Raw genomic sequence first — 55608 nt, forward strand, 5'->3', positions numbered from 1 at the left:
GGGGCCGAGCAGATAGCCGTACGGGCCCGCGACGCCGGGTTCGAGGTGGTCTACCAGGGCATCCGGCTCACCCCCGAGGAGATCTCCACGGCCGCGCTGGCCGAGGACGTGCACTGCGTGGGGCTGTCGATCCTGTCCGGCTCGCACTGCGCGCTGGTCCCCGACGTCCTGGAACGCCTCCGGGCGGCGGGGGCGGGTGACATCCCCGTCATCGTCGGGGGCATCATTCCGAACGCCGATGCCGTCACCCTGAAGGCGGCCGGCGTCGCCGCCGTCTTCACCCCCAAGGACTTCGGCATCACGGAGATCATCGGCCGTATCGTCGACGAGATCCGCAAGGCGAACAAGCTCCACCCACTAGAGAACGTCGCAAGCACGGAGGTCCCCGCATGACCACGCCCCCTTCCCCGGTCAACCGGCTGCGGCCGCGCCGCTCCTGCCTCGCGGTGCCGGGTTCCAACCCGCGCTTCCTGGAGAAGGCCCAGGGCCTGCCGGCCGACCAGGTCTTCCTCGACCTGGAGGACGCCTGCGCCCCGCTCGCCAAGGAGGGCGCCCGCCACACGATCGTGGACGCGCTCAACAACGGCGACTGGACCGGCAAGACCCGGGTCGTGCGGGTGAACGACTGGACCACGCACTGGACCTACCGCGACGTGATCACGGTCGTCGAGGGCGCGGGCCAGAACCTCGACTGCATCATGCTGCCGAAGGTCCAGGACGCCCAGCAGGTGGTGGCCCTCGACCTGCTGCTGACGCAGATCGAGAAGACCATGGGCTTCGAGGTCGGCAAGATCGGCATCGAGGCGCAGATCGAGAACGCCAAGGGCCTGGTGAACGTCGACGCGATCGCCGCCGCCTCGCCGCGCCTGGAGACCATCATCTTCGGCCCGGCCGACTTCATGGCCTCGATCAACATGAAGTCGCTGGTCGTGGGCATGCAGCCGCCCGGCTACGGCGCGGACGCCTACCACTACATCCTGATGCGGATCCTGATGGCGGCCCGCATGCACGACCTCCAGGCGATCGACGGCCCCTTCCTCCAGATCAAGAACGTGGACGGCTACCGCGAGGTCGCCGGCCGCGCCGCCGCCCTCGGCTTCGACGGCAAGTGGGTGCTGCACCCCGGTCAGGTGGACGCGGCGAACGAGGTCTTCTCCCCCTCGCAGGAGGACTACGACCACGCCGAGCTGATCCTCGACGCCTACGACTGGTGCACCTCGGAGGCCGGCGGCAAGAAGGGCTCCGCGATGCTCGGCGACGAGATGATCGACGAGGCCAGCCGCAAGATGGCGCTGGTCATCTCCGGCAAGGGGCGCGCCGCGGGCATGCGGCGCACCACCAAGTTCGAGATCCCGGAGGGTTAGGCACCATGCAGTTCGGACGCACCTACGAAGAGTTCGAGATCGGCGCGGTCTACAAGCACTGGCCCGGAAAGACGGTCACCGAGTACGACGACCACCTCTTCTGCCTGCTGACCATGAACCACCACCCGCTGCACATGGACAGCAACTACGCCGAGAACACGACCGATTTCGGCAAGAACGTGGTCGTGGGCAACTACATCTACTCGCTGCTGCTCGGCATGTCCGTGCCGGACGTCTCCGGGAAGGCCATCGCCAACCTGGAGATCGAGTCCCTGCGGCACGTGGCGCCGACCTTCCACGGCGACACGCTCTACGGCGAGACCACGGTCCTCGACAAGACCCCGTCGAAGTCGAAGGACGACCGCGGCATCGTCTACGTCGAGACCAAGGGATACAAGCAGGACGGCACCCTCGTCTGCGTCTTCCGGCGCAAGGTGATGGTCCCGACCGAGACGTACATCACGGAGCGCGGCGGCGAGCAGCCCGGCCGGCCCACGCTGAAGGAACAGGGGAAGTAGCCCAATGACCCGACTTGCCCAGACCGCCGGCCTCAATGACGTCCAGCGGGAGATCCTCAAGACCGTCCGCGAGTTCGTCGACAAGGAGATCATCCCGGTCGCGACCCAGCTGGAGCACCGCGACGAGTACCCGCAGCAGATCGTCGACGGCCTCAAGGAACTCGGCCTCTTCGGCCTGATGATCCCGGAGGAGTACGGCGGTCTCGGTGAGTCCCTGCTCACCTACGCGCTGTGCGTGGAGGAGATCGCGCGGGGCTGGATGTCCGTCTCGGGCATCATCAACACCCACTTCATCGTGGCGTACATGATCAAGCAGCACGGCACCCAGGAGCAGAAGGACCACTTCCTGCCGCGGATGGCGGCGGGCGAGATCCGCGGCGCGTTCTCGATGTCCGAGCCGGGTCTGGGCTCCGACGTGTCGGCCATCACCTCCAAGGCGGTGAAGGACGGCGACGAGTACGTCCTGAACGGCCAGAAGATGTGGCTGACGAACGGCGGCACCTCCACGCTCGTCGCCGTCCTCGTGCGCAGTGACGAAGGCCACCCGGAGGGCACGGCCCCCCACAAGTCGATGACGACCTTCTTGATCGAGAAGGAGGCCGGGTTCGGCGAGGTGCGTCCCGGCCTGACCATCCCGGGCAAGATCGACAAGATGGGCTACAAGGGTGTCGACACCACCGAGATGATCATGGACGGCCTGCGCATTCCGGCCAATCGGGTCCTTGGTGGGACAACCGGCCGAGGGTTTTACCAAATGATGGACGGGGTCGAGGTCGGCCGTGTCAACGTGGCGGCACGTGGCTGTGGCGTCGCTCAGCGTGCGTTCGAGTTGGGTGTCTCATATGCCCAACAACGTCATACTTTCGGCAAGGCCATCGCCGAGCACCAGGCCATCCAGTTCAAGCTGGCCGAGATGGCTACCAAGGTCGAGGCCGCCCATGCGATGATGGTCAATGCAGCACGCAAAAAGGACTCCGGGGAACGAAACGACCTCGAAGCAGGGATGGCGAAGTACCTCGCCTCCGAGTACTGCAAGGAGGTGGTCGAGGACGCCTTCCGCATTCACGGCGGCTACGGCTTCTCGAAGGAGTACGAGATCGAGCGCCTCTACCGGGAGGCCCCGATGTTGCTGATCGGTGAAGGTACCGCCGAGATCCAAAAAATGATCATTGGGCGACGCCTGCTCGAGGAGTACCGACTCCAGGGCTGAAAGTCCGCCTTCGCCCCGAAATGTCCGAATCATTTCGGGGAAAAGGTCACATCCAGTCACTGGCCGACGGACATCGACTCGGCTTCTGGCTTGCCCAGTTGTTGCGTGCAACCGATAGCATTCCAGTAAAGCCGCCGTCCCGTCCCCCAGTTTGCGGCGCGGCAATCACCCGCTACGAAGGTCATCCATGCCCCACAGCCAAACCTCTGCACCTCGCGTCGGCCTCCTCGGTGGACGCCTCGCGCGCGGAGCATCGCCGTGGCTTCTGCCGACCGTCGCCACCGCTGCGCTCAGCCTCACCCGGGCCCGCAAGTCCGGCCGCTGGGCCGCCGTGGCCGTGCCCACCACTGCGCTGGCGGCGGGCATGCTGTGGTTCTTCCGCGACCCCGAGCGAGAGATCGCCCAGGGCCGCGTCATCTCGCCCGCCGACGGAGTGGTGCAGAGCATCATGCCGTGGAAGGACGGGCGTACCCGGGTCGCGATCTTCATGAGCCCGTTGAACGTACACGTCAACCGCGCGCCCCTCGCGGGCACGGTGACGTCCGTGGAGCACATCCCCGGCGGATTCGTTCCGGCGTTCAACAAGGAGAGCGAGAACAACGAGCGCGTCGTCTGGCACTTCGACACCGAGCTCGGCGACATCGAGATGGTGCAGATCGCGGGAGCGGTCGCCCGTCGCATCGTTCCCTACCTGCCGGCCGGCACGAAGGTCGAGCAGGGCGAGCGCATCGGTCTGATCCGCTTCGGATCGCGCGTCGACATCTACCTTCCCGAGGGTGTCGAGGTCGCGGTCGAGGTCGGGCAGGCCACCACCGCGGGGGTGACTCGAATTGACCGTGACTGATCCCGAATCACCGGCGAGCCGGGCGGACCAGACGACGACCGGCCCCGGCCGGTCCGACTGGGTGCCCGAAGCCGAGGAGGAGACCGACGGCGAGGAGATGCCCCTCTCGCTGCGGCTGTCGATAGCGGACACCCTCACCCTCGGCAACGCGACCTGTGGATTCATGGCGGTGTACTTCACCACCACCGGAATCCTCATTCCGCACCTCACCGGCAGTGACGAGTCGGGCATGGCGCGTCACAGCGCCGCGACCGCCGTGATACTGATGCTGCTCGCCGCGGTCTTCGACCTGTGCGACGGCCTGGTGGCACGCAAGCTGCGCAGCTCGCCCATGGGCGCGGAGCTGGACAACCTGTCCGACCTGATCAGCTTCGGGCTGGCACCCGCGTACTTCGTGCTCGTCTACGGCATGGTCGCCGACGACGCGCATCAGAAGGTGTCGGCCATGGCCGCGATCGTGGTGCTGCTCGCCGTCGTGCTCAGACTCGCCAGATTCAGCTGCGTGACGATGAAGGACGGCATGTTCCAGGGCATGCCGAGCCCCTTCGGCGCGCTCACGGTCGTCTCGATCGTGCTGCTGGAGCTGCCCTTCGTCCCGACCACGATGGCGATCATCGGCGTGGCCTGGCTGATGGTGAGCCGGGTCGAGTACCCCAAGCCGCGGGGCGTCCTCGCGGTGGCGATGCTCAGCTGGATCGTCGGTGCGATGGGGCTGCTGGCGGCCTGGGCGTTCGACGCCCCGGGTGGTCAGCTGCTGCTCCAGACGGGCTGTGCGCTCCAGATCGCCCTCGCGGCGACCATCCCGCTCTTCGCGACCACGCGGCGGGCCAACACCTTCCGCCACAACCGGCGCGAGGCACGGGCGGGCCAGCTGCCCTAGCGGGCGGCGCGCTCACCGAACGTGGACGCACACGACGGGCCCCGGACACCGATACGGTGACCGGGGCCCTTCGCGTCGCACGGCGCACGGCCCCGGCCGGCCCCGTACCGGCCCCGGCGCCGGCCCGAGGTCCGTGAAGGTCCATGTCGGAAAACCGCCAGCCCGGCCCTCCGGAATGTCCGATCCTTGAGGCATGCACACCGACACCGAGCGCTGCGTGCGGGCCGTCCGATCGAAGGACGCCCGCTTCGACGGATGGTTCTTCACCGCCGTCAGGACGACCGGGATCTACTGCCGCCCGAGCTGCCCGGCGGTGCCGCCCAAGGTCGCGAACATGACGTTCCTGCCCAGTGCCGCCGCCTGCCAGCAGGCGGGCTACCGGGCCTGCAAGCGCTGCCGCCCCGACACCAGCCCGGGCTCCCCCGAGTGGAACGCCCGCGCCGACGCGGTCGCCCGGGCCATGCGGCTCATCCAGGACGGGGTGGTCGACCGCGAGGGCGTCCCCGGGCTCGCCGCCCGCCTCGGCTATTCGACGCGGCAGGTGGAGCGCCAGCTCAACGCCGAGCTGGGGGCCGGTCCGCTGGCCCTGGCCCGGGCCCAGCGCGCGCAGACCGCGCGGCTGCTGGTGGAGACCTCCGAGCTGCCGATGGGCGACGTCGCCTTCGCCGCCGGCTTCTCCTCCATCCGGACCTTCAACGACACCGTGCGCGAGGTCTTCGCCCTCGCCCCGGGCGAACTGCGCCAGAAGGCGCGTGCGGCCCACCGCGGCGCCGCGGAGCCCCGCGTCCCCGGCTCGCTGTCGCTGCGGCTGCCCTTCCGCGCCCCGCTCACCCCCGACAACCTCTTCGGGCACCTGGTGGCGACCGCCGTCCCCGGGGTGGAGGAGTGGCGCGACGGGGCCTTCCGACGGACCCTGCGGCTGCCCCACGGCACCGGCGTGGTGGCCCTGAGCCCGCGGCCCGACCACATCGCCTGCCAGCTGTCCCTGACCGACCTGCGGGACCTGACGATCGCGATCAGCCGCTGCCGCTGGATGCTCGACCTGGACGCCGACCCGGAGGCCGTGGACGACCAGCTGCGCCAGGATCCGCTGCTCGCGCCGCTGGTGGACAAGGCCCCCGGGCGCCGGGTGCCCCGTACCGTCGACGCGGCGGAGTTCGCCGTACGGGCGGTGCTCGGGCAGCAGGTGTCGACGGCGGCCGCGCGCACCCACGCGGCCCGCCTGGTGACGGCGTACGGGGAGCCGGTCACCGACCCCGACCCGGCGGGCGGGCTGACCCACCTCTTCCCGTCCCCCGAGGCGCTGGCCGCGCTGGACCCCGAGACCCTCGCCCTGCCGCGCAGCCGGCGCACGACCCTGACCACCCTGGTCGGCGCCCTGGCCGACGGGTCGCTGCCGCTCGGCCTGGGCAGCGACTGGGAGGCGGCGCGGGCGCAGCTCGGCGCGCTGCCCGGTTTCGGACCCTGGACCACCGAGGTGATCGCGATGCGGGCGCTGGGCGACCCGGACGCCTTCCTGCCCTCCGACCTGGGGGTGCGGCGGGCCGCGCGGGGGCTCGGCCTGCCGTCCACCCCGGCCGCGCTGACCGCCCGGGCGGCGGGCTGGCGGCCCTGGCGGGCGTACGCCGTCCAGTACCTGTGGGCGACGGACGACCACCCCATCAACCACCTGCCGGGCTGACCCGGCAGCCCCCACGACCACGCCCGCTCAGCCACGCACGAGGAGACCCGGCACATGGACACCACCAGCAGGCAGCACACCGTCGTCGACAGCCCCTACGGGCCGCTCACCCTGGTCGCCACCGGCGGCACGCTCAGCGGCCTCTACATGACCGGCCAGCGGCACCGGCCGCCGGAGGAGTCCTTCGGGGAGCGGGTGGCGGCCACCGAGGAGCCCTTCCCCGCCGTCGCGGCGCAGCTGACCGCCTACTTCGCCGGGGAGCGCACCGATTTCGACCTCCCCCTGCGGCTGGAGGGCACCGACTTCCAGCGCGGCGTCTGGGACCAGCTGACGCGCATCCCCTACGGCGAGACCTGGTCGTACGGGGAGCTGGCGGCCAAGCTGGGCAAGCCGAACGCCTCGCGCGCGGTGGGCCTGGCCAACGGGAAGAACCCGATCGGCATCATCGTCCCCTGCCACCGGGTGATCGGGGCCTCGGGCAGCATGACCGGCTACGGCGGCGGGGTCGAGCGCAAGGTGCGGCTGCTGGAGTTCGAGTCCGGCCGCGCGGGCACGGCGACGCCGACCGACGGCCTGTTCTGACCGGCGACCGTGCGGTCGTGCGGGGTGCGTAGTACCCCCTAGAGCACCATCAGGGGGACCAGGAGGGCGAAGGCGGCGCCGGCCTCGACCGCGTACCCGTACAGCGAGGGGTGCGGTACGGGGGCGGCGAGCAGCACCAGGCTCTGCTGGGACGCGGCGGCCTCCACCCACTCGGCGGGGGCGCCGAGGTTGCCCTGGTACCAGCCCTCGCAGGCGCCGGGCCCGCTGACGAAGAGGACGTCGTCCTCCCGGCGGTAGGCCGCGGTCCAGCCCTCGGCGGGGGCCGCCCAGCCGTCGTAGTCGGTGAAGTGGGCCCAGCCGCCGTCGCGTATCGCGGTGTCGAACAGCCAGACGGGCACGCCGTCGGGCGTGACGTCGGCCCCGGCCTGCTCCTCGGTGGTGAAGTGGACCATGGGCAGGGCGTCAGGCCCATCGGCGGTGCTGGGCCAGGCGTACATCGTGATCATCGGGTCATTGTGACCCGTCCCGTGTAGGCGCCGTGTGATGGGTCACCCTCCGGGCCCTGCGGGCCCCGCTACTGCGGTCGGCGGCCGTTCTCCAGCTCCGCCGCGCCCTCGCCCGATCCCAGGACCCGGTAGGCCTCCGCGGTGCGCAGCCCCAGCGCGCCGGGGAGGTGGTCGGTGAGCTCGGCGGGCTCGACCAGCCGCCAGGAGATCAGCTCCTCCTCCTGGAGCCTGATGGCGGCGAGCTGGTCCGCGTCCAGCACGCCGCCGTCGAAGAGGTAGGCCACGAGCGGCGGGCGGGCCGGCCCGAGCGTCCAGTCCACCGCGAGCAGCCGGCCGAGCGGGAGGTCGAGGCCGATCTCCTCGGCGCTCTCGCGGCGGGCCGCGCCGCGCGGGGACTCGCCCCGGTCCGACTCGACGGTCCCGCCGGGCAGCGCCCAGCCCTCGCGGTAGTTGGGCTCGACGAGCAGGACCCGGCCCGCGGTGTCCCGGTAGAGCGCGGCCGCACCGGCCAGCACGCGGGGCAGGCTCGCGATGTAGGTGGCGTAGTCATCCGTGGTGGTCACGGCGCCAGCCTACCGAGCCGCGCGGGGCCGGTCGCCGCTCCCGCTCAGGCCGTGCCGTCGCCGTCCTCGCGGTCCCGGGAGCGGGAGGACTCCGCCACGCGCCGCAGCCGGGGGTGGCGGGCCGGACCCTGCTCGGTGAGGGCGTCGCCGACCATGGCCCGTACGGCGTCGCGCACCCCGTGCAGCGGATGGTTGCGGGCGGGACCGGCGCCGGGGTCCGCCCGTAGCTCCTTCACCAGTGCCCAGCACACCAGGAGCATCACCAGGACGAAGGGCAGGGCGACGAGGATGGTGGCGGTCTGGAGGGACTTCAGCCCGCCGGCGACGAGCAGCACCGCGGCGACGGCCGCCATCAGCACGCCCCAGGTCACCACGAGCCAGGTGGGCGGATGCAGCGAGCCGCGGCTGGTGAGCGAGCCCATGACGAGGGAGGCGGAGTCGGCGCTGGTGACGAAGTAGGTCATCACCAGGGCCATGGCGACGTAGGAGGTGACCGTGCCCAGCGGCAGGGCGTCGAGCATCGCGAAGAGGGAGGCCTCGGTGCCGTCCTTGATCTTGGCGGCGAAGTCGACGGCGCCGGTGGACTCCAGCCGGATCGCGGTGCCGCCCATCACGCAGAACCAGATGACGGTCGCCCCGCTGGGCACCAGCAGCACCCCGACCAGGAACTCGCGGATGGTGCGGCCGCGCGAGATCCGCGCGATGAAGGTGCCCACGAAGGGGGCCCAGGAGAGCCACCAGGCCCAGTAGAAGATCGTCCACGCACCGAGCCAGGTGCTGTCGGTGAAGGCGCCGGTGCGGCTGGCCATCGGGAGGAGCTGGTGCAGGTAGCTGCCGACGCTCGCGGGGATCACGTCGAGGATGTACACGGTCGGGCCGAGCAGGAAGACGAAGAGCATCAGGACGGCGGCCAGCACGATGTTGATGGTGCTGAGCCACTTCACCCCCTTGTGCAGGCCGGAGAAGGCCGAGAGCACGAAGGCGGCGGACAGCGAGCCGATGATGATCAGTTCGAGGGTGGTCGAGTCCTCGACGCCGGTGGTGATGTTGAGGCCCTTGGCGACCTGGAGGGCGCCGAGGCCGAGGCTGGTCGCGGTGCCGAAGACGGTCGCGAAGACGGCGAGCAGGTCGATGGCGCGGCCCGGCCAGCCGTCGGCGCGCTCCCGCCCGATGAGCGGGACGAAGGCGGAGCTGAGGCGGTTGCCGCGGCCCTTGCGGAAGGTCGCGTAGGCGAGGGCGAGGCCGGCGATGCCGTAGATGGCCCAGGGGGTCAGGGTCCAGTGGAAGAAGGAGTACTCCAGGGCCGCGCGGGCGGCGTTGCCGGTGCCGGGGGCCGCGCCGCTGGCGGGGGGCGGGGTCAGGAAGTGGGTCAGCGGTTCGCCGACCCCGAAGAACATCAGGCCGATGCCCATGCCCGCGCTGAACATCATCGCGATCCACGCGAGGTTGGTGAACTCGGGTTCGGAGTCGTCGGCGCCGAGACGGATCCGGCCGAAGCGGCTGATCGCGAGGACGACGCACATGACCAGGAAGACGTCGGCGGCGATCACGAACAGCCAGGCGAAGTTGTTCAGCACCCAGGCCAGCGCGGTGCTCGACGCCGAGTCGAAGGAGTGCTTGCCGAGCGCCGCCCAGGCGACCACGGCCAGCACGGCGATCACCCCGATGACGACGACCACGAGGTCGGGCGAGTCGTCCCCGGGGGTTGCGGGTGCGCCCTCCGGGGTGTCCGGGCGTGGCTGTTCCAGTGAATCCGCACTCATGTGGCCCCACTATGCGCGGGAATGTCGGTATTAATGACCATGGCGCGCCGGGTGTGTCCCAGGCCACCCATGGGCATTGGAGAATCCTCCGGATAGGCTCAGGGTGGCGCGACTGCACTGTTCGATAGCAAGGGATTAGCAAGGTGACGGACGGAGCAGTAACTGAGACCGCGCGCGTGCTCATCGCCGCGGACAAATTCAAGGGCTCGCTCACGGCCGTGCAGGTCGCCGAGCGGGTGACGGCGGGCCTCCGCGAGGCCGTACCGGGCGTGGAGATCGAGACCCTCCCCGTCGCGGACGGCGGCGACGGCACGGTCGCGGCCGCCGTGGCGGCCGGGTTCGAGCGCCGGGAGGTACGGGTCACCGGACCGCTCGGTGACCAGGTCACGGCCGCTTTCGCGCTGCGCGAGGGCACCGCCGTGGTCGAGATGGCGGAGGCCTCCGGCCTCCAGCTGCTGCCGGCGGGCGTCTTCGCCCCGCTGACCTCGACCACCTACGGCTCGGGCGAGGTACTGAAGGCGGCCCTCGACGCGGGCGCGCGCTCGATCGTCTTCGGTGTGGGCGGCAGTGCCACCACCGACGGCGGCGCGGGCATGCTGTCCGCACTGGGCGCCGTGTTCCTGGATGCGAACGGTGAACCGGTCGGTCCGGGCGGTGGCGGCCTGGCCTCCCTGGCCTCGGCCGACCTGTCCGGGATCGACCCGCGCTTCGCCGAGGTGGAGTTCGTCCTCGCCAGCGACGTGGACAACCCGCTGACCGGTCCGAAGGGCGCTCCGGCGGTCTACGGTCCGCAGAAGGGCGCGAGCCCCGAGGACGTGGCGACGCTGGACGCGGCGCTGGCGCACTTCGCGCTGGTGCTGGAGAAGGCGATCGGCCCGAAGGCGGCCGAGTGCGCGCTGGCTCCGGGCGCGGGTGGTGCGGGCGGCATCGGCTACGGCGCGCTGCTGCTGGGCGCCACCTTCCGGCCCGGCATCGAGCTGATGCTGGAGGTGCTGGGCTTCGCCCCGGCCCTGGAGCGGGCCACGCTGGTGATCACCGGCGAGGGCTCCCTCGACGAGCAGACGCTGCACGGCAAGGCCCCGGCGGGCGTGGCGGCAGCCGCGCGCGCGGCGGGCAAGGACGTCGTCGCGGTGTGCGGGCGGCTCGCGCTGACCGAGGAGGCCCTGCGGGCCGCCGGGATCCGGCGCGCGTACCCGCTGACGGAGATCGAGCCGGACACGGCGAAGTGCATCGCCAACGCCGGTCCGCTGCTGGAGCGGGTCGCGGCGAACATCGCCGCCGACGTGCTCTGACCCCGACCGGCCCGGGCCCCCGCTCCCCACGGGAAGCGGGGGCCCCGCCACGTCCCCTCGTTCACCGGGCAAGCCCCCTGGCCGCCGGCCCTCAAACGCCGGGCGGGCTTGAAGAGCCCCGCCAAGGCCCCGGACCCGGCCCCCTTCAAGCCCCGCCGGCGTTTGAGGCGCCGCCGGAGGCACACCCGGGCCCAGCACCCGCCACAGGCACGCCCTCAAACGCCGGGCGGGCTTGAAGGGCACACTCTCAAACCCCGCCGAAGGCGCTGGGCCCACCCAGTGAAGCCCGACGGGCTTGCTCGGCCCGCCGATCCTCAAGCCCCGCCGGCGTTTGAGGCGCCGCCGGAGGCACACCCTGGCCCAGCACCCGCCACAGGCACGCCCTCAAACGCCGGGCAGGCTTGAAGGACACACCCTCAAACCCCGCCGGAGGCGCTGGACCCGCCCCGTGAAGCCCGACGGGCGTGCTCGGCCCGCCGATCCTCAAGCCCCGCCGGCGATTGAGGCGCCGCCGGAGGCACACCCGGGCCCAGCACCCGCCACACGCACGCCCACAAACGCCGGGCAGGCTTAAAGGGCACACCCCGAAGCCCGACCGGCTGGGTCGGCCCGCACCCTCAGGCCCCGCCGGAGGCGTACGCGGCCTCGAAGGCGGCGTACGCCTGCGCGTCGAAGAGGACGAAGCGGACCTCCTCCACCGAGCCCCCCGCCGCGGAGCGGACCGTCGCGAGCGCGATCCGCGCACCGTCGTCCATCGGCCAGCCGTAGACGCCGGTGGAGATGGCCGGGAAGGCGACCGTACGGGCCCCCAGCTCGGCCGCCACCCGCAGGGACTCCCGGTAGCAGGAGGCCAGCAGCTCGGACCGGTCCTCCTCCCGGGAGTAGACCGGCCCGACCGTGTGGATCACGTGCTCGGCCGGCAGCAGCCCCGCCGTGGTCGCGACCGCGCGGCCCGTCGCGAGGCCCTTGCCGTAGTGGGAGGCGCGCAGGGCGCGGCAGGCTTCCAGGATCTGCGGACCGCCACGCCGGTGGATGGCGCCGTCCACCCCGCCCCCACCCAGCAGGGAGGAGTTCGCCGCGTTGACCACGGCGTCCACGCGTTCGGCCGTGATGTCGCCCTGGACCAGGATGATGCGGACCATCAGGAGGAGCCCTTTCGCAGGTGGCGCCAGACCGCCTTCGCCGCGTTGTGGCCCGACATGCCGTGCACGCCCGGGCCGGGCGGAGTCGCGGAGGAGCACAGGAAGACGGCCGGGTGGGCCGTGGTGTACGGGGACAGGGTGAGCTTGGGGCGCAGCAGCAGTTGGAGGCCGGAGGCGGCGCCGCAGGCGATGTCCCCGCCGACGTAGTTCGGATTGCGGGCGGCGAGCTGCGCCGGGCCCGCGGTGGCGCGGGCGAGGACCAGGTCGCGGAAGCCCGGGGCGAAGCGCTCCAGTTGGCGTTCGACGGCGTCGGTGAGGTCGCCGTCCCAGCCCGCGGGCACGTGCCCGTAGGCCCAGAAGACGTGCTTGCCCTCGGGCGCCCGGCTCGGATCGACGAGGCTGGGCTGCGCGGTGATGAGGAACGGCGTGCGGGGGGCCTTGCCGCTGGCGGTCAGTTGCAGGGCGGCGTCGATGTCGCGGGTGCGCGGGCCGACCTGGACGGTGCCGGCCCGGCGCGCCGCCGAAGCGGTCCAGGGGACGGGCCCGTCCAGCGCGTAGTCGAGCTTGAACACCCCGGCGCCGTAGCGGTAGCCGTCGTAGGCGCGGCCCAGTCGGGCGATCCGGGCGAGCGCGGTCGGCGAGGTGTCGAAGACGTAGGCCCGGGCCGGCGGGAGGTCGTCCAGCCGCTTGACCTCGAAGCCGGTGTGGACGGCGCCGCCGAGGTCGCGCAGGTAGGCGGTGAGCGCGTCCGCGATGGACTGGGAGCCGCCGCGCGGCATCGGCCAACCGCCCGCGTGCGCGGCGAGGGCGAAGACCAGCCCGACCGCGCCGGTCGCGATCCCGCCGAGCGGCGCGATGACGTGGGCGACGAGTCCGGCGAACAGGGCGCGCGCCCGGTCGTCCCGGAAGCGCCGCATCAGCCAGGTGGACGGGGGCAGCCCGGCGAGCCCGAAGCGGGCCAGGGTGAGCGGGTCGACGGGCAGCGCGGTGGAGGGCAGGGACATGAAGTCCCGGGCCAGGGTGTCCCATCGGCCGAGGTACGGCGCGACCAGGCGGCGGTAGGCGCCCGCGTCCCGGGGGCCGAAGGACGCGGCGGTCTCGGCGACCGACCGCGAGAGCACGGCGGCGCTGCCGTCGTCGAAGGGGTGCGCCATCGGCAGCGGGGCGTGCAGCCACTCCAGCCCGTACCGCGCGAGCGGCATGGTCGCGAACACGGGCGAGCCCGCGCCCAGCGGGTGGACCGCGGAGCAGGGGTCGTGCCGGAAGCCGGGGAGGGTCAGCTCCTCGGTCCTGGCCCCGCCGCCGACCGTGTCGGCGGCCTCGAACACGGCCACGGAGAAGCCGCGCCGGGCCAGTTCGACGGCGGCCGTGAGCCCGTTGGGACCCGCTCCCACGACGACCGCATCGAGAATCGACGACACCATGCGACTCCTTCGTCCGGTGGCGGCACTGCCCCAGGTACCCCAGGATATTGCGCGGCCGCGGTGCTACGCGCCGCGCAGCAGGTCGCGGATCCGCAGCGCCGTCGCCTCGTCCCGGCCGACCGCGAAGGGCAGTGCGTTGTCACGGTCCACCCGGTACGGCTCGCCCGCGACGGTGCTCTGCGCGCCGCCCGCCTCGGCGACCAGCAGGAGTCCGGCCGCGTGGTCCCAGGCCGAGGGCCAGGTGAAGGCCAGGCCGTCCATCTCGCCGCGGGCCACCTTCAGGTACTCCAGGCCCGCCGAACCGCAGGGGCGCGCGGCCACGCCCGGTACGTCGAGGCGGCCGAGGGTGCGCTTGTCCTCCTCGCTCGTGTAGAGCGGGTGGGCCATGGCGACCCGCAGCGCGGCGCCGGCTTCGGGGGAACCGCTGCGTATGGCCTCGCCGTTGACGAAGGACCCGCCGCCGCGCACCGCGGTGGCGATCTCCTCCAGGGCGGGCGCGAAGGTCCAGGACGCGAGGATCTCACCGCGTACGGCCAGCGCCACCAGCGTGCAGAAGCCGGGGTCCCCGGCCACGAACTGCCGGGTCCCGTCGACCGGGTCCACGATCCACACGGGTGCCTCGCCGCGCAGCGCCCCGTAGACGGCGGGGTCCGAGTGCACGGCCTCCTCGCCGACCACCACCGAGCCCGGGAGCAGCCGGGTCAGGGAGTCGGTGAGGTGCTCCTCGGCGCGCCGGTCGGCGACGGTCACCAGGTCGTGCGGGCCGCTCTTCTGGTCGATCTCGTGGTCGGCGAGCTGCCGGAACCTCGGCATGATCTCGACCGCGGCGGCCTTGCGGACGGCTTCCTCGACATCGGACAGGTCACGGGCCAGAAACTCTTCGATCATGCCTCCATCAGACCACGCCGGACCGACAATCCCCACTGACAAAGGCGGGCCCGCGGGTGGACCGCGGGTAAACGGGGTCCGGTGGACCGGCCGGGCCGGTGACCCCGGGGTGACCGGAGGGTCGCGTACCGCCTGGTGGGGTGGGTGGGTGCGTGCTATACCGGCGCCGGGACGTCACCGGCCTGCCGCCGGGGCGCCGCAGCAGCCCGTACACCGACCAGGGGGATCTCCATGCGCGGATCGCGCGGATCGGCCGACCCGTCCTTACCACGCCGTACCCGCCGGGGAGCGGCGCTGCTCGCCTGCGCCGCGGCCCTGGCCCTGGCCTTCGTGGCGGCGCCCGCGCCCGCGCCGGCCGCGGCCGGCACCGCGCTCCCCTCGCTGCCCGCGCCCAACGCCTCGGGGTTGACCTTGCGGAGCTGGTCCGTCGCCACCGGCCAGAGCGAGCGGATGGGCGAGGCGTCCTTCACCACGCCCGCCCTCTTCGCCGCGCACGGCGGCCCCCCGACGACGGGCCGGGTGCCGGTGCGGGTACGGATCCTGCTGCCGGAGGGCTACCGGCGGGACCCGGCGCACCCGTACCCCGTGCTGTACCTCCTGCACGGCGGCACCGGGGACGTCGAGCAGTGGTCGAAGACCGACCAGGGCAACATCACGGCCGCGGTGCGGGGTTCGGCGTTCCAGGGCATCGTGGTGATGCCGGAGGCGGGTCAAGCGGGCTGGTACAGCGATTGGCCCGGGCACACGGACGGCTTCTTCGCGCCGCAGTGGGAGACCTTCCACGTCAAGCAGTTGCTGCCGTGGATCGACGCGAACTTCAACACGGTCGGGTCGGCGTCGGGACGCGCCGTGGCGGGCGCGTCGATGGGCGGCTACGGAGCCCTGCGCTACGCCGGCCGCTACCCGGAACTCTTCTCCGCGGTGGGCGCGTTCTCGGGAGGTACGGACATCTACCCTTCGGCCGCGCAGGACTTGATCGCACAGTCCACCTGGACGGTGGGGGCCTCGATCCAGTGGACCGGGCTCCTCGACGGGAAGTACCGGGTCACCGGCGACACCCCGTACCGGATGGCGACGGTCTTCGGCGCGCCGGACACCTGGCCCGGCCAGAACCCGGCGAACCTGGCGCTGGACGGCAAGTACGCCGCGTACAGCGGCAGGATGGCCCTGTACGCGGGCGGCGCCGACGGCGCGGGCGAGGTGGAGATCGGGGCCTGGAACGCGGCCCTGCACCAGGACCTCGCCGACCGCTCGGTGACCCACCGCTACTGCCGGGGCGCGGGCGAGCACGCCTGGCCGTTCTGGGGCCCGGAGCTCCAGGACTTCCTGTCGTACGCCTACGGGCCCGCCGCACCGACCACCTGCCCCAACGGCTGGGGTCCGCCGGCCCCGTGACCGGCGCACCCATAACCGACTCCATATACGTGAGTGGGCGCACACGCATTCTTGACCGACCGTTCCAGAGCTGCCTATGATCTTGTCCATGGCCAGGACCAAGGAATTCGATCCGGACGCCGCGCTGCAATCAGCCCTGGAGCTGTTCTGGCGCCGCGGTTACGAAGCCACCTCGGTGGCCGATCTGGTCGAGCACCTCGGGATCGGCCGGGCCAGCCTCTACGCGACCTTCGGCACCAAGCACGACCTCTACCTCAAGGCCCTGGAGCGCTATTCCGAGTCGACCCTCCCCGGGCTGCTCGCCGAGCTCTCCCGCCCAGGCCCCGCCCTGCCGGCGGTGCGGGGCGTCGTACGCCGCTTCGCGGCCGAGGCGGGCTCCCCGGAATTCCGGCTGACCGGCTGCTTCCTCACCAACACCGCCACCGAACTCGCCCCGCACGACCCGAAGGCCGCCCGTCGGGTCGAGAGCGGCTGGGACCGCCTCGAAACACTGCTCCACGCGGCCCTCTCCCGGGCCCGGGAACAGGGCGAACTCCCGCCGGAGCGCGACCCCCGGACCCTGGCCAGGCTCCTCCTGGTCCTGATGCAGGGGATCCGGGTCGTCGGCAAGGCCACCGAGGACCCGGCGCGCGTCCGGGACGCGGCCGAGCAGGCCCTCGCCCTCCTGGACCCGCACGCCTGACGCCTGACGCCTGAGTAACCGAGGGGGCCGACCCACTCGGTATTTCTTTCGCTGCCCTCATATTGAACCGATCGATCCAATATGGATCCCCATGGATCCCCCGAAGGAGAGCCCCCATGAGCCGCTTCACCGACAAGAGCGTCCTGGTCACCGGTGCGGGCACCGGTCTCGGTCGCGCCATCGCCCTCGCCTTCGCGGCCGAAGGGGCCCGCGTGGTCGCCGCCGGACGCACCGCGGCCACCCTGGAGGAGACCGTCGCCCTGGTCCGGGCCGCGGGCGGCACCGCGGAGGCGGTCACCGCCGACGTCACGGACTCCGACCAGGTCCGCGCCCTCGTCGAACGCGGCGTCGCCCTCTTCGGCGGCCTCGACATCGCCGTCAACAACGCGGGGATATTCCGCGGGACCGTCCCGACCGCCGACATCACCGAGGAGGACTGGACGGCCGTCCTGCACACGAACGTCACCGGCGTCTGGCTGGCGATGAAGCACCAGATCGCCCACATGCGCACCAGCGGCGGCGGCGCGATCGTCAACGTCTCGTCCAACCTCGGCACCCACCAGCGCATCCCGAACGCCGCCGCCTACCTCACCTCCAAGGCGGCCGTCACCACCCTCACCCGCGCCGCGGCCCTCGACCACATCGGCGAGGGGATCCGCATCAACGCCGTCAGCCCGGGCGCCTCGGCCGGCCCGATGTCCCTGCGCCCCGGCGAGAGCGACGCCGACCGCGCCGAGCGGGTCAAGACGCAGAACCCGCTCGGCCGGATCGCCGAGGCCGAGGAGATCGCCGCCGCCGTGCTCTACCTGGCCTCGCCCGCGGCCGGCGCCGTCGTCGGCGCCGACCTGGTCGTGGACAGCGGCTCCTCCGCCTGAGGCAGCCGCACGGGGTCAGCGCACGGTCGGTGCGCCGAGGCGCTGGAGGTAGTACTCGCGACCGCCGAAGATGGTGTCGGAGCCGCTGAACCCGGCCAGGTAGAGCGCACCATCGCGCGTGGTGGCCAGCGTCGACACCCCGTCGAGGCCCGCCTGGACACCGCTCACGGCCTCCCACGCGGAGCCGGTCCAGCGGACCAGCTTCGAACCGCTCCCACCGGAGACGCCGAGGTGGACCCGGCCGTCGTACACAGCCGCGGAGTTGGCGAATTTGGCTCCCGGGACGTCACGGCGGGTCCAGGTCGCGCCGTCCCAGTGCAGGACGTACGCCCCGGTGCGCGGCGCGCCCAGGCCCTTCTCGTCGAGGATGTGCCCCGTCACCCAGACGTCGTTGGGCCCGCTGCTCCTGACCGAGTCCAGCAGGGTGCTGACCTTGGCCGTCGCCGGCACCGGCACCTCGGTCCACCGGGTGCCGTCGTAGTGGAGGGCGAGGCCCTGGAAGCGGTCGTTGGCCAGGCCGCCCGCGGTGCGGTAACCGACGGCCCAGATGTCGTTCTCCGCCCGTACGTCGACGCCGTCGAGGACACCCTGAATCTGATCGAAGGTGGTGGTGTTCCAGGACGTCCCGTTCCAGTGCGTCACCGCCGGGGCCCCGTTCGCGCGGGAGTCGCCGACGGCCCACAGGCTGGTGCGACTGACGGCCTTGGCCGCCAGGAGTTCGAGCTTCTGGGTGTCCGGGTTGAGGTTCCCCGACCACGAGGTCCCGTCGTAGTGGTTCACCCGGAAGACACCGGTGCTCGTGTCCTTGCGGCCGATGGCCCAGACGTCGTCGGCGGCCGTGCCGGCCAGGGCGTCGATGCCCGCGTCGGCCGGCGGCGTCAGCTCCTTCCAGCTGTTCCCGGTCTTCTGCCACAGCTTTTCCGACAACTTGCAGCTGCCGCACATGGGCTGCCGGGTCTTCCCGACGGCGTTCTCGGCGTCGAACGGGAGGATGTACGCGGCGCCCTGCTCGGGTGACGGCCGGGACAACGTCTCCCAGGCCGGCGCCGCGGCGTTCGCCGGCGCCGCGGCCAGCGCGACGCCGGCGGCGGCCGTCACCGCGGCCGCACTCAGGGTGCGGCCGATGTTCGTGATCATTTCCTTCTCCATCACCGTCGTACGGACGGCCGAGGCCACGAACGGCGAACGCGCCCCGTCCAGGGAAGTGATCAACACTGCCGCGGCACGCACCGCCCCCGCCCCCGCGATCTCGGCATACGGGTACGAAGTCTGATGTCGCCACGTATCCGCCGACCAAGTCCCACTTATCCCGGTGACTTCACTCCGATATTCGTGACTGTGCGTCAAGAAAGGTCTGGAACAGACGACTTGGCCTGGCGTCACCGAACACTGTTGCGCGGGGCAGGGGTGCAGGGCGTCCACGTGCGCGTAGTGAGGGTGGGCAGGGTGCCCGCGCGGTACGCCTCGGCGATCGCGGCGCGTTTGATCTTTCCGCTGGTGGTGACGGGGACGGCGCCGTGGGGCACGGTGACGAGTTCGTCGATCGGAAGTCCGGTGGCCTTGGTGATCCGTTGGCGGAGTCCGTCGTCCTCGGCCTCGTCGGCGGGAGTGCTGCCGCGCCCCTCCCGGACGACCACGATGCGGCCGAGGTGTCCGAAGCACGCGACTCTGCTCCGTCCCTGCCGGGATTCGGCGCGGACGACGGACTCGATGTCGTACGGGAAGCGGTTCTCGCCGTGAAGGATGATCACCTCGTCCTGCCGGCCGAGGATCACCACCTCGTCCTCCACGAGGTACCCGACGTCGCGCGTGTCGTAGAAGCCGTCCTTCTCCAGCGCGTCGACCCTCGTGCCGTCGATGTAGGAGCTGGCGGACATACCGGGACCGCGCAGTTTGATGGTGCCGGCCCGGCGGCCGGGCTCGGCATCGATGCGGGCCTCGTAGCCTTGGAGGAGTCGGCCGCCGGTGACCACTTCGGTGCCCTCGAAGTCTTCCGTGCGAAAGCCGGTGCCGGGGACGGAGAGGCTGACCGCGCACGTCGCCTCGGCCAGGCCGTAGCCGGAGCACAGGGCGGTGTCGGCCAGCCCGAACTCCGTGTAGGCGGCGTTGAAGCGGCGCATGCTGTCGGCGTTGACCGGCTCGGAGGCGATGGTCAGGCGGCGCAGCGAGCTCATGTCGATGCCGTGCAGGGTGGCGTGGGGTTTGTTGCGGGCGTTGACCAGCCATTCCAGGGCGAAGTTGGGCATGAGCGCGTGTGTGGCGTTGTGGTGCGTCGTGAGCCGGAGGAAACCCAGCGGGTCGTAGAGGAACCGCTGGGGAAGGGTGAACACGGCGTCGATCCCGTGGAAGAGCGCGGTGAGCAGGCTGGTGACCAGCCCCATGTCGTGGTGCAGCGGCAGCCAGCTGGCGACGACGTCGGTGGGGCGCACGTCCAGACCGCGTCCTGTGGCGTCCAGGTTGGCGAGGAGGTTGCGATGGGTGATGACGATGCCCCTCGGTGCGGCGGTGCTGCCGGAGGTGTACTGCACGTAGGCGTCGTCGTCCATGGCGGGCAGGAGCCAGTCGGCGGTGGCGCCGGCCGCCAGCTGCTGTGCGGCGGAGCGGCCGAAGTCCGCGTCGCGCCGTTCGGCGAGCCAGGGGAACGTGCTGATGTCGCATTCGGCTGGTGAGGTGGGGCCGACCTCCTCCAGTTCCGCGGGGGTGCAGATGAGTCTGCGGTGGTGCGGGAGGAGGGGGCGCAGACGTGCCAGGAAGGGTCCGGACCCCTTGAGGACCTGTCGTGGGGGGAGGGGGACGGGTACCGCGCCATGGAGCATGAGTGCGAGGTAGGCGCAGATGAAATCGATGGTGGTGTGGACGGTGATCAGGACCGGCTCGCCCCGTCCGACACCGAGTTCGCGCAGTGCGGGAAGGTACGATGCGGCCCGCTCGGCCAGGGCCTGGTGCGTGAGGGTCTCGGTGACCTCGTCGGTGATCGTCAGGGTGCGGTCCGTACGGGCCGCGATGCGCTGCCAGGCGTCTGCCGGGGAAGAGAACGGCCCGGTCACGACCAGAACCCCTCGACGTCCGCCGGATCGGAGTAGAACTCGGCGAACCGGACGATCTGTCCGTCGGCGACGGTGAACAGGATGGCTACGCGGGTGTCGATGTCGTGGCCGTGACGGTGGCCCTTGGAGCGGTCCACGGCGATGACCCGGCCGTGCAGGTCGGAGAACACCTCCTGGAGTTCCACCGTCAGCGTGCCGTCGGTGGCCTCCACGGTGGCCCGGAGGTTGGCCAGGACCGCGGCCGCGCCGTGGAAGACGCCGGACCAGGGGTGGGTTCCTGGGACGTACTGCTCGACGTCGGGGTGCAGGAGCTCGTGGAGCTCGTCGAGGTCGCCCTCGGCGAAGAGCGTGTAGACCCTGCGTACGAGTGCGAGATCGGCGTTGCCGCTCATGGCCGTCGGGTTCCTTCCGTCGGTTTCGGGGTGGGGAGAGGAGCGAGCCAGACCTCCACGAAGGCGTAGAGGTCGCCGACGGTCCGGATGCGCTGGGCGTCCCTGAACGAGATGGCGATGTCGTGCTCGTCCTCGAGGAGGGTGATCAGCCGGAACAGCTTGAGCGAGTCGAAGCCGAGGTCCTCGACGAGCATCTGGTTGGCGGTGATGCCGCGCCGGGTGTCGAGGATGTGCTGGATGGTGGTGTTGATCAGCTCCCGCATGCCGGCCGTTCTCCTGGTCGTAGGTCCCGCACGAGTTCGCCGAACACCGCGAGGGCGCGGTCCAGGTCCTCCCGGCGGTGGTCGGCCAGGTAGCTGGTACGAAATCCCGACCGCTCCTCCGGTACGGCGGGGGGTGCCACCGGGTTGACGTAGACGCCGGCGCGCATGAGGCGGAGGTAGCCCGCGTGTGCGAGGGTCGGGCTGCCCAGGACGACCGGCACGATCGGCGTGCCGTGGAAGGACGCCTGGTAGCCCAGCCGTGCCAGGCCGTTCGCCATGTGGGCCGCCGCGGCGAGCACCCTGTCCCGACGCTCGGGCTCGCGGCGGCTGACGTCCAGGGCCGCGTGGGTGGCGGCCACTGCGGCGGGGGGCAGGCTGGCGGAGAAGATGTGGCCGGCGCCGTTGTGCCGGATGTGGTCGATCGCCGCTCGATCACCGACCACGAACCCGCCGATGGAGGCGAAGGACTTGCTGAAGGTCCCCATCACCACATCCGTTCGGTCGAGCAACCCCAGCGCGGCGGCGGCGCCGCGGCCGTCGGGGCCCAGGACCCCGAGGGCATGGGACTCGTCGACGTAGAGCCGGCAGCCGTGTCGTTCGGCGAGGTCGGCGATGGCCGTCAGGTCCGCGACGGTGCCCTCCATGCTGAAGACCGCGTCGACCACGATCAGCCGCCGCCGGCCTTCGGTGCGGCGCAGTACGTGTGCGAGGTGGTCCATGTCGTTGTGCCGGTAGACGGTGAAGTCCGCGCCCGAGAGCCTGGCGGCGTCGAAGAGGCTGCGGTGGTCCAAGGCGTCGAGGACGATCAGGTCCCCGGACTCGCACAGTGCGCTGAGCGCGGCCAGGTTGGTCTGGTAACCGGTCGAGCAGAGGGCGGCGGCCGGCTTGCCCAGGAACGCGGCGAGGTCCTCCTCAAGCCGGGTGTGCAGATCCAGGGTGCCGTTGAGGAGCGGCGAGCCCGAGCACCCGGTGCCGTACCGTTTCACCGCCTCGCTCGACGCGGCGACGACCTCGGGATGAGTGGCCAGGCCCAGGTAGGAATTGGTGCCCAGCAGCACGATCTCGCCCAGCTCCTTGCTCTCGATCGTGGATCGTTGCGGGCCGGTGAACTCCGGGTAGAAACCGTAGACCCCGCCGAGTTTGAGGCCGGTGTACTTGTGCTGGCGGTCGAACTTGCGGAAGACGTCGTGCGTCGGCAGCGAGTCCTGGTCGAGCCGTACGCGCTCCTCCCACCGGGAGAACTCCGACGACATCTCCTCCGGCAGTTCGGGCCGCTGGATGTTGTGTGCCATCAGCCGCACGAGGGTCGCTGTGTGCACGGGGTCGGTGCGATGGCGCAGAAAGTAGATGGTCGGTTCCACCCGGGCCCCGGGGATCGACAGTTTGGTGGTGTAGTTGGTGATCCCCATTTCCACCCGCCGCTTCCCGCGGCTGATGGCGTCCTGCAGGCTCAGGAGGATTCCGGCGCGGTAGAGGTTGGCCTGCCGGTAGTGCTCGAAGTCGCGGTCGATGCCCCACTCCAGCAGGACGTAGTCATCGCCCTGATCCCAGGCGGTGAGGAGGAACGCCACAGGGGTGCCGTGGTGTCGGAACAGCCACAACCTGCTGCGGCCTTTCAAATGCCGTGAATAGCTTTCGAAGAACTCCGCGTTGAGGTCCTCGCGCTGGTACTCCTTGGCGCCCGCCATCACATTGCGCCACAACCGCGCCAGGACCGGCGCGTACGCGGCGTACTCCTCGTGCTCCTCCACCTCGATGCCGAACCGCTCACCGAACCGGAGCGCTACGGTGAGCTTGCCGCGTTGTCTGCGGGGCAGTTCGGCCAGCGCATCGGCGAGGGAGGGCCACCGGATGTCGATGCGGACGCGGGAGAAGCCCAGCGCCGGGCGGAAGCCCTGCGGCCGCAGGACGTCCAGGCAGCGCTGGTAGTGCGCCGGTGTCACGTCCCGGATCATCAGGAAGTCCGACCCGTCCGTCTCCGCCAGCTCGGCCATCCGCTCGGCCACCGCCGCCAACACGGGCTCCAGATCCCCGTCGCCGCGCAGCGCCAGCGGGTCGCTGAGCATCGTCAACAGGCCACATTCCAGGAACCGGAAGGCCATGAAGTCGGGGAACCAGCGCTTGATCGTTGTTCGTGAGGCCGGGGTCAGCTTGCGGTCGGTGGTGGCCAGGTCGAAGCGGACGCCGTAGACGTTGGCCCGGCCCAACGCTTGCCCGTCGGCGGTGTCGGCCGTCAGGTAGTAGTGCCGCATCTCGTTGACACCCGACTCCTCCACGGGGCACAGGAAGTCGTAGCCCAGTCCGGTGGGCATCCGGCCCGGGATGGTCCAGGCTTCCGGGGGGAGTTCGCGCAGGCTTCGGTAGGTGCGCAGCCGTAGCCCCGACGGTTCGGATTCCGTCGGGGCGGTCGGGGTCACGTCGGCTCCCCGGCCAGCCGTGCTCTCACGATCAAGGCGTGCGGCCGGGTCAGGTAGTTGTCCCAGAACCCCGCCCCGTACCGGTCGAGGCCGGTCCGGGACACCCGCGGGCGACTCCACGAGATCTCGGTGAATCCGGCGAGCCCGAGGGCCGCCTCCATCGCCTCCCCGCTCCAGTAGTGCGCGGTGACCTCGAAGACCATCGCGCCCTGGTCGACGGAGAGTACGACCTGGTCTCCCTCGTCTCGCCGCCCCGGCGTGCTCAGCGAGAATCCATAGGCGCGGTACCAGTCCGGCTCGTCGCAGAAGTCCGGGTTCAGTACCGCCGTGACCAGCCGCCCTCCCGGCCCCAGCGCCCGGGCGAGACCTCGGCACATTGCCTCCAGATCCAGTCTGGAGCGTGCGTAGGGCAAGAGATACACGGCCAGCACCAGGTCCACGGCGAGTCCCTGGGCCTCCCCGATGTCACCGGCCCGGTAGTCGATGCCCAGCGGTTCCGCCTTCTCGAGTCCGCGGGCCACCTCCAGCATTCCCTCGGACGCGTCGACACCCACCACCGGGCCGGCGCCGAGCCGGGCAGCCAGTCGCGCGTAGACGCCGGTCCCGCATCCCGCGTCGAGCACTGCGCACCGGCGGACCTCGCCGATGGCCGCCAGCATGCTCGGGATCTCCAGATGGGCCCGGAACAGCCCTTGTGCGGACTCCTCGTACTCCGGGCCGAGGGCGCTGAACTGCGCATGCTCCAAAGGGACATGGCTCATGGATGGATCAGTCCTTTCGCGTGGCAGGGCAGAGTCCCGCAACGGACGGAGTGTGCGTGGGGTGGCGCTCACGTGGGGCGCAGGGCAGACGGGGTGCGCCACCGTCCGACCATGGGCCGCAACGTGCGCGAAAGGGAGAGGATCGTGGAGGCGCCCGGCGCGGAACGGGCGTGCATCAGGTGTGTGTTCACTCGGGGACGCCTCGTCCGGAGTGACACCCCACACACAAGCACCAGCGACGCGAACCCGCCAGGGAGCGCACAGCGCATCCGCGGCCGCGATTCGCGCACTCCGCGCGAAATCGCGCGCCCCCACGCTCGGAGTCCGCCTTGCCGGGGAGCGGCTCACCAGCAGGTCAACAGGGCTCTGCGGGCGGGGCCAGGAGCGGCCCTGAAGGTCGGCGCGACCTGCGGGAACACCAGTGCGGTACTCATCGGCAGCCGCGTCGACGGCTCGTGGAGATGCACCCCTGGTGGTTATTGCGTTTGCGGCCGTCCAGCGCTTCCATCGGCACAGGCGCCCTCCCCGCCAACCAGCCCAAGGAGTCCTGGGAGCCGTACCACCAGGCCGGAATCGGCCAGCGGCCGGAGCGCGCGCCGTGGCGACGTCCGACATCCGTCCGCTGGAGGAGCCGAGCCGTCTGAGAGATCGGAACGCCCGTGCATGCACCCTCCCCCGCGCCCACTCCGGAAGAGACTCCGTGCGGCCATTGCTCCAACGAGGTTCTGCTCGGCCGGCTCCTGGCACTGAGCACTGCCCTGCACCAGGAGATCCTGCGCGCTGTCGAGACCGCCGTTCCAGACGAATGCACCGCCACGAAGGCGTCCCGGCCCGAACCGCTCCCGGGCGGCGGGCGACCCTTGACACCCCGGGAGCAGGAGGTCCTGGACCTCGCGGTCCAAGGCCTGCCCAACCGGCTCATCGGACGCTCCTTGGGCATCTCCCCCCCCCCCCCCCACACACCGTGAAGATCCACATCAAGTCGCTCATGGTCAAGTACGCCGTGCGGAGCCGCGGGGAATTGGCCCACCGCATCCTGGCCACATCACCCCGGCTGGAGGACGAGTGATGCCGGGCACCGTCGCGAGCTCGCCGCAGTGCGGGGCTGCGGGTGCGGGCTAGCCCGAAGAGAGGAGGTGACCTGAAGGACGCCGGAAGGAATCCTGGGGCCGGACAGACAGGTTCAGCCCCACGGGCCCCCGAGTCGGCGCGCGGGGCACCGGAAGCACACCGCCCGGCCACATCACCCTCGCACCTTCTCGCCGCAGAAGGGTGCCGCGCGGTGCGTGCGGCCGGCCGGCCGCAAGCCCACACCTGGAGCACTCAATGCTCGCCTCGCCGCATCCGCCCGACATCACGTTCCGACAGGTGGCGGTCTCACCGTCCATGTGCGGCCAGACCTCGCTGTTCGCCGCGCGGATCGGAGACTGGACCTGGGAGGCCGTCAGCAAAGCGTGCGACATCGACGTGCTGACCGCCACCAGTCCTGCGGGACATCCCGCCTACCTGTCCTTCTATTCCTATCGGCTCATAGGGAGCCGCGCGGTGTACCCCACCCGATTCACCTTCGGGGACCGGCTGGCCGTCAGCTCCCGGGTCTTCGGTCTGGGCGGGGAGTCGGTCCTGACCCTGCACCGAATCGCCTCGGCAGGGCAGGCGCGGCAGGACGACGGCGCGGGCCCCGTTCAGCTCGAGGCTTCGGAAGCCTACGAACACCCCGACCCGGACTGCCTCTACGTCGAGAACGTGAACAGGTGGGTCAGCCGGGCCGGGGCCACGGGCAACACCGCCCTGGTCCGAGGATCTCCGGCCGGCTTCCGGCAGGACCGCCTCCCCCGGCTCCCGCCGCAGTACTCCCCGCGCGCCCTGTGCGCCGCAGCCCGTAGGACCGGAACACTGGCAACGGGCCTCCACGAATGTCATGAACGCATGGGCAAGCCGTTCGAGACGCACTATCGGGTGGACCCCGTACGGGACCTGAACGGTGCGGGGCTTCTCTACTTCGCCACGTACTTCTCCATCGTGGACTCGGCCGTGTTCGCCGCTTGGAGGGCCATGGGGAGACCGGACCGACAGTTCGCGCGCAGGAGGATCATCGACCAGCGCCTCTGCTACTTCGGGAACGCCGACGCGGGGAGCGCGCTCGCCATCGCGGTGACCACGTACCGGTCGCGGACGGACCCGCTCGGCGAGATGACCGATGTGAGCATCCGTGACGATCGCTCCGGGCGCCTCCTGGCCCTGAGCCTCCTGCACCAGTAGAAGTGCCGGGGGTAGGGCGTGCGGCCGGACCCTGTTCCTCAACGGTGGCTGCACCACCCGCTGACTCCATCTCGCCCGAGGCTGCGGGTGAGCGGTCATCCGTCCCCGGCGCCGAAGGACAGCCCGCGCGTGAGGGCCAGCAGGGCGAGACCGGTCGAGGCTCCGGAGGCACAGGCCAGCCCCAGGCCCCCGTGGTAGGTGGAGACCAGTCCGGGAACACCGGCCTGGAGCAGCGCGGCGCCCGCTCCGACGGCCGCCAACACGGCCAGCGGTACGACGAGTACGCGCCGCCGGCCGTCCTCGCGGGGCCGGGCGGCTCGCACGTGGCCCGCGACCCCCAGCAGCAGCACGGCGAGCGCCGCCGTGCCGAGCGCGAGGAGGTTCCCCGTGACGACGTCCGAAGGCCGGTGCCAGCCCGCCACTACGGTGCACGCCCCCATGGCGACGGCCCAGGCGAGCACGGGACCGCCCACGAGTGGCCGCCACCGCCCCGCGGGCGTGACCAGCAGGGCCGCGGCCGCCACGCTCATGGCGATGGCCGAGTGTCCGCTGGGCAGCGAGTTGTGGACGGGGGCTCCGTGGCCGATGTCCAGCAACGGCCGGGTCAGCAGCGTGCCCTTGAGGATGCGGGCGGCCAGTGCCGTGGCCACCACGCTTCCTCCTGCCACGGCTGCGAGCAGGTAGCGACGCCGGATCACGCCGACGGTCACGACGGCGACGACCGCCACCCCGAGCGACCCCGCCGTGAGCGTGCCCAGGGCGTGCTCCACCGCGGCCGTCGGACCCAGCCGGCCCCCACCTCCGCTCAGGAGCACGGCGTTCTCCCACCGCTGACCGCCGGACGTGCGGACGGCGATCAGATAGGCGGCAACGGCGAGGGGCAGGGCGACCGAGAGGGCGCACCGCCCCCGAAGCCGCGCCGATCGCGGGGCCGGGGCAGCCGCGCGGGACACGGCCGCTACGCCCGTCCAGCGGCTGCGCGTGGGGGCCTCTCCGTTCAACCGGCCCACCGTCCCGACAGGAAGGTGAGCGCGAACACGGTGCTCAGGGGGGCGGCGACGCAGAGATAGGCGGTCTTCAGCCATGGCCTGCTCAGGCTCAGCGCCGCCAGGGCGATCCACAGCGGCCACCACAGGAGGCCGGCGCGCAGGACGGACATGTACCAGTAGGACGTGCCCAGCGCCCAGAGACTCAGGCCGATGTAGCCGGCCTCGGGCCAGCGACGCCGGTGGAGCAGGAAGCCGACCAGCAGCACGCCGATGACCACCGCGGCGAGTTCGGCCTGGAACATGAACGCGTATCCGGTGGGCCGGGACCCGCCGAAGGCCGCCCGCCAGGTGTTGGCCCAGGCCTCCCAGGGGGCGTGGAAGGTGCGGTCCCAGCCTCGTTGTTCCGCGTGGTTCCAGGCCATCCAGTCGCCCGTGCGCTCGTACAGGTAACAGGTGTGGACGGCCACCGGCAGCGCGGGGAGGGCCAGCCAGGGCAGGGCTCTCCACTGGGGGCGGGAGCGGGCCGTGACGGCGAAGTGGAGGACGACTGCGGCCGCGAGGAAGAGCCCGCTGACGCGTACCGTCGTGGCGAGGGCGGTCAGGGTGGCGGCGAGGGGCCAGTCGCGCCGCTGGGCGGCGAGCCACGCGGGCAGGGCGAACGCGAGGAAGAGCGCCTCCGTGTAACCGGCGGCCAGGAACACCGCGCACGGCGAGAGCAGGAAGAACAGGACGGTGCGCCGGTCGGCCGGCGTTCCCGGCAGGTACGACCGGGCGATCCGTGCCAGCGCCAGAACGGCGACGCCTCCCGCGACGAAGGAGATCAGCAGTCCGCACGCGGTCCAGTGCGGCACGACGGTGTGCACGGCGCGCAGCAGGAGCGGGAAGCCCGGGAAGAACGCCTCCCGGTTGTCCCAGCCGCTCTGCCAGGGCCCCGCGTGCCCCGGGAAGTAGCCGTCGCGGGCGATGTGCAGGTAGTGGTGCCAGTCCCACCGCTCGAACGGTGCGAGGACGGACCCGGCGTCCCGGGTGGCGGAGGTGGCCGGGAACAGCCACCGGGCGCAGTAGGCGGTGACCCAGACGCCGACGCGCGTCAGGAGATAGAGCGCCAGCACGTCCCGGTCCGCCGGTGACAGCCGCGGGACCCGTCGGAGCGGGACCCTCTGCGGTGCCGGTGGTTCCCGAGGCGTCCGGGGCGGTGCGACCGTGTGGGCCTCGGGACGCAGCGCCTCGACGGGGGCCATGGGCATGCGGGCACCTTTCGAGCGGAGCGGCGGAACCCCCGTAACCCTGCCCTGACCGCCGCACCCGTCCTGCCGCCACAGGACCCTCCCGACGGGTACTTCGGCCCGCTCCCGCCACCGGCCCGCCTCGGCCGAAAGAACGACCGGGCCCACGAACGACCTGGCCAGCGGCCCAGCGGCCGCGATCACTCGGCCACCGACCGCCGGGACCCCGGCACCGGACCGTCACCATTTGCTCATAAAGGCGGCCGTGCGGGCGGTGCGGAGAGGGCCTGGCCCGTCGGCCCCTTCGACGTGTCGGCTGCCCGAAAGCCGTCGGCAAGCGGCTACCGGGCCGGCCTCCGGGCCGGCCCGGCGCCACTGTCGAGGGTCAGCCGAACGACGGGATGATGTCGGAGCCGTACGCGTCGATCACGGCCTCGCGGGCGTCGTGCATGGCGTAGAGGGCGAACTGGTCGACGCCCAGGGCGCGCAGGGCGCGGAGCTTGTCGATGTGGGCCTCGGCCGGGCCCAGGAGGCAGAAGCGGTCGACGATCTCGTCGGGGACGAAGTCGGTGGAGGGGTTCCCGGCGCGGCCGTGGTGGCTGTAGTCGTAGCCCTGGCGGGACTTGATGTACTCGGTGAGCGCCTCCGGCACCAGGCCGGAGTGCTCGCCGTAGCGGGAGACCAGGTCGGCGACGTGGTTGCCGACCATGCCGCCGAACCAACGGCACTGGTCGCGGGCGTGGGCCAGGTCATCGCCCACGTAGGCGGGCGCCGCCACGCAGATGGTGAGGGAGGCGGGGTCGCGGCCCGCCTCCACGGCGGCCTGGCGGACCGCCTTGATCATCCACTCGGTGAGGAAGGGGTCCGCGAGCTGGAGGATGAAGCCGTCCGCCTTCTGCCCGGCCAGGGCCAGGGCCTTCGGCCCGTACGCCGCCATCCAGATCGGCAGCTTCCCGTCCGTGATCCAGGGGATGCGGATCGGATTGCCGTCGACCTGCGCCTCGCGGCCCTCCGCCAGGTCCCGGATGACGTCCATGGCATCGCCGAGGCGGGCCAGGGTGTTCGGGGCGCGGCCCGCGACGCGCATGGCGGAGTCGCCGCGGCCGATGCCGCAGACGGTGCGGTTGCCGTACATGTCGTTGAGCGTGGCGAAGGTGGAGGCGGTGACCTCCCAGGTGCGCGTGCCCGGGTTGGTGACCATCGGCCCGACGTGCATCCGCTGGGTGTTGGCCAGGATCTGGCTGTAGATGACGAACGGTTCCTGCCACAGGACCGCGGAGTCGAAGGTCCAGCCGTAGCGGAAGCCGTTGCGCTCGGCGCGCTTCATGAGGCTGACCACCTGGGAGGCGGGCGGGTCGGTCTGGAGGACGAGGCCGAAGTCCATGCGGGGACTCTCCTTACAGGTGCTGGCCTTACAAGTACTGGCAGGTGGAACGCGGTACGAAGGCCCCGTGGCCGGCCCGGCCGGTGTACTCGCGCCGGTCGACGACGAGTTCGCCGCGCGAGAGGACCGTGTCGACGCGTCCGGTGATCCGCCTGCCCTCGTACGCCGAGTAGTCCACGTTCATGTGGTGCGTCTCGGCGGAGATGACCTGCTCGGCGTGCGGATCGTAGAGGACGACGTCGGCGTCGGAGCCCGGCGCGATGGTGCCCTTCTTGGGGTAGAGGCCGAACATCCGGGCCGGGGTCGCACACGCGATCTCGATCCAGCGGCGGCGGCTGATGTGCCCGTCCAGGACGGCCTGGTGGAGGAGGTCCATGCGGTTCTCCACCCCCGGCAGCCCGTTCGGGATCTTGGAGAAGTCCCCGCGGCCCAGCTCCTTCTGGCCGCGGAAGCAGAAGGGGCAGTGGTCCGTGGAGACCACCTGGAGGTCGTTGGTCCGCAGCCCCCGCCACAGCGCCGCCTGGTGCTCGCGGGGGCGCAGCGGGGTGGAGCAGACGTACTTGGCACCCTGGAAGTCGGGCTCTTCGAGGTTGTCGGTGGACAGGAAGAGGTACTGCGGGCAGGTTTCGCCGAAGACCGGCAGGCCCTTGTCCCGGGCCGCCGCCAGCTCCGCGACCGCCTCCTCGGCCGAGACATGGACCACGTACAGCGGGGAGCCGGCGACCCGGGCGAGGGCGATCGCGCGGTGGGTGGCCTCGGCTTCGAGGAGCACCTTGCGGACCTCGCCGTGGTGGCGGGGGTCGGTCTCGCCGCGGGCCAGGGCCTGTTCGACCAGGACGTCGATCGCGATGCCGTTCTCGGCGTGCATCATGATCAGCCCGCCGTTGTGCGCGGAGCGCTGCATGGCGCGCAGGATCCGCCCGTCGTCGCTGTAGAAGACGCCCGGGTAGGCCATGAACAGCTTGAAGGAGGTGATGCCCTCCTCGACGAGGAGGTCCATCTCCTTGAGGGTGCCCTCGTTGACGTCGGAGAGGATCATGTGGAAGGCGTAGTCGACGGCGCAGTTGCCGTCGGCCTTCGCGTACCAGGTGTCCAGTCCCTCGCGCAGGGACCGGCCCACGCTCTGGACGGCGAAGTCCACGATGGTGGTGGTGCCGCCCCAGGCGGCGGCCCGGGTACCCGTCTCGAAGGTGTCGGAGGCGGCGGTGCCGCCGAAGGGCAGCTCCATGTGGGTGTGGACGTCGACGCCGCCGGGGATGACGTACTTCCCGCTCGCGTCGATCGTCCGGTCGGCCGTCCACGCGGCGGCGGCCGCCGAGCCGTGGGCGGCGAGCGCGGCGATCCGGCCGTCCTCGATCAGGACGTCGGCGTGCAGCTCGTCGGCGGCCGTGACGACCAGGCCACCGGTGATCAGGGTGCGGTGGGGCATGTGGCCCTCCCCCGTCTGTAGTTGCGGGCGGTCTACGTGCCTGGCTGGACCAGATCGTCTAGTCGAGGGTGCGCAGGGCCTGGGCGAGGATCTCCGCGCCCTCTTCCGCCTCGGCGACCGTCAGGGACAGCGGTGGTGCGATGCGCAGCACGCTGGTGTTGTAGCCGCCGCCCTTGCCCAGGAGCAGCCCTCCGGCGCGGGCGGCCTCCAGGACGGCCGCGGCCGCCTCCGGGTCGGCCTGGTCGGTACCGGGTTGCGTCAGTTCGATGCCCGCCATCAGCCCCCGGCCGCGCACCTCCCGTACGGCGGGCACGCCGGCGGTGACGGCGCGCAGCCGTTCCAGCAGCAGGCCGCCGACCCGGCGGGCATTGCCCTGGAGGTCGTGTTCGAGGAGGTAGCCGAGGTTGGCCAGGCCCGCGGCCATGGTGACCGGGGACCCGCCGAAGGTGGAGATGGAGTTGGAGTCCAGGCAGTTCATGATCTCGCCGCGGGCGACGACGCCGCCGATGGACATGCCGTTGCCGATGCCCTTGGCGAAGGTCAGGATGTCCGGCGGACCGTTCTGGGCGTGGGCCTGCCAGCCCCAGAAGTGCTCGCCGGTACGGCCCCAGCCGGTCTGCACCTCGTCGCTGATCCAGAGGATGCCGTGCCGGTCGAGGACCTCGCGGAAGGCGCCGTAGAGCCCGTCGGGCGGGGAGGTGAACCCGCCCACGCCCTGCACCGGTTCGGCGATCAGGGCGGCCACCTGGCCGCGCGCCTGGCCGAGCACGTCCTCCAGGTCCGCGAGGGCGGCGTCGGTGAAATCGGCGTCGGACAGCGCCGCGAAGGGCCCGCGGTGGCGCACCGCGCCGTGGACGTAGTACGTCTGGAGCGGCGAGAGGCTGGTCGGGGACCAGCTGCGGTTGCCGGTGATGGAGACGGTGGCGAAGGACCGGCCGTGGTAGCTGTTGCGCATCGACAGGACCTGGTTGGAGCGGCGGTACGTCGTCGCCAGCAGCAGGGCGGTGTCGTTGGCCTCGGTGCCGGAGGTGGTGAAGAAGACCCGGGCGTCGGGGATGCCGGACAGGGCCGCGACCCGCTCGGCGAGTTCGACCATCGGCCGGTTCAGGTACAGGGTGGAGGAATGGATGATCCGCCCGGCCTGGTCGGCGACGGCCTTGGTGACCTCGGGGAGGGCGTGGGCGGTCATGGTGGTGAGGATGCCGCCGAAGAAGTCCAGGTAGCGGTTGCCGTCGGCGTCCCAGACGTGGCGGCCCTCGCCGTGCGTGAGCTCGATGGGGCGGTCGTAGTACAGGGCCAGCCAGTCGGGCATGACGGCCTGGTGACGGGTGTGGAGCGGGATCGGGTCGGTCACGGCTGTACGAGCCCTCCGTAGGCGTCGGGGCGGCGGTCGCGGTAGAAGGCCCACTGGTCGCGGACCTCCTTGATCAGGTCGAAGTCGAGGTCGCGGACCAGGAGTTCCTCCTCCTTGTCGCTGGCGACGTCTCCGACGAACTGACCGCGCGGGTCGACGAAGTAGCTGGTGCCGTAGAAGTCGTTGTCGCCGTACTCCTCCTGGCCGACGCGGTTGATGGCGGCGACGAAGTACTCGTTGGCGACGGCGGACGCGGGCTGTTCCAGCTGCCAGAGGTGGCCGGACAGGCCCCGGGAGGTGGCCGAGGGGTTGTAGACGAGCTGGGCGCCGGCCAGGCCGAGGGCGCGCCATCCCTCCGGGAAGTGGCGGTCGTAGCAGATGTAGACGCCGACCTTGCCGACGGCCGTGTCGAACACGGGCCAGCCGAGGTTTCCCGGACGGAAGTAGTACTTCTCCCAGAATCCCTTGACCTGCGGGATGTGGTGCTTGCGGTACTTGCCGAGGTAGCTGCCGTCGGCGTCGATGACGGCCGCGGTGTTGTAGTAGAAGCCTTCGCTCTCCCGCTCGAAGACCGGCACGACGATGACCATGCCGGTCTCGCGGGCGAGCTCCTGCATCCGGCGGACGGTCGGGCCGTCCGGTACGGCTTCCGCCCAACGGTAGTGCTCGGGCTCCTGTACCTGGCAGAAGTACGGGGCGTTGAAGACTTCCTGGAACCCGATGATCCGCGCGCCCTGGGCGGCGGCCCTGCGGGCGTGCTCCTCGTGTTTGGCGATCATCGACTCGGTGTCGCCGGTCCAGGTGGCCTGGACCAGCGCGGCGCGGACGAGGTGGGCCATGAGCTGCTCCTTGCGACGGGACGCCGGCCTCTACGCACGTAGACGGTGTGCGTAGGGAGTCGAAAGTAAGCCTCGTCACACTCCGGGGCAAGACCACCGCGCACGGTTGGCCGAGACGATCAACATAGGTCGCGCGGTGGTCGATTGTGTTCAGCCAGGGCCGCAAGTCGGACAGGGAGGCGCGAGGGCCGGGAGGGACGGGCGCCGGGGGCTCAGCCGGTGGGGGCGATTTTGGCCACCCGGAAGGCGCGGACGAGATCCCGGTGGGCGGATCCGGCCAGCCCGCGGGCCGCCGCCAGCAGCCTCGGTGCGAACCAGCGCGGGTCCCGACGCGCGAGGGCGGCCGCCTCCTCCGCGGTGCGGACCCGGACGAACGCCGTCAGCAGGGCGTCGGCCTCGCGGGAGCGACCGGCCGCGCCGAGCGCGAGGGCCGCTTCGGCGATCTCCGGGGCCGGGCGGGCGGCGCCCTGGCGCAGCAGCCGCTCGCAGTCGGCGGTGCGGCCGGCGTCGCTCAGGGCGGCGGCGAGGGCGGCCAGCCGGTCGGGGGGCAGCGAGGCCGCCTCCCACAGCAGGGTGGCCCAGTCGGCGCCGAGCCCGGCCCGCTCCAGCTCCCGGGCCAGCCCGGCCAGCAACGCCGCGTCCCACCGGGCGGCCTCGCACAGCAGTGCGTGCGCCTCCCCGGTCCGCCCCCGCCCCCGCAGCTCGATCAACTCGGCCACGAGTACGGGCGTCCCCGTACCCGCACCCGTCCCGGGCTCCGCCGCGCCGCGCCCCGCCTCCGGCGCCCCCGCGCCGCCGGGCGCGCCGGCCTCCGTACCCGGCCGGCCCGCCCCCTCCGTACCCGGCAGCCCCCCGGCAGCCGGGTAGCCGAAGCGGGCCCCGCTCGGGGCCGTGGGGTGGAGGGCGTCCGGGGCGTCCGCCAGCCCGGGCGGGGCCGCGACGGCCGCCGCCGCGGCGTCCTGCGGCGCCGCTCCGGCGAACCGCGCCCCGCCGCTGCTGCGGGGCCTGCGGGCTCTGCCGCGCCCGCCCGGGGCCGGCGCGGCGGCCACGGACCCGGCCACGGACCCGGCCACGGGGGCCGCCGCCGGCTCCGCCGCGGGCCTGACCACCGGCGGCCGTTGGCGCGGGACGGCCGGGAGCGGGGGCGTCAGGGCGGTCAGCCGGTCGGCGAGGTCCGCGCAGCGGGAGGCGGCGCGGGCGAGGTCGTCCCGGGTCCAGGACAGCTCCCGGGCCAGCCCGGCGGCGGCCGCCGGGTCGGCCGCTCCGGGCAGCCGCGCGGTCAGGTCGTGTACGGCGGCCTCGGAGATCCCGCGCTGCGCACCGGCGGCCGCGAGCAGCACGCGCAGTTCCGCCTCGCCGCCGGGCTGCCGGTCGTGGGCCAGGACGGCGGCGGCCCGCAACCGGGCCGCGTGGCCGGCCCGTTCGGCCGCGTACTGCGCGCCCGCCAGCTCCACCAGGTCCTGGAGCAGCGATTCCACGACGTCCCACGGCGGTATCGCGTCCCCGTCGAGACAGGCCCGCATCCCGTCCGGGTCCCGCCGCAGGAACTCCCCGTACCAACCCGCTCCGGGATCCAGGGATCCCGTCAACACCCTGAGATGTGCGGCCAGTTGTGTGATCGCGGTCGAACTCACCGTATCCATCCCCGCATTGGAACCCACCCGTGTTACGGGCGGGCTACGGGAATCTCAAACCCTGACGGCGATCCCGGTGTGGGGACGCTTCCCGCCCCGGGCGAGCAGTGCGGGAAGGTCCACCGCCCAGTACTGCCAGGTGTACTTCTTGGCCAGCAGCTTGCGCACCCGGTTCAGGGTCGCGTCGTCGAGCAGCCGGGCCTCCCCCTCCAGCGCGGTCGCGCCCTGCGGGGAGCGCCCGCGCACGTCGCAGCCGATGACGGAGACCCGCCCGTTGTTGCGGATCCGCTTGACCTTCCAGGTGTCGCTCTTCGTCCAGATGTACACCTCGCCGCCGTCCACCACGAACCACACCGGCGTCGCCACCGGCGTCCCGTCCTTGCGGTAGGTGGTGAGACTGACGTACCGGGACCGGGCCAGCTCCTCAAGAGTCATGGCCCGAGACTAGGCGGTCCCCTCTGGAGCCCTGCTCGGAGCCGTGCTCGGAGCCGTGCTGGAGCCCTGCTCGGAGCCCAGTTCGCCGGACACCCCCTGGTCGACCACGCCGTCCCCCGCGCCGCCGTCCTCGCCCCGTGCGTCCACGACCGGCCCCCGGCCCGCCGCGGGCGCCTCGCCGTGGGTCAGGGTCTCCCAGGCGACGAACAGGTCGTCGGTCCCGGCCGGTCGCATCGCCTCGACCAGGCGGCGGGTGTACGGGAGGTCCGCGCCGGTCCGCGTCGCGTAGTGGTGCAGGGCCACCTCCAGGTCCGGGCCCATGGTCCGCTCGACCTTGCCGCCGCAGAGCCACTGCGGGGGCTCCTCGCCCAGCTGGTACTTCGCGTGGAACTCCAGCGCGGCCTTGATCCGGTCGCCCTCCTCCCCGTAGAGGTCGACGCCCTGGTACCAGGCGGTCTCGGCGATGTGCGCGGACGCGGCCAGGGAGTAGCCGACGTGCATGAGGTTGCGGCAGGTCTCCTGCGCGACGCCGTCGACATAGGTGCCCTGGTCGAACCAGTACGCCTTCACCTTGGCCGGGGTGTCGATGCCGGTGTGCGCGGGACCGATCGGATGCGGACCGTCCTTGCGGAGGTAGAAGTACGCCGGCACCCGCGTGCGGAATCGTTCCAGCGACTCCTTGAAGACGGCCTGGTCCTCCAGGAAGACGGCGATGGACAAGGAGGCGTCCGTCATCGCCAGTTCCCAGTTGCCGTTGTACGTCGGCACCTCGGACCGCACCGCGGGCAGGTAGGCCGTGCGCAGCATCTCCTTGAACCGGTCGACCTGCGACTTCTCCCAGTTCGGGTAGTCCGCGTGGACGATCTCGGCGGCCCGCGCCCAGGTGGAGCCGGACCAGGCGGCCTGCAGCCCGCCGTTGTCCTTCTCGTGCCGCTTCATCCGCGCGGACCAACCGTCCATGATCTCGACGGCCTTGCGGACGTGCGCCGTCCGCCCCGTCACCGACCACAGCAGCGCGTGGGTGTAGGCGGCGATGGCGTCCTGGCGTTCGTCCAGGCAGGACTGCGGGCCCGAGTTGAAGGGGCAGGGCACCACGTCGGCCGGGTGGGCGGCGTAGGAGAGCGAGGCGTACTTGCTCCGCAGCAGGTCCTGGTAGGCCGTGCGCCAGGGCTCCTTCCCCTCCGCGACCATCTTCTTCGCGTGTTGGAGCTGGGTGTGGCTGACGACGACGCCGGGGTGGCGGAAGACCACGTCGCCCGGCTGCTTGGCATGGGCCCGGCCGTCGGGTGCGGCGCAGGCGGCGAGCAGCAGTCCGCTCGCCAGCAGGGCTCCGACGAGTCCGAGACCGAGTCGCTTGGATGCGTTCATGGCTGACACGCCTTCACGCTTGCCCCGCGCCCGGCTCCTCCCACCGCCGATTGGGCCGTTCGGCGGACGAAGACGTCCCGTCGGGCCGGACGAAGGACCGCCGGGCGAGGACCAAGGACCGCCGGGCGGGGATGAAGGACAGCCGGGTGGGGACGAAGGACGTCAGGCGGGGACGAAGGCGCAGCGCCGCATCAGGTCGTCCATCGAGAGGCCGAGGGCGGTGGCGAGGGCGGCGACGGTGAAGAAGGCGGGCGTGGGGGCCCGGCCGGTCTCGATCTTGCGCAGGGTCTCGGCGGAGAGCCCGGCGGCCGCGGCGACCTCGACCATGCTGCGGCTGCCGCGCGATTCGCGCAACAGGGCGCCGAGGCGCTCGCCGCGCTCGCGCTCTTCGGGGGTGAGGGGGGTGCGGACCATGCGTCCATGCTACCCCGCCACCCCATTTCTATACCGTTACAAGTATCCCGGTATAGAAATACCGGTATAGTAATGGGCATGGTGGAACTCAAGACGGAAGAATCGATCGATGCGATGCGCGAGGCCGGCCGCGTGGTCGGCCGCGCCCTGGCCGCCGTGCGCGCGGCCGCCGACGTCGGCGTGTCCCTGCGGGAGCTGGACGCGGTGGCCCGGGAGGTGCTGCGCGAGGCGGGGGCGGGCTCGCCCTTCCTCGGGTACCGGCCGCGGTTCGCGCCGGTCCCCTTCCCCGCGGTCGTGTGCGCCTCGGTCAACGACGCGATCGTGCACGGCATCCCCGACGACCACCGGCTGCGCGACGGTGACCTGGTCAGCATCGACTGCGGGGCGACCCTGGACGGCTGGGCCGGCGACGCGGCGGTCAGCTTCACCGTCGGCCGGGCCCGGCCGGCCGACCTCGCCCTGATCGCGACGGCGGAGCGGGCCCTGGCCGCGGGGATCGCGGCGGCCGTTCCCGGGAACCGCATCGGCGACATCGCCCACGCGATCGGCAGCGTCGGCCGCGCGGCGGGGTACGGCATACCCGACGGCTTCGGCGGCCACGGCATCGGCCGCGCGATGCATGAGGATCCGGGCGTGCCCAACGAGGGCCCGCCGGGGCGCGGCATGAAGCTGCGCCCCGGCATGGTCCTCGCGATCGAGCCGATGCTGATCGCCGGCGGTACGGACGACTACCTGACCGACGGGGACGGGTGGACCCTGCGGACCGTCGACGGCAGCCGGGCGGCGCACGCGGAGCACACCGTCGCGATCACCGCCGCCGGCCCGCGGATCCTCACCGTCCCGTAGGACCGGTGGGCGCAGGCCCCGCAGGCCCCGCAGGACCCGCAGGACCCGCAGGACCCGCTGGCCCTGCTGGCCCCGCCGCCCCCGCGCCGGCACGTACCCCTACGGGCGCCCGTGCGGGCTGACGACCATCGCGGCGCCGCCGCCGCGCCGGGTGGTCTCGGCGGCCGCGAGCCAGCGGCCGTCCGGGAGCCGCTGGACGCCGGTGGCGGCGCCGATCTCCGGGTTCTGCCGGAACCCCTGCCCCAGGGCCTCCAACTGGCCGCGGACCGGGCTGTTCCACAGCCCGGGCTCCAGCTCGGTGGTGGTCTGGTTGCGCTGGCTGGCGCGCGGCGCGGCGATCGCGTCGACCAGCGGGAGCCCGCGGTCCAGGGTCCCCACGAGGGTCTGGAGCACGGTGGTGATGATGGTGGCGCCGCCCGGGGAACCCACGGCCAGGACCGGCCGCCCGTCCTTCAGGACGATCGTCGGGGACATCGAGGAGCGCGGCCGCTTGCCCGGGCCGGGCAGGTTCGGGTCCGGGACACCGGCGGCGGCCGGGGCGAAGGAGAAGTCGGTCAGCTCGTTGTTCAGCAGGAAGCCGCGGCCCGGAACGGTGATGCCGCTGCCGCCGGTGGATTCGATGGTGAGGGTGTAGGAGACCACGTTGCCCCAGCGGTCGGCGACCGTCAGATGGGTGGTGTTCTCCCCCTCGTAGGTGGTCGGGGCGGCCTTCCCGGTGGTGGCGCAGGGGGCAGGGTGGCGCGGGTCGCCCGGCGCGAGCGGACTGGTCAGCGCCTTGTCGGGCGAGATGAGGCAGGCCCGCGAGTCGGCGAACTCCTGGGAGAGCAGCGCTCGGGTCGGGACGTCCTCGGCGGCGGGGTCGCCCACCCACCGCCCGCGGTCGGCGAAGGAGACCCGGGAGGCCTCGATGAACCGGTGCAGGTACTGGGCCTCGGAGAGCTTCCCGAGGTCGCTGCGCTCCAGGATGTTCAGGGCCTCGCCGACGGTGGTGCCGCCGGAGGACGAGGGCGCCATGCTGTAGACGTCCAGGCCCCGGTAGTCCACCCGGGTCGGGGCCTGCCGCTTGGTGTCGTAGCTGCGCAGGTCACGGGCGGTGAGGTCGCCGGAGCGGACGATCCGGGTGGCGGCCGGGTCGACCGGGGGCTTGCGGACGGCGGCGACGATGTCGTCGGCGATCGGGCCGCGGTAGAGGACGCCGGTGCCCTTGCGGGCGATCTCGGCGTAGGTGGCCGCCAGGTCGGGGTTCTTGAAGGTGGAGCCGACCACGGGGAGCGCTCCCCCGGGCAGGAAGAGCTTCCTCGTGTCCGGGAAGTCCTTGAACCGGTCCTGGTTCAGCTCGGTCTGGGCCCGGAAGGTGGCGTCCACCGTGAAGCCGTCGCGGGCCAGCTTCTCGGCGGGGCGCAGGAGTTGGCCGAGCGGACGGCTGCCCCACGCGGTGAGGGCGGTGTCCCAGGTGTCGGGGGTGCCGGGGACGCCGACGCCGCGCCCGCTGGTCTGGCCCTGGTCGAAGGGGATCGGTACGCCGTTCTCCTGGAAGAGGGTGGCGGTGGCCGAGGCGGGGGCGGTCTCGCGACCGTCGATGGTGTGCACCCGGCGGGACTTCGCGTCGTAGTAGACGAAGTACCCGCCACCGCCGACACCCGCGGAGTACGGCTCGGTGACCCCGAGGGCCGCGGCGGTCGCGACGGCGGCGTCCACCGCGTTCCCGCCCGCGCGCAGGACGGCGATCCCGGCCGCCGAGGCGTCGGCGTCGACACTGGCCACGGCTCCGCCGTAGCCGACGGCGACCGGGGTCTTGGGCGGCGCGGCCGCGTCGGCGGCAGCGGCCGCGGGCGGGGCGGCGGCGGTCGCCGCGAGGGCCGCGGTGAGGGCGAACAGGGGTAACGCGCGTGCGGTGGGACGGCGCATCGAACCTCCACTTAAGGCAATGTGCCCGCGAGCCTAACGGCCGGCCGGCGCCGCGTCAGGAAGGCCCGGATTCCCGCCCGGCACCCGCGCCTGGCACGACGGCGAGGTCACCCCCTACGATCCGCCGCATGAACGACGACGTACGCAACATCGTGCTCGGGGTGGCGGCGACCGCCGTCAGCGGCGGTTTCGGCTGGTTCTCCCGTACGTACCTCTGGCGCCGGGCGCTGCGCCGCAAGCAGGCCTTCTTCGGGTTGCCGCCGGGCTCGGACTGCCTGTTCGTGGTGAACCGTCAGATGGGCGGGAACGAGGGCTCGGTGCACCGCAACGACGCCTTCGCGCTGCTGGAGATATCGGCGTTGATCAAGGACTGCGGGGCGAACGTGCAGATCGTCTCGCACGACGGGGTGCGCCAAGGGTTCGGCGAACGGGCCGAGTTCTGCGTCGGCGGGCCGATCTCCAACGTACGGACCACCGCCCACCTCGCCTCGATGCTCCCGGGGGTACGGGTGGACCTCACCAGCGAGCCCGGGCCGGACCGCGGCGCCATCCACGTCGGCGGCGAGGTCTACCGCTGGGAGAAGGGCGCGGTGGAGCACGTGCTGCTGGCCCGGCTGACGAACGGGCGGGGCGCCCGCCCGGTCTTCCTCATCTCCGGGCAGACCGCCATGAGCAACCAGGCGGGGGCCCGCTACCTGGCCCGCCACCACCAGCGCCTCGCGCGCACCTACGGTGCGGACTCCTTCTGCGTCGTGGTGAAGGTGGTCAACTCCGACGCCTACGGGCCGGACGTGGCCGAACTGATGGCGGACGTCACCCGCAGCGCCCGGACACCCGAAGCGGCAACCGCGTGATCCCGTTGATGAAGTTGGACACCAACCGCTTCGGCTCGCCGGTGAGTTCGGGTGGCGGCAGCGCCGCGCGCCATTCCTCGTGGAGCACCCGGAGCTGAAGCCGGGCGAAGTGCGCGCCCAGACAGACGTGCGGCCCGTCGCCGAAGGAGACGTGCGGGTTGGGCGAGCGGCCGAGGTCGGTGCGGCCCGGATCGGCGAAGACCCGTTCGTCGTGGTTGGCCGCGGCGTGGAAGACGACCACCTTGTCCCCGGCCCGGATCCGCCGGCCGGCCAGCACCGTGTCCCGGGTGGCGGTGCGCCGGAAGCTGAGCACCGGCGGGTGGACGCGCAGGAGTTCGTCCACCGCCCGGTCCACCGCGACCAGGCCGGCCGCGAGTTGTCGGCCGGCTTCGGGGGCGCGGGCCAGGGCGAGCAGTCCGCCGGGGGCGGCCGACCGTACGGTGTCGTTTCCGGCGACGGTGAGCAGGAAGAAGAACATCTCCAGCTCCCCTTCGACCAGTTCGGCGCGGGCCAGCACGCTCATGAGGTCGTCCGCGGGACGGGCCCGCTTGACCGCTGCCAGCTCGCGCGCGTAGTCGAACATCTCGCCGAGCAGCGCGGGCGAGCGGGGGTCCAGGGGCACCCCGTCGGGGCCGAGCCGTGGCGGGGGCGCGTCGTCGGGGTCCTGGTAGCCGATGATCCGTACGGTCCATTCCAGCAGCAGCCCCCGGTCGGCGGCCGGGACCCCCATCAGGTCGGCGAGGCCGAGCAGCGCGTATTCGTCGGTGACCGCGCCCACCACCTCGACCGAGCCGTCCACGGCCGCGTCGCGGGCGGCGGCCAGCAGGCCGCGGGCGCGCTCGCGGACCCGGCCCTCGAAGGCGTCGACCCGGGCCGGGGTGAAGGCGCGGGCGAGCATCCGGCGCAGCCGGCCGTGGTCCGGGGGGTCCTGGTTGAGCATGGTGCGCCGGATGAAGGGCAGGTCGGCGGGGGCGGGGTCGCGGATCTGGGTGGCCCCGAGGTGGGAGGAGTACGCGGCGTGGTCGCGCAGCACGCGCACCACGTCGGCGTGCCGGGTGACGGCCCAGAAACCGGGGCCGGCGGGCCAGCCCAGGACCTCCGGCTCGGCCTGCCAGGCCACGGGGTGGTGGTCGCGCAGGATCCGGTAGCGCGCGTGCGGGATGCCCGCGGCGTACGTCCGGGGGTCGAAGACGTCGGGGACGTCGGGGACGGCAGGGACGCTGGGGGCACCGGCGGCGTGGTCCATGGGGCCACGGTGACGGGCGGGCGCGGCGCACCGCAAGGGGGCGGGCCCGCTCCGCGGCCGGAGGTCGGCGCGCCGCCGGGTCAGCGCGCGAGCGGACAGCGGAGCGGGCTCATGGGCCCGTCCTCGGTCACCAGCACCACCTCGGACTTGGCCGAGGCGTCCAGCGAGACGGCGGCGGTGCACACCAGCTGGTCCTTGGCGGTGTCGGACAGCTCCGCGTCGAGGAAGTAGGGGAGCCGGACGGTCACCTGCTTCGCGCTGCGGTACTCGACGCGCACCGGCCCGACCATCTTGTCGGTCCGCGCCGGCAGCTCGGAGCTGAGCCCGGAGCCGCGCTCCTGGGTGCCGGGGCCCGACAGGAGGCGGCTGAGCAGCGCACCGGTGGACATGCGCGGGTCGCGCAGGACGCTCGGCGCGAGCCGCCCGTCGGGGGCGACGAAGTAGAGGACGTCCGCGCTCTGGGGCGCGGCGACCGGGACGTTCGCGGCCCGGCCGCTCTCGACCACCGCCGTCGGCTCGATCCCGCAACCGGCCAGCGCCACCGCGCCCACCAGGAGGAGGGCGACCGACGGCGCGCCGCGCACGCGGCTGCGGCGGCTCATGCCCGGGCCTCCAGCGGCATGTCCACGGTGAACACGGCGCCGCCGGACGCGCCGTTGGCGGCCCTGACCGTGCCGCCGTGCAGGCGGACGTTCTCCAGGGTGATGGCGAGCCCGAGCCCGCTGCCCGCCGATCGGGTACGGGCCGCGTCGGCCTTGTAGAACCGGTCGAAGATGTGGGGCAGCGCCTCGGGGGCGATCCCGGGGCCGCTGTCGGCGACCTCGACAGTGAGCCGCTCGCCCTCGGGGTGCGCCCCGGTGCGGGCGGTGATCCGTACCGGGGCGCCGCCGTGCCGCAGGGCGTTGCCGACCAGGTTGGCGAGGACCACGTCGAAGCGGCGCGGGTCGAGTCGGGCCCGGATGCCCTCCGGGAGGTCGGTGACCACCTCGTCCGCCCCCCAGTGCCGCCGTTCCAGGGTCTTGCCGACCGCCTCGGTGAGGTCGACGTCGTCGAGGTTGAGTCCGGCGGCGCGGGCGTCGAAGCGGGAGATCTCCATCAGGTCCTCGACCAGTACGGCGAGTTTGCCGGTCTCGGCGCTGATCAGCCGCAGCGCCTTCGCGGTGTCGGGGTCGAGGCGCTCGGCGTCCTCGTCGAGGACCTCGGTGACGGCGAGCATCCCGGCGAGCGGGGTGCGCAGCTCGTGCGAGACGTCGGCGGCGAACCTGCGGGCGCGGGCCTCGGCCTGCTGGAGCTCCTCGACGGAGCGTTCGAGGGCGCCGGCGGTCTCGTTGAAGGTCTGGGCGAGCCCGGCCAGCTCGTCGGCCCCCCTGACCTCGATCCGGGTGTCGAGGCGGCCGCGACCCATGCGCTGGGCGGCGGTGCGCAGGTTGCGGACCGGCCGCAGCACGCTGCGGGCGGCGAGGAGCGCGGGGACGAGGGCGACGGCGAGGCCGGGCAGGGCGCCGGTGCGCGCGGCGTCGACCATCAGGGCGACGGTCTGCTCCTCGTTGATCAGCGGCATGACGGCGTAGAAGACGGCGCCGGTGGGTTGGGTGAGGCCCTGGCGGGTGAAGACGGAGGGCACGCCGATGACCAGGTGGGCGCGGCCGTCGGTCTCGACCCGCTGGAAGGCGGCGTGCGGGTTGACCTTGATCTGGTTGCGCAGCTTCGCGCTGACCAGGGACGAGGTGACCGCTCCCTCGGGGTTGGAGGAGACCCGCAGGGACCCGTACTCGCCGTAGACCGTCCAGGCGTGCGGCTTGCCGCGCTTGCCCAGCTCGGTGACCTGGCTCTGGAGGCCGGTCCGGTCGATCGGCAGCGTCGTCCCCGTGCCCTCCAGCTGGTCGCGGAGCGTGGCCACGGCGGTGTCCTGGCTCTGGGTGAGGATCGCGGTGCGCGCCTGCCGGTAGGTGAGGGCCGCGGTGGACACGGCGCTGATCGCCGCGACGAGGAGGAAGGCGGCGATCAGCCGGCTGCGCAGGCCCAGGGGGGCGATCCGTCGCACGCGGGGCCTACAGGGGGCCGAAGCGGTAGCCGAAGCCGCGCACGGTCTGGACGTAGCGGGGGCTGCCGGGGACGTCCTCGATCTTGTTGCGCAGGCGCCGGACGCAGGCGTCCACGAGGCGGGCGTCCGCGTGGTAGCTGTGCTCCCACACGTATTCGAGGAGCTGCTGGCGACTGAAGACCTGCTCGGGCGAGGCCGACAGGTGCAGCAGCAGCTTGATCTCGCTGGGGGCGAGGGCGACGTGGCCGCCCTTCTTCGCGACGGTCAGTCCGGCCCGGTCGATGGTCAGCTCGCCGTGGTGCTCGGTGCCCTGGCGGCCGGCCGGGGCGGTGAGGCGGCGCAGTACGGCCTTGATCCGGGCCTCGATGACCTCGGTGCGGGCGGGCTTGACGATGTAGTCGTCGGCGCCCGCCTCCAGTCCGACGACGATGTCGAAGTCGTCGCCGCGCGCGGTCAGCATGATGACCGGGACCTGACTGGTCTCGCGGATGCGGGTGCAGACCTGGACGCCGTTGATGCCGGGCAGCATCAGGTCGAGCAGGACGAGCTCGGGCCGGAACCCGGCGAGCTGGGCGAGGCCCGCCTCGCCGGTCTCGGCGGCATGGACCTCGTGGCCGCGTCTGCGCAGGCCGAGGGCGACCCCTTCCCTGATGGAGGGGTCGTCCTCTATGAGCAGTACGCGTGGCATGCGGTCAGTGTCCCAGGTGCTTGGAGCCGGTTATTCACCCTATCGGCCCAGTTTGCGCCGCAAGGAATCCAGCAGGTCGGTGATCTCGGTCAGCCGCAGGGGGCGGGCGAGGAGTACGACGGTCAGGGCGAGGGCCACGGTTCCCGCGGCGAGCGCGGCGAAGGTGCCGAGCCCGTCGGCGGCCCGGGCGGCGGCGTGGCCGGCGGCCCCGGCGGGCAGGCAGGCGACCAGCAGCCGCAGGTGGGTGCGCAGGGCGGTGGTGCGCCGCCGCGCGTCGGCGCCGGTGTCGGCGCCGGTCCGCGGTCCCAGCCGCCGGGCGAGGGCGTACGCCGTCACGCCCGCGCCCGCGAACAGGGCGACGGTGTAGGCGCCGGCCATGCCCGTGACGGCCCAGCGCGGCGGCAGCAGGAAGTAGGCCGCGGCCGCCAGGGAGCCGTTGAGGACCGCGATCACCAGGTTCAGGAAGAACGGGGTGCGGGTGTCGGACAGGGCGTAGAAGCCGCGCGAGAGGACGTACTGCCCGGAGAAGGCGATCAGGCCGGGGGCGAAGGCGATGAGCATGCCCGCCATGACCTCGATGTCGGCGGCGCCGGTGCGCCCGTACTGGAAGACGCTGCCCATGACCCAGGGCGCGAGTGCGGCGAAGAGCACGGCGGCCGGGACGACGAGGGCGGCGCTGGTGCGCAGCGCGTAGGAGACGTCACGGCGCACCCGGCCGAGGTCGCCGTCGGCGGCGGCCGCGCTCATCCGCGGCATCAGGGCGGTGACCAGGGAGACGGTGATGATGCCCTGGGGGACGATCCACAGCTGGTAGGCGTTGCTGTAGGCGGTGTAGCCCGCGCCGCCCGACAGCCCTTCCAGGGCGGCCCGCTGCCCGGTGGTGGTGGACAGCCTGGTGATCACCCAGTAGGCGATCTGGTTGGTCAGGACGAGCATGACCAGCCAGCCCGCGTTGCGCAGGGGGCGGGCGAGACCGCCGCCGCGCCAGTCGAAGCGGGGGCGCCAGCGGAAGCGGGCCGCGCGCAGCGAGGGGACGAGCGCGAGGGCCTGGACGACGATGCCGGCGGTGGTGCCCCAGCCCAGGAGGTGGGTCTGGGCCGGCGTGAGGCCGTCCGCCGCGTCGTGGGAGAGGAAGAGGAAGAGCCCGAAGACGCCGATGATCACCAGGTTGTTGAGGACCGGGGTCCACATCATCGCGCCGAACCGGCCGCGGGCGTTCAGCACCTGCCCGAGCAGGGTGAACAGGCCGTAGAAGAGGATCTGCGGGAGGCAGTAGCGGGCCAGGGCGACGGTGGTGGACGCCTGGGCCCCGTCGTAGCCGGTGTACGCGGAGACGATCAGCGGGGCGCACAGGACCGCGACGGCGGTGAGGACGACGAGCGCCGCGGTGCAGGCGGTCAGCAGCCGGTCCGTGTAGGCGGCGCCGCCGTCCTCGTGCTCCCGCGCGGCGCGGACCAGTTCGGGGACGAAGACCGCGTTGAGCGCGCCGCCGATGAGCAGCATGTAGAGGATGTTGGGCACGGTGTTGGCGACCGCGTAGCCGTCGCCGAGCAGGCCGGTGCCGAGGGCCGCGACGACGACGGCGGAGCGGACGAAGCCGGTGGCGCGCGAGACGATCGAGCCGGCGGCCATGAGGGCGCCGCTGCGCAGCACCGACTGCTTCCCCGGTGCGGCGGACGGCTCGGCGGGCGCGGCGTCCGCGGGGCCGGGCGCCCTGGTGTCGGTGGCCGTCATCGGCGGGCCGGGCACGCACGGCGCCCCTGGTGCGGCGCCGGGTCGGTGCGGCCGTCCATCGGAATCTCCCATGTGCCTGTGGTCGGGGTCGAGGGTGGAGGGTACCCCGCGCACGCCCCGCGGGGCACGGCGAGAAGGGGGTCCTTCGGGCAAGGGACTTGTGGCCCCTTTTCCTGCGCCGGAGGTCCTTTGCCCCGTCCCGCGAGGAGGTGTGGAAGGAAACGGACGCCCTGATACCGGAATTCAAAGCCCCGCACGACCATCGGGGCCGAAGTGTCCGTTCTTCGTGACCGGATGATGACCGTTCCGCTGCGGTGCAGGTCACAACCGAATTACCGATATTTTTCCTGGAATCCGCAACCTAATGTCGTGGTGTTCGCTCTTTGTTTGCGAACGATCATCACTTCGGAGGGGTTTCGTTGAGCCGCACACGCCGTACCGCATCGTCGCGTCGCCAGGTCCCGGGAGCGCGGGGCCGCCGGGCCGCCCTCGCCGCGACCGCACTGCTGGCCGCCGCTGCCCTCACCGCCTGCTCGGGCGGAGCGGGCGGCGGTGACGGCGGTAAGGCCGAGATGAAGAAGAAGGCGGAGATGTCCCTCTCCGTGAACCTGACGGGCGGCCAGGTCAAGGCGGGCGAGCCGGTCAAGGTGACCCTCGCCGAAGGCAAGTTCGCCCAGGTGAAGGTCACGGACGGCAAGGGCGGGGAACTGGCCGGGAAGATATCCGAGGACGGTAGGACCTGGACCTCGGAGCGCAACGCCTCGCCGGGTCAGGACTACAAGGTCGAGGCGCAGAACACCGAGAGCCAGGGCGCGACCACGCAGTTCAAGACGACCGCCGCCGACAAGGTGAACAAGGTCACCATCAACCCGGGCAAGGCCAACGGGGTGGTGGGCATCGCCCAGCCGATATCGATCGTCTTCGACAACCCGGTCAAGAACAAGGCCGAGGTCGAGAAGCAGCTGAAGGTCACCACCTCGGACAACACCGAGGGTTCCTGGGGCTGGTTCAAGGACTACTCGGGCAACGACCGGGTGGACTGGCGCCCCAAGGACTACTGGAAGTCCGGGACCGACGTGAAGGTCGACATGAAGTTGAACGGTGTCGATTCGGGCAGCGGTTACTTCGTGAAGGATTACAACACCGAGTTCAAGATAGGCAAGGACCGCCGGATGAAGGTGGACCTCGACAGCAAGACGATGTCGGTGACGGAGGACGGCCAGGTCGTCAAGAAGATCCCGATCTCGGCCGGCACCCCGGGCGGCCAGAAGGCCTCCTGGTCCGGGAAGATGGTGCTGATGGCCAAGGAGGGCACCATCCGGATGGACTCCCAGACCGTCGGCCTCGGCGACTCCTACGACAAGATGGTCGACAACTCGATGCGGCTGACCTGGTCGGGCATGTACGTGCACGCCGCGCCGTGGAACAACGCCAACTTCGGCAGCGCCAACACCAGCTCCGGCTGCGTGGGGATGAGCGACGCCAACGCCACCGCCTTCTACAAGGAGGCCCAGGTCGGCGACCTGTTCGAGGTCGTGGGCGAAGGCTCCAAGGGCCAGGCCGACATCGGCAACGGCTACGGCGAGTGGAACCTGGACTGGGCCGCCTGGCAGAAGAAGAGCGCGCTGAACGGCGCCGCCGCCGGGGCCCAGAACGGCTGACCCACCGGCACGTCGACCCGCCATCGCACCGGGCGGGTCGACGGTCGGGCGATCGTTACCAGTGCGTAACTTACCGACGGGTTACCTTCGGTAAGTCCCTCCCGCTACCGTCGGGTCACTTTGACACCGGCGCACGCGAGGAGCGATCGATGGCCCGCACCACCACCACCGTGACCGCGGCCGCACTGCTCGTGGCGGCCGCCCTGGGCCTGGCCCCCCAGCAGGCCCAGGCGGCCCCGGCGACCGCCGCGACCAGCTCTTCCGCCACCCCGGCCGGCGCCTCCTCGCAGCTGCGCTTCTTCGACATCCCGGGCTCCGGCGGCATCACCCTCAAGGGCAACGTCTTCTCCCCCGGGGGCGCCCGCCCCGGCCAGAGGTTCCCGCTGATCGTGCTGCCCACCAGCTGGGGCGTGCCGCAGATCGAGTACGTCGCGCAGGCCGAGCAGCTCGCCGACTCCGGCTACGTCGTGGTGAGTTACACCAGCCGCGGCTTCTGGCTCTCGGGCGGCCGGATCGAGGTGGCGGGTCCCCCCGACACCGCCGACGTCTCGGCCGTCATCGACTGGGCGCTGGCCACCACCGCCGCCGATCCCGCCCACATCGGCCTCGGCGGCGTCTCGTACGGCGCGGGCATCAGCCTGCTGGCGGCCGCGCGCGACCCGCGGATCAAGGCCGTGGTCGCGCTCAGCGGCTGGGCCGACATCATCGAGTCCATCTACTCGGGCCGCACCCAGCACGTCCAGGCCGCCGGCCTGCTCGGCGCCGCCGGACACCTCACCGGGCGGCCGGGCCCCGAACTGGACGGGATACTCACCGACTTCCTCGGCTCGAACCTGGAGCGCGAGCCCCGGATGATCGAGTGGGGCAAGCAGCGCTCGGCGTCCGAGAAGGTCGACGCGATCAACGCCAACGGCGCCGCGATCATGTTGGGCAACGCCTGGGGCGACACCATCTTCCCGCCCAACCAGTACGCGGCGTTCTTCGAGCGCCTCACCGGTCCCAAGCGCCTGGAGTTCCGCCCCGGCGACCACGCCACCGCCGAGGGCACCGGCCTGTTGGGGCTGCCCAACGACACCTGGACCAGCGCCCACCGCTGGTTCGACCGCTACCTCAAGGGCGAGGCCAACGGCGTCGACACCGAGGCGCCGGTGCAGCTGAAGTCCCGTAGCGACAACGGGTACGAGGGCTATCCCGACTGGAAGTCGGTGGGCGCGGGCGGCACCGAGAAGCTCGCGCTGGGCGACAGCGAGCACGTCTTCGCGAACGTCGACTCCGGCGCGAACGGTGGCGTCGTGCTGCTCTCCAGCGTGCTGGACCAGTTCGTCAAGGCGCCCCCGGTCGCGTCGATCCCGCTGCTCCCCCGCGCCTTCGCCGCCGTCTGGCAGTCCGGGCGCTACGACGAGGACCGCCGGATCCGGGGCACCGCCCGGCTGCACACCACCGTGACCCCCACCAAGGAGAGCGGCACCTTCGTCGCGTACCTCTACGACGTCGGCCCGCTCGGCCTCGGCAAACTCGTCAGCAACGCCCCGTACACCTTCCACGGCAGGACGCCGGGACGGTCCTTCGGCGTGGACCTGGACCTCTTCTCCACGGCCTACGACGTCCCCCCCGGCCACCGCCTCGCCCTGGTCGTGGACACCGTGGACCCGCTCTACATCGAGCACAACCCCACCGGGGCGCAGCTGACCTTCTCCTCGCCGCGCACCGATCCGTCCTACGTCTCGGTGCCGCTGCGCGAGCAGTGATCCACGGCTGCTGCCGGGCGGGGGTGGCTCCCTCGGGGGTCGCTCAGCGGGCCGGGCCCGGGGCTACCGCCCGTCCTGCGGCAGCATCCCCGCCTCGGCCGGGCCCACCTGGGCGGCCTCGGTCCTGGGGTTGCGCCGCTGGCGCCGGGCCATCCAGGTGGCGAACCAGGACAGCAGCATGCACATCCCGATGTAGATCGGGGAGATGATCATCACGACCGGGATGAAGGGCAGGTCGTAGTCGAGGTTGGAGGCGATCAGCTTGCCCGCGTGCAGGAACTCCTCGTAGGTGATCAGGTAGCCGAGCGAGGTGTCCTTGAGGGCCACCACGAGCTGGCTGATGATGGTCGGCAGCATCGCCCGGACCGCCTGCGGCGCCAGGACGAAGGTCATCACCTGCGTCTTGCGCATCCCCAGGGCGTACGCCGCCTCCCCCTGGCCGCGCTCCACCGCGTTGATGCCCGTACGGAAGACCTCGGCCAGCACCGAGCCGTTGTACAGGGTCAGCCCCGCCACCAGCGCGGGCAGCGGCTGGACCTTCAGCGCCACGAAGATGAAGAAGATCATCACCAGCACCGGCATGGCCCGGAAGAACTCCACGCACAGCGTGGCGGCCCAGCGCACCGGCCGGTGCAGCGAGAGCCGCCCGGTGGCGAGGACCGCGCCGAGGACCAGCGAGAGGACCGACGCGTAGGCGAAGGCCTTGAGGGTGTTCCAGAGTCCCTTGAGCAGCAGCCGCTGGATGCCCTCGTACTCGAAGGGGGTCCACTTGGCGGCGGTGAACTGGTCCGTGTCGAAGAGCAGGTAGAGGATCCAGCCGAACAGGGCCAGGATCACCGCCGTCGAGGCCATTCCGTAGAGGAAGTGGCGGCGCTGGGCGCGCGGGCCGGGGATGTCGTAGAGGGCCGTGGACTCCAGGTCCCCGTGCAGCGCGTGTGCGGTCATCGGGCGACTCCCCAGCGCTTCTCCAGCACGTTGAAGAGCGCGCTGATGGACAGGGTGATGATCAGGTAGCCGACGGCGATCCAGACGAAGGTCCAGATGATGCTGTAGCCCAGCTCGTTCAGCGTCTTGTACGTGCCCAGCAGCTCGGTGACGCTGAAGGCGCCCGCGATCGCCGAGTTCTTGGCCAGGGCGATCAGCGTGGAGCCGACGGGCGGGATGACCGAGCGGAAGGCCTGCGGGAGCACCACCGAGCCCAGCGTCTGGCCGAAGGACATGCCCAGGCTCCGGGCGGCCTCGCCCTGGCCCTTGGGCACGGTGTTGATGCCCGAGCGCAGTGCCTCGCAGATGAACGCGGAGGTGTAGCAGCCGAGCGCCAGGACCGCGAAGAGCTGGAAGGGCAGGACCAGCCCGAAGCGCGGCAGGCCCAGCAGGACGGCGAAGAAGAGCAGGGTGAGGGGGGTGTTGCGCAGCACGGTCACCCAGGCCGTGCCGAGCACCCGCAAGGATCCGATCGGCGCGACCCGGAAGGAGGCCATGACGAAGCCGAGGACCAGGGCGAGCAGGGAGGCGTAGCAGGTCAGCTCGACCGTGCCGAGGAATCCCTTGCCGTAGAGCGAGAAGTTGTCGGTCAGTACGTCCATGTCTTCGCGGACTCCTCTCAGCTCGCGGGGTAGCGGTCGATGGCGGGCGGCGTGGGCGCCGGCACTCCGGACAGGCCGAGGGTGGCGTCGTAGGCCTTGGTCCAGTCGCCGTTCTTCTCCTGCGCGGCGAGGGCGTCGTCGAGGGCGAAGCGCAGCGCGTTGTCGGAGCGCGGTACGCCGATGCCGTAGGGCTCCTTCGAGAAGGGCTTGCCGACGACCTTGAGCTCGTCCGGCACCTTGGCCGCGTAGCCCAGCAGGATCGAGTCGTCGGTGGAGACGGCGTCGACCTGGTAGGTCAGCAGGTTGTCCACGCAGACGGAGTAGGTGTCGTAGGCGACGAGGACCGCCTTGGGGAAGTCCTTCTGGAGCCGCTGGTAGGGGGTGGAGCCCGCCGCCGAGCAGACCTTCTTGCCCGCGAGGTCCGCCGGGCCGTTGATGTCCTTCTCGCCGCGCCGGACCAGCAGGGACTGGCCGGCCATGTAGTAGGGCCCGGCGAAACCGACCTGCTTCTTGCGGTTGTCGTTGATCGTGTAGGTGCCGACGTAGTAGTCGATCTGGCCGTTCTGCAGGGCCGTCTCGCGGTTGGCCGAGGCGATCGTCTTGAACTCGATCGTCTTGGGGTCGAAGCCGAGTGAGGCGGACATCATCTTGGCGATCTCGATGTCGAATCCGGAGTAGCGGCCGCTCGCGGGGTCCTTCTCCCCCATGTACGGCTGGTCCTCCTTGGCCCCGACCACCAGGTGGCCGCGGCGCTTGGCCTTCTCCCAGGTGCGCGAGTCGGGGAGGGTGAAGCCGGTGTCCACCCGGTAGACCGGCAGGTCCTCGGGCTGCGGGCCCTTGACCGGGGGGCTGCCGGACTTCCCGCAGCCGGCCACCGCGCCCAGCAGGGCCAGGGCCAGGGCGAGCGCGCGGGCGTACGCGGGCAGCCCACAGGTGCGTGTCGCGTTCATCGGGACCGCCCCTCAGTGCTTGAGGATCTTGGAGAGGAAGTCCTTGGCCCGCTCGCTCTCGGGGGCGGTGAAGAACTCCTCCGGGGTGCGGTCCTCGATGATCTTCCCGTCGGCCATGAAGACGACCCGGTTCGCGGCGGAGCGGGCGAAGCCCATCTCGTGGGTGACCACGACCATGGTCATCCCCTCGCTGGCGAGCTGCTGCATGACCTCCAGCACCTCGTTGATCATCTCCGGGTCGAGCGCGGAGGTCGGCTCGTCGAAGAGCAGCGCCTTCGGGTTCATGGCCAGGGCGCGGGCGATGGCCACGCGCTGCTGCTGGCCGCCGGAGAGCTGGGCGGGGTATTTGTCCGCCTGGTTGGCCAGGCCGACCCGCTCCAGCAGCTCCCGGGAGCGCTTGTCGGCCTCCTCGCGGCCGCGCTTCCTGACCTTCGTCTGCGCGAGCGAGACGTTGGCGAGGACCGTCTTGTGCGCGAAGAGGTTGAAGGACTGGAAGACCATGCCCACGTCGGCGCGCAGCGCCGCCAGGTCCTTGCCCTCGGCCGGCAGCGGCTTCCCGTCGAGGGTGATGGTGCCCGACTCGATGGTCTCCAGCCGGTTGATCGCGCGACACAGGGTCGACTTCCCGGAGCCGGAGGGGCCGATGACCACCACCACCTCCCCGCGGCCGACGGTGAGGTTGATGTCCTGGAGGACGTGCAGTTGTCCGAAGTGCTTGTTGACGTCCCGCAGCTCGATCAACGGATCGACGGCCATACGCTGCCCTGCCCATGTGTCGGTGTGTCGAGGTCAGCGCAAACTATCCAGCGGTGAAGGCGACTTCACCGCGACACGCTCGACACGCCTAAAAGCGACATAAACGTCACCGGTCGACCCGGGCGCCGACGGTCGCCGGCGCTCGCCCGCGGTCGCTCCCGATCAGCCTTCGGAGGCCTCGGCGTAGATCTGGGACAGCTCGGGCGATCCGGTCATCGCCCAGGACACCCCGGACTCCACCACGTTCAGTTCGCGCCCCGAGGCCATCCGGATCACCGGCTGGCCGTTCGGCCACACCTGCCAACCGCAGCCGGGCAGGGTCTTGATGATCACCGTGCCGAGGTAGAAGCCCGCGTCGTTGCCGAGCCAGGGCGTGGCCTCGGGGTCCCGCCGCCAGCGCGGCATCAGCTGGTCCAGGGCCTCCAACGAGTCCGGGGTGCCGTCGAGTTCGAGGCCGGCGGCCCGGGCCTGGACGCGCAGCATCTCGCACTCCGCGAACATCTCGCCCACGCCCTCGGGATCATCCGCGAGGGCGGCGGCCAGGGCCGCTCCGTGCTCGGTCTCGTGCCGGTTCAGCCAGTGGTCCAGGAACGGGATGTTCATACCGCCCAGCCTGGCACCCGTACCCGCCGGCGGCCACAGGACGCGCCTGGATCGGCGCGATCCGGGCCCGGTGGGCTAAACGCGCCCTCGCGGAGACACCCCTAGACGTCGAGGTCCACGACGACCGGTGCGTGGTCGGACGCGCCCTTGCCCTTGCGCTCCTCGCGGTCGACGTAGGCGTCCTTGACGGCGGCGACGAAGGGGGCGTTCCCGTACACGAGGTCGATTCGCATGCCCTTGTTCTTCGGGAACGCGAGCATCCGGTAGTCCCAGAAGGTGTAGGGGCGGTCGTACTTGAGCGGGCGCGGCATCACGTCGGCGAGCCCGGTCGCGCGCAGCGTCTCCAGGGCGGCCCGCTCGGCGGGGGTGACGTGGGTCATCCCCTCGAAGACGGCCGGGTCCCAGACGTCCTCGTCGGTCGGCGCCACGTTGAAGTCGCCGAGCACCGCGAACGGGCGGGGGCCCGCCGCGTCTTCGGCGACGGCCGCGCCCAGCGCGCGGAACCAGTCCAGCTTGTAGCCGTAGTGGTCGTGCTCCACCTCGCGGCCGTTGGGCACGTAGACCGACCAGACGCGCACTCCCCCGCAGGTCGCGGAGATCGCGCGCGGCTCCGCCACGCCCTCGTAGTCCGGGCCGCCGGGCAGCCCGCTGACGACGTCCTCCAGGCCGACGCGGGAGAGCAGGGCGACGCCGTTCCAGCGCCCGGTGGCGTTGACGGCCGACTCGTAGCCCAGCTCGCGCAGCTCGGCGTGCGGGAACTGCTCGGCGGAGCACTTGGTCTCCTGGATGCACAGCACGTCGGTGCCGCTGGACTCCAGCCAGGCTAGCAGCCGGGGCAGCCGGGCGGTGATCGAGTTGACGTTGAACGTGGCGATACGCATGTCCGTAACCTACCGCCAGGCACCGACAGCCACCGGTCGGCGCCCGGTCCGCCGCCCGGGAGCCGGCGCTCGGAGATCGGCGCTCAGAGGTCGGCGCTGTCCCCCGCGGTGAGCCGGCTGTGCGGGGCGCCGCCGAGCGCGTCGAGGGCGAAATCGTAGATCGGCCGGGCGATGTCGGCGAGGTAGGCGTCGTGGATGTCGATGGCCGTGCGCGGCTTGACCTCGCGGACGTAGTCGATGACCTCGGCGACCTTGTTCCAGGGCGCGTGCACCGGCAGCAGCAGGGTGTCGACGGGAACGCCCGGTACGGTCAGCGCGT

At 71.9% G+C, this 55608-nt stretch carries 54 protein-coding genes (2 of these 54 only partly in view); 19 read left to right on the forward strand and 35 right to left on the reverse strand.

Features of this window, described 5'->3' with window-relative positions; all coding sequences use genetic code 11:
- The 8 genes from ACIQWR_RS15620 to ACIQWR_RS15655 form a co-directional block, all read left to right on the forward strand.
- Positions 1-393, forward strand: the final stretch of a protein-coding gene (locus ACIQWR_RS15620; RefSeq protein WP_404008995.1) for a protein meaA. Its footprint begins 1677 nt before the window's first position; 393 of the gene's 2070 nt are visible here — the last part of the coding sequence; its start codon lies beyond the left edge, outside the window; the stop codon is at positions 391-393.
- On the forward strand, positions 390-1364 hold the full coding sequence (locus ACIQWR_RS15625) for an HpcH/HpaI aldolase/citrate lyase family protein (protein ID WP_399260235.1): 975 nt from the start codon (positions 390-392) through the stop codon (positions 1362-1364). The genes ACIQWR_RS15620 and ACIQWR_RS15625 overlap by 4 nt, the downstream gene beginning before the upstream one ends.
- 5 nt (positions 1365-1369) lie before the next feature.
- Positions 1370-1882 (forward strand): MaoC family dehydratase, encoded by a 513-nt coding sequence (locus ACIQWR_RS15630; protein WP_354383139.1) that lies wholly within the window; start codon positions 1370-1372, stop codon positions 1880-1882.
- Between the two features lie 4 nt (positions 1883-1886).
- Positions 1887-3092: an acyl-CoA dehydrogenase family protein gene (locus tag ACIQWR_RS15635; protein WP_404008998.1), complete on the forward strand. Its 1206-nt coding sequence runs from the start codon at positions 1887-1889 to the stop codon at positions 3090-3092.
- Positions 3093-3279: 187 nt separating this feature from the next.
- On the forward strand, positions 3280-3936 hold the full coding sequence (locus ACIQWR_RS15640; RefSeq protein ID WP_330333490.1) for a phosphatidylserine decarboxylase: 657 nt from the start codon (positions 3280-3282) through the stop codon (positions 3934-3936).
- Positions 3923-4816, forward strand: coding sequence for a CDP-diacylglycerol--serine O-phosphatidyltransferase (pssA, locus tag ACIQWR_RS15645; protein WP_404009000.1), 894 nt, complete (start codon positions 3923-3925; stop codon positions 4814-4816). Before ACIQWR_RS15640 ends, pssA begins: the two co-directional genes overlap by 14 nt.
- 193 nt (positions 4817-5009) lie before the next feature.
- Positions 5010-6497: an AlkA N-terminal domain-containing protein gene (locus tag ACIQWR_RS15650; RefSeq protein WP_404009003.1), complete on the forward strand. Its 1488-nt coding sequence runs from the start codon at positions 5010-5012 to the stop codon at positions 6495-6497.
- A 54-nt stretch (positions 6498-6551) separates the two neighbouring features.
- Entirely contained in the window at positions 6552-7079 is a 528-nt protein-coding gene (locus ACIQWR_RS15655; protein ID WP_404009006.1) for a methylated-DNA--[protein]-cysteine S-methyltransferase, read from the forward strand.
- A 38-nt stretch (positions 7080-7117) separates the two neighbouring features.
- On the opposite strand, the gene ACIQWR_RS15660 is transcribed toward ACIQWR_RS15655, so the two are convergent.
- From ACIQWR_RS15660 to ACIQWR_RS15670, 3 genes are all read right to left on the reverse strand, one after another.
- On the reverse strand, positions 7118-7546 hold the full coding sequence (locus tag ACIQWR_RS15660) for a hypothetical protein (RefSeq protein WP_354383135.1): 429 nt from the start codon (positions 7544-7546) through the stop codon (positions 7118-7120).
- A gap of 68 nt (positions 7547-7614) precedes the next feature.
- Positions 7615-8109, reverse strand: coding sequence for an NUDIX domain-containing protein (locus ACIQWR_RS15665; protein ID WP_404009009.1), 495 nt, complete (start codon positions 8107-8109; stop codon positions 7615-7617).
- Positions 8110-8153: 44 nt separating this feature from the next.
- Positions 8154-9872 (reverse strand): BCCT family transporter, encoded by a 1719-nt coding sequence (locus tag ACIQWR_RS15670; RefSeq protein WP_404009012.1) that lies wholly within the window; start codon positions 9870-9872, stop codon positions 8154-8156.
- Between the two features lie 143 nt (positions 9873-10015).
- Here ACIQWR_RS15670 and ACIQWR_RS15675 point away from each other — a divergent pair, with 143 nt between their 5' ends.
- Positions 10016-11164 (forward strand): glycerate kinase, encoded by a 1149-nt coding sequence (locus ACIQWR_RS15675; RefSeq protein ID WP_404009015.1) that lies wholly within the window; start codon positions 10016-10018, stop codon positions 11162-11164.
- Between the two features lie 617 nt (positions 11165-11781).
- Here the strand turns inward: ACIQWR_RS15675 and ACIQWR_RS15680 are convergent.
- The 3 genes from ACIQWR_RS15680 to ACIQWR_RS15690 all read right to left on the reverse strand — a co-directional run bounded on the left by ACIQWR_RS15680 (position 11782) and on the right by ACIQWR_RS15690 (position 14618).
- Positions 11782-12306 (reverse strand): O-acetyl-ADP-ribose deacetylase, encoded by a 525-nt coding sequence (locus ACIQWR_RS15680; protein ID WP_404009017.1) that lies wholly within the window; start codon positions 12304-12306, stop codon positions 11782-11784.
- Positions 12306-13727: a phytoene desaturase family protein gene (locus ACIQWR_RS15685; RefSeq protein WP_404009382.1), complete on the reverse strand. Its 1422-nt coding sequence runs from the start codon at positions 13725-13727 to the stop codon at positions 12306-12308. The genes ACIQWR_RS15680 and ACIQWR_RS15685 overlap by 1 nt, the downstream gene beginning before the upstream one ends.
- A gap of 66 nt (positions 13728-13793) precedes the next feature.
- The gene (locus ACIQWR_RS15690) at positions 13794-14618 is read right to left on the reverse strand and encodes an inositol monophosphatase family protein (protein ID WP_404009019.1); all 825 of its coding nucleotides are present in this window, start codon (positions 14616-14618) and stop codon (positions 13794-13796) included.
- A 231-nt stretch (positions 14619-14849) separates the two neighbouring features.
- Here ACIQWR_RS15690 and ACIQWR_RS15695 point away from each other — a divergent pair, with 231 nt between their 5' ends.
- The 3 genes from ACIQWR_RS15695 to ACIQWR_RS15705 all read left to right on the forward strand — a co-directional run bounded on the left by ACIQWR_RS15695 (position 14850) and on the right by ACIQWR_RS15705 (position 17570).
- On the forward strand, positions 14850-16013 hold the full coding sequence (locus ACIQWR_RS15695; RefSeq protein ID WP_404009022.1) for an alpha/beta hydrolase: 1164 nt from the start codon (positions 14850-14852) through the stop codon (positions 16011-16013).
- A gap of 88 nt (positions 16014-16101) precedes the next feature.
- Complete coding sequence (locus ACIQWR_RS15700) at positions 16102-16695, forward strand: TetR/AcrR family transcriptional regulator (RefSeq protein ID WP_404009025.1); 594 nt, start codon at positions 16102-16104, stop codon at positions 16693-16695.
- Between the two features lie 116 nt (positions 16696-16811).
- The gene (locus ACIQWR_RS15705) at positions 16812-17570 is read left to right on the forward strand and encodes an SDR family NAD(P)-dependent oxidoreductase (RefSeq protein ID WP_404009028.1); all 759 of its coding nucleotides are present in this window, start codon (positions 16812-16814) and stop codon (positions 17568-17570) included.
- A 15-nt stretch (positions 17571-17585) separates the two neighbouring features.
- On the opposite strand, the gene ACIQWR_RS15710 is transcribed toward ACIQWR_RS15705, so the two are convergent.
- Positions 17586-18707 (reverse strand): hypothetical protein, encoded by a 1122-nt coding sequence (locus ACIQWR_RS15710; protein ID WP_404009031.1) that lies wholly within the window; start codon positions 18705-18707, stop codon positions 17586-17588.
- On the opposite strand from ACIQWR_RS15710, the gene ACIQWR_RS15715 reads away from it, so the two are divergent.
- Complete coding sequence (locus ACIQWR_RS15715) at positions 18694-18843, forward strand: hypothetical protein (protein WP_404009034.1); 150 nt, start codon at positions 18694-18696, stop codon at positions 18841-18843. The two genes, ACIQWR_RS15710 and ACIQWR_RS15715, sit on opposite strands and share 14 nt — an antisense overlap.
- A gap of 106 nt (positions 18844-18949) precedes the next feature.
- Here ACIQWR_RS15715 and ACIQWR_RS15720 read toward each other — a convergent pair whose 3' ends face one another.
- Genes ACIQWR_RS15720 through ACIQWR_RS15740 form a run of 5 tightly spaced genes read right to left on the reverse strand, consistent with a single transcriptional unit; the run spans position 18950 to position 24450 of the window.
- The gene (locus tag ACIQWR_RS15720) at positions 18950-20617 is read right to left on the reverse strand and encodes an AMP-binding protein (protein ID WP_404009037.1); all 1668 of its coding nucleotides are present in this window, start codon (positions 20615-20617) and stop codon (positions 18950-18952) included.
- Positions 20614-21009, reverse strand: a complete 396-nt coding sequence (locus ACIQWR_RS15725) for a nuclear transport factor 2 family protein (protein ID WP_404009040.1) — start codon at positions 21007-21009, stop codon at positions 20614-20616. The genes ACIQWR_RS15720 and ACIQWR_RS15725 overlap by 4 nt, the downstream gene beginning before the upstream one ends.
- Positions 21006-21272: an acyl carrier protein gene (locus ACIQWR_RS15730; RefSeq protein ID WP_404009043.1), complete on the reverse strand. Its 267-nt coding sequence runs from the start codon at positions 21270-21272 to the stop codon at positions 21006-21008. Before ACIQWR_RS15730 ends, ACIQWR_RS15725 begins: the two co-directional genes overlap by 4 nt.
- Positions 21260-23689 carry an aminotransferase class I/II-fold pyridoxal phosphate-dependent enzyme gene (locus ACIQWR_RS15735; RefSeq protein WP_404009046.1) on the reverse strand — a complete coding sequence of 810 codons (2430 nt, stop codon included), beginning with the start codon at positions 23687-23689 and terminating at the stop codon, positions 21260-21262. Before ACIQWR_RS15735 ends, ACIQWR_RS15730 begins: the two co-directional genes overlap by 13 nt.
- The gene (locus ACIQWR_RS15740; RefSeq protein ID WP_404009049.1) at positions 23686-24450 is read right to left on the reverse strand and encodes a class I SAM-dependent methyltransferase; all 765 of its coding nucleotides are present in this window, start codon (positions 24448-24450) and stop codon (positions 23686-23688) included. The genes ACIQWR_RS15735 and ACIQWR_RS15740 overlap by 4 nt, the downstream gene beginning before the upstream one ends.
- 659 nt (positions 24451-25109) lie before the next feature.
- Here ACIQWR_RS15740 and ACIQWR_RS15745 point away from each other — a divergent pair.
- Both ACIQWR_RS15745 and ACIQWR_RS15750 read left to right on the forward strand, forming a co-directional pair.
- The gene (locus ACIQWR_RS15745; protein WP_404009053.1) at positions 25110-25418 is read left to right on the forward strand and encodes a LuxR C-terminal-related transcriptional regulator; all 309 of its coding nucleotides are present in this window, start codon (positions 25110-25112) and stop codon (positions 25416-25418) included.
- A gap of 400 nt (positions 25419-25818) precedes the next feature.
- Positions 25819-26712, forward strand: a complete 894-nt coding sequence (locus ACIQWR_RS15750) for an LnmK family bifunctional acyltransferase/decarboxylase (RefSeq protein ID WP_404009055.1) — start codon at positions 25819-25821, stop codon at positions 26710-26712.
- Between the two features lie 95 nt (positions 26713-26807).
- Here the strand turns inward: ACIQWR_RS15750 and ACIQWR_RS15755 are convergent, their stop codons facing one another.
- The 10 genes from ACIQWR_RS15755 to ACIQWR_RS15800 all read right to left on the reverse strand — a co-directional run bounded on the left by ACIQWR_RS15755 (position 26808) and on the right by ACIQWR_RS15800 (position 37784).
- Entirely contained in the window at positions 26808-27713 is a 906-nt protein-coding gene (locus ACIQWR_RS15755) for a phosphatase PAP2 family protein (RefSeq protein ID WP_404009058.1), read from the reverse strand.
- Positions 27710-28948, reverse strand: coding sequence for a mannosyltransferase family protein (locus ACIQWR_RS15760; RefSeq protein ID WP_404009061.1), 1239 nt, complete (start codon positions 28946-28948; stop codon positions 27710-27712). Before ACIQWR_RS15760 ends, ACIQWR_RS15755 begins: the two co-directional genes overlap by 4 nt.
- A 364-nt stretch (positions 28949-29312) precedes the next feature.
- Positions 29313-30311, reverse strand: a complete 999-nt coding sequence (locus ACIQWR_RS15765) for a TIGR03842 family LLM class F420-dependent oxidoreductase (protein WP_404009064.1) — start codon at positions 30309-30311, stop codon at positions 29313-29315.
- A gap of 28 nt (positions 30312-30339) precedes the next feature.
- Positions 30340-31740 carry a dihydropyrimidinase gene (hydA, locus tag ACIQWR_RS15770; protein WP_399260280.1) on the reverse strand — a complete coding sequence of 467 codons (1401 nt, stop codon included), beginning with the start codon at positions 31738-31740 and terminating at the stop codon, positions 30340-30342.
- Between the two features lie 58 nt (positions 31741-31798).
- Positions 31799-33052 (reverse strand): aspartate aminotransferase family protein, encoded by a 1254-nt coding sequence (locus ACIQWR_RS15775; protein ID WP_404009385.1) that lies wholly within the window; start codon positions 33050-33052, stop codon positions 31799-31801.
- Positions 33053-33090: 38 nt separating this feature from the next.
- A complete protein-coding gene (locus tag ACIQWR_RS15780; protein ID WP_404009067.1) occupies positions 33091-33933 on the reverse strand; it encodes a nitrilase-related carbon-nitrogen hydrolase in 843 nt (280 codons plus the stop codon).
- A gap of 212 nt (positions 33934-34145) precedes the next feature.
- On the reverse strand, positions 34146-35567 hold the full coding sequence (locus tag ACIQWR_RS15785) for a UL36 very large tegument protein (RefSeq protein ID WP_404009070.1): 1422 nt from the start codon (positions 35565-35567) through the stop codon (positions 34146-34148).
- A gap of 54 nt (positions 35568-35621) precedes the next feature.
- Complete coding sequence (locus ACIQWR_RS15790; RefSeq protein WP_404009072.1) at positions 35622-36002, reverse strand: PPOX class F420-dependent oxidoreductase; 381 nt, start codon at positions 36000-36002, stop codon at positions 35622-35624.
- A 9-nt stretch (positions 36003-36011) separates the two neighbouring features.
- On the reverse strand, positions 36012-37370 hold the full coding sequence (locus ACIQWR_RS15795; RefSeq protein WP_404009075.1) for an alginate lyase family protein: 1359 nt from the start codon (positions 37368-37370) through the stop codon (positions 36012-36014).
- Between the two features lie 162 nt (positions 37371-37532).
- Positions 37533-37784: a helix-turn-helix domain-containing protein gene (locus tag ACIQWR_RS15800; RefSeq protein WP_404009077.1), complete on the reverse strand. Its 252-nt coding sequence runs from the start codon at positions 37782-37784 to the stop codon at positions 37533-37535.
- A 78-nt stretch (positions 37785-37862) separates the two neighbouring features.
- On the opposite strand from ACIQWR_RS15800, the gene map reads away from it, so the two are divergent.
- Positions 37863-38630 carry a type I methionyl aminopeptidase gene (gene map / locus ACIQWR_RS15805; RefSeq protein ID WP_404009080.1) on the forward strand — a complete coding sequence of 256 codons (768 nt, stop codon included), beginning with the start codon at positions 37863-37865 and terminating at the stop codon, positions 38628-38630.
- A 99-nt stretch (positions 38631-38729) separates the two neighbouring features.
- Here map and ggt read toward each other — a convergent pair whose 3' ends face one another.
- The gene (ggt, locus tag ACIQWR_RS15810) at positions 38730-40538 is read right to left on the reverse strand and encodes a gamma-glutamyltransferase (RefSeq protein ID WP_404009083.1); all 1809 of its coding nucleotides are present in this window, start codon (positions 40536-40538) and stop codon (positions 38730-38732) included.
- A gap of 128 nt (positions 40539-40666) precedes the next feature.
- Here ggt and ACIQWR_RS15815 point away from each other — a divergent pair, with 128 nt between their 5' ends.
- Entirely contained in the window at positions 40667-41392 is a 726-nt protein-coding gene (locus tag ACIQWR_RS15815; RefSeq protein WP_404009087.1) for a hypothetical protein, read from the forward strand.
- On the opposite strand, the gene ACIQWR_RS15820 is transcribed toward ACIQWR_RS15815, so the two are convergent.
- The 5 genes from ACIQWR_RS15820 to murJ all read right to left on the reverse strand — a co-directional run bounded on the left by ACIQWR_RS15820 (position 41352) and on the right by murJ (position 47104).
- Positions 41352-42638, reverse strand: a complete 1287-nt coding sequence (locus ACIQWR_RS15820) for a cytochrome P450 (RefSeq protein WP_404009089.1) — start codon at positions 42636-42638, stop codon at positions 41352-41354. The genes ACIQWR_RS15815 and ACIQWR_RS15820 overlap by 41 nt on opposite strands.
- A gap of 80 nt (positions 42639-42718) precedes the next feature.
- A complete protein-coding gene (locus ACIQWR_RS15825; protein WP_404009092.1) occupies positions 42719-43240 on the reverse strand; it encodes a hypothetical protein in 522 nt (173 codons plus the stop codon).
- Complete coding sequence (locus tag ACIQWR_RS15830) at positions 43237-44682, reverse strand: ATP-binding protein (RefSeq protein ID WP_404009095.1); 1446 nt, start codon at positions 44680-44682, stop codon at positions 43237-43239. Before ACIQWR_RS15830 ends, ACIQWR_RS15825 begins: the two co-directional genes overlap by 4 nt.
- A gap of 7 nt (positions 44683-44689) precedes the next feature.
- Positions 44690-45370, reverse strand: a complete 681-nt coding sequence (locus ACIQWR_RS15835; RefSeq protein ID WP_399260304.1) for a response regulator — start codon at positions 45368-45370, stop codon at positions 44690-44692.
- A 39-nt stretch (positions 45371-45409) separates the two neighbouring features.
- Positions 45410-47104, reverse strand: coding sequence for a murein biosynthesis integral membrane protein MurJ (murJ, locus tag ACIQWR_RS15840; RefSeq protein ID WP_404009388.1), 1695 nt, complete (start codon positions 47102-47104; stop codon positions 45410-45412).
- Positions 47105-47523: 419 nt separating this feature from the next.
- Between murJ and ACIQWR_RS15845 the strand changes: the two genes are divergently transcribed.
- A complete protein-coding gene (locus tag ACIQWR_RS15845) occupies positions 47524-48765 on the forward strand; it encodes an Ig-like domain-containing protein (RefSeq protein ID WP_404009097.1) in 1242 nt (413 codons plus the stop codon).
- 149 nt (positions 48766-48914) lie between these two features.
- Positions 48915-50513 carry a CocE/NonD family hydrolase gene (locus ACIQWR_RS15850; protein WP_404009099.1) on the forward strand — a complete coding sequence of 533 codons (1599 nt, stop codon included), beginning with the start codon at positions 48915-48917 and terminating at the stop codon, positions 50511-50513.
- A 63-nt stretch (positions 50514-50576) separates the two neighbouring features.
- Here the strand turns inward: ACIQWR_RS15850 and ACIQWR_RS15855 are convergent, their stop codons facing one another.
- From ACIQWR_RS15855 to ACIQWR_RS15885, 7 genes are all read right to left on the reverse strand, one after another.
- Entirely contained in the window at positions 50577-51458 is an 882-nt protein-coding gene (locus ACIQWR_RS15855) for an amino acid ABC transporter permease (RefSeq protein ID WP_404009101.1), read from the reverse strand.
- Positions 51455-52099, reverse strand: coding sequence for an amino acid ABC transporter permease (locus ACIQWR_RS15860; RefSeq protein WP_404009104.1), 645 nt, complete (start codon positions 52097-52099; stop codon positions 51455-51457). Before ACIQWR_RS15860 ends, ACIQWR_RS15855 begins: the two co-directional genes overlap by 4 nt.
- Before the next feature lie 17 nt (positions 52100-52116).
- Positions 52117-53049, reverse strand: a complete 933-nt coding sequence (locus ACIQWR_RS15865) for a glutamate ABC transporter substrate-binding protein (RefSeq protein ID WP_404009107.1) — start codon at positions 53047-53049, stop codon at positions 52117-52119.
- Between the two features lie 12 nt (positions 53050-53061).
- Positions 53062-53805, reverse strand: a complete 744-nt coding sequence (locus ACIQWR_RS15870) for an amino acid ABC transporter ATP-binding protein (protein ID WP_385785447.1) — start codon at positions 53803-53805, stop codon at positions 53062-53064.
- A 162-nt stretch (positions 53806-53967) separates the two neighbouring features.
- A complete protein-coding gene (locus ACIQWR_RS15875; protein WP_404009109.1) occupies positions 53968-54408 on the reverse strand; it encodes a DUF6278 family protein in 441 nt (146 codons plus the stop codon).
- Between the two features lie 101 nt (positions 54409-54509).
- The gene (locus ACIQWR_RS15880) at positions 54510-55289 is read right to left on the reverse strand and encodes an exodeoxyribonuclease III (protein WP_399260322.1); all 780 of its coding nucleotides are present in this window, start codon (positions 55287-55289) and stop codon (positions 54510-54512) included.
- Positions 55290-55372: 83 nt separating this feature from the next.
- Positions 55373-55608 carry the final stretch of an MBL fold metallo-hydrolase gene (locus ACIQWR_RS15885; RefSeq protein ID WP_404009112.1) on the reverse strand. It continues 397 nt past the right edge of the window, so 236 of the gene's 633 nt are visible here — the last part of the coding sequence; its start codon lies beyond the right edge, outside the window — the gene reads right to left on this strand; it ends in the stop codon at positions 55373-55375.

The organism is Streptomyces sp. NPDC098789, from assembly GCF_044759975.1.
Taxonomy (GTDB): Bacteria; Actinomycetota; Actinomycetes; order Streptomycetales; family Streptomycetaceae; genus Streptomyces.

Coding starts and splice junctions, on each gene's coding strand:
- ACIQWR_RS15625 (WP_399260235.1), top strand. CDS start 390: ATGACCACGCCCCCTTCCCCGGTCAACCGGCTGCGGCCGCGCCGCTCC.
- ACIQWR_RS15630 (WP_354383139.1), top strand. CDS start 1,370: ATGCAGTTCGGACGCACCTACGAAGAGTTCGAGATCGGCGCGGTCTAC.
- ACIQWR_RS15635 (WP_404008998.1), top strand. CDS start 1,887: ATGACCCGACTTGCCCAGACCGCCGGCCTCAATGACGTCCAGCGGGAG.
- ACIQWR_RS15640 (WP_330333490.1), top strand. CDS start 3,280: ATGCCCCACAGCCAAACCTCTGCACCTCGCGTCGGCCTCCTCGGTGGA.
- ACIQWR_RS15650 (WP_404009003.1), top strand. CDS start 5,010: ATGCACACCGACACCGAGCGCTGCGTGCGGGCCGTCCGATCGAAGGAC.
- ACIQWR_RS15655 (WP_404009006.1), top strand. CDS start 6,552: ATGGACACCACCAGCAGGCAGCACACCGTCGTCGACAGCCCCTACGGG.
- ACIQWR_RS15660 (WP_354383135.1), bottom strand. CDS start 7,546: ATGATCACGATGTACGCCTGGCCCAGCACCGCCGATGGGCCTGACGCC.
- ACIQWR_RS15670 (WP_404009012.1), bottom strand. CDS start 9,872: ATGAGTGCGGATTCACTGGAACAGCCACGCCCGGACACCCCGGAGGGC.
- ACIQWR_RS15680 (WP_404009017.1), bottom strand. CDS start 12,306: ATGGTCCGCATCATCCTGGTCCAGGGCGACATCACGGCCGAACGCGTG.
- ACIQWR_RS15690 (WP_404009019.1), bottom strand. CDS start 14,618: ATGATCGAAGAGTTTCTGGCCCGTGACCTGTCCGATGTCGAGGAAGCC.
- ACIQWR_RS15695 (WP_404009022.1), top strand. CDS start 14,850: ATGCGCGGATCGCGCGGATCGGCCGACCCGTCCTTACCACGCCGTACC.
- ACIQWR_RS15700 (WP_404009025.1), top strand. CDS start 16,102: ATGGCCAGGACCAAGGAATTCGATCCGGACGCCGCGCTGCAATCAGCC.
- ACIQWR_RS15705 (WP_404009028.1), top strand. CDS start 16,812: ATGAGCCGCTTCACCGACAAGAGCGTCCTGGTCACCGGTGCGGGCACC.
- ACIQWR_RS15715 (WP_404009034.1), top strand. CDS start 18,694: ATGTTCGTGATCATTTCCTTCTCCATCACCGTCGTACGGACGGCCGAG.
- ACIQWR_RS15710 (WP_404009031.1), bottom strand. CDS start 18,707: ATGATCACGAACATCGGCCGCACCCTGAGTGCGGCCGCGGTGACGGCC.
- ACIQWR_RS15725 (WP_404009040.1), bottom strand. CDS start 21,009: ATGAGCGGCAACGCCGATCTCGCACTCGTACGCAGGGTCTACACGCTC.
- ACIQWR_RS15730 (WP_404009043.1), bottom strand. CDS start 21,272: ATGCGGGAGCTGATCAACACCACCATCCAGCACATCCTCGACACCCGG.
- ACIQWR_RS15740 (WP_404009049.1), bottom strand. CDS start 24,450: ATGAGCCATGTCCCTTTGGAGCATGCGCAGTTCAGCGCCCTCGGCCCG.
- ACIQWR_RS15760 (WP_404009061.1), bottom strand. CDS start 28,948: ATGCCCATGGCCCCCGTCGAGGCGCTGCGTCCCGAGGCCCACACGGTC.
- ACIQWR_RS15765 (WP_404009064.1), bottom strand. CDS start 30,311: ATGGACTTCGGCCTCGTCCTCCAGACCGACCCGCCCGCCTCCCAGGTG.
- hydA (WP_399260280.1), bottom strand. CDS start 31,740: ATGCCCCACCGCACCCTGATCACCGGTGGCCTGGTCGTCACGGCCGCC.
- ACIQWR_RS15775 (WP_404009385.1), bottom strand. CDS start 33,052: ATGCCCGACTGGCTGGCCCTGTACTACGACCGCCCCATCGAGCTCACG.
- ACIQWR_RS15780 (WP_404009067.1), bottom strand. CDS start 33,933: ATGGCCCACCTCGTCCGCGCCGCGCTGGTCCAGGCCACCTGGACCGGC.
- ACIQWR_RS15790 (WP_404009072.1), bottom strand. CDS start 36,002: ATGACTCTTGAGGAGCTGGCCCGGTCCCGGTACGTCAGTCTCACCACC.
- ACIQWR_RS15795 (WP_404009075.1), bottom strand. CDS start 37,370: ATGAACGCATCCAAGCGACTCGGTCTCGGACTCGTCGGAGCCCTGCTG.
- ACIQWR_RS15800 (WP_404009077.1), bottom strand. CDS start 37,784: ATGGTCCGCACCCCCCTCACCCCCGAAGAGCGCGAGCGCGGCGAGCGC.
- map (WP_404009080.1), top strand. CDS start 37,863: ATGGTGGAACTCAAGACGGAAGAATCGATCGATGCGATGCGCGAGGCC.
- ggt (WP_404009083.1), bottom strand. CDS start 40,538: ATGCGCCGTCCCACCGCACGCGCGTTACCCCTGTTCGCCCTCACCGCG.
- ACIQWR_RS15815 (WP_404009087.1), top strand. CDS start 40,667: ATGAACGACGACGTACGCAACATCGTGCTCGGGGTGGCGGCGACCGCC.
- ACIQWR_RS15820 (WP_404009089.1), bottom strand. CDS start 42,638: ATGGACCACGCCGCCGGTGCCCCCAGCGTCCCTGCCGTCCCCGACGTC.
- ACIQWR_RS15825 (WP_404009092.1), bottom strand. CDS start 43,240: ATGAGCCGCCGCAGCCGCGTGCGCGGCGCGCCGTCGGTCGCCCTCCTC.
- ACIQWR_RS15835 (WP_399260304.1), bottom strand. CDS start 45,370: ATGCCACGCGTACTGCTCATAGAGGACGACCCCTCCATCAGGGAAGGG.
- murJ (WP_404009388.1), bottom strand. CDS start 47,104: ATGACGGCCACCGACACCAGGGCGCCCGGCCCCGCGGACGCCGCGCCC.
- ACIQWR_RS15850 (WP_404009099.1), top strand. CDS start 48,915: ATGGCCCGCACCACCACCACCGTGACCGCGGCCGCACTGCTCGTGGCG.
- ACIQWR_RS15855 (WP_404009101.1), bottom strand. CDS start 51,458: ATGACCGCACACGCGCTGCACGGGGACCTGGAGTCCACGGCCCTCTAC.
- ACIQWR_RS15860 (WP_404009104.1), bottom strand. CDS start 52,099: ATGGACGTACTGACCGACAACTTCTCGCTCTACGGCAAGGGATTCCTC.
- ACIQWR_RS15865 (WP_404009107.1), bottom strand. CDS start 53,049: ATGAACGCGACACGCACCTGTGGGCTGCCCGCGTACGCCCGCGCGCTC.
- ACIQWR_RS15870 (WP_385785447.1), bottom strand. CDS start 53,805: ATGGCCGTCGATCCGTTGATCGAGCTGCGGGACGTCAACAAGCACTTC.
- ACIQWR_RS15875 (WP_404009109.1), bottom strand. CDS start 54,408: ATGAACATCCCGTTCCTGGACCACTGGCTGAACCGGCACGAGACCGAG.
- ACIQWR_RS15880 (WP_399260322.1), bottom strand. CDS start 55,289: ATGCGTATCGCCACGTTCAACGTCAACTCGATCACCGCCCGGCTGCCC.